Origin of the sequence: Kribbella italica (genome assembly GCF_014205135.1) — a bacterium.
In the GTDB taxonomy this organism is placed as follows: Bacteria; Actinomycetota; Actinomycetes; order Propionibacteriales; family Kribbellaceae; genus Kribbella; species Kribbella italica.
The window spans coordinates 7437409-7492716 of the sequence record NZ_JACHMY010000001.1 but is presented as its reverse complement, the minus strand read 5'-3'; the positions used below and the strand labels follow the sequence as shown (position 1 = coordinate 7492716).

General features: G+C 69.5%; 58 protein-coding genes (2 of these 58 cut by a window edge). 28 read left to right on the top strand and 30 right to left on the bottom strand.

Going from position 1 to position 55308, the window contains the following annotated elements; translation table 11 throughout:
* On the bottom strand, positions 1 to 152 hold the 5' portion of the coding sequence (locus tag HDA39_RS34940) for an SGNH/GDSL hydrolase family protein (RefSeq protein ID WP_184802552.1). The gene continues 679 nt to the left of window position 1, outside the view; only the first 152 of its 831 coding nucleotides appear in the window; its start codon is at positions 150 to 152; the stop codon falls past the left edge of the window.
* A gap of 107 nt (positions 153 to 259) precedes the next feature.
* Here HDA39_RS34940 and HDA39_RS43940 point away from each other — a divergent pair, with 107 nt between their 5' ends.
* Both HDA39_RS43940 and HDA39_RS34930 read left to right on the top strand, forming a co-directional pair.
* Positions 260 to 1453, top strand: a complete 1194-nt coding sequence (locus HDA39_RS43940) for an RsbRD N-terminal domain-containing protein (RefSeq protein ID WP_202893213.1) — start codon at positions 260 to 262, stop codon at positions 1451 to 1453.
* A gap of 54 nt (positions 1454 to 1507) precedes the next feature.
* The gene (locus HDA39_RS34930) at positions 1508 to 2839 is read left to right on the top strand and encodes a cytochrome P450 (RefSeq protein WP_184802548.1); all 1332 of its coding nucleotides are present in this window, start codon (positions 1508 to 1510) and stop codon (positions 2837 to 2839) included.
* A 77-nt stretch (positions 2840 to 2916) separates the two neighbouring features.
* On the opposite strand, the gene HDA39_RS34925 is transcribed toward HDA39_RS34930, so the two are convergent.
* Entirely contained in the window at positions 2917 to 3420 is a 504-nt protein-coding gene (locus HDA39_RS34925) for a DUF5709 domain-containing protein (protein WP_184802546.1), read from the bottom strand.
* A 69-nt stretch (positions 3421 to 3489) separates the two neighbouring features.
* Here HDA39_RS34925 and HDA39_RS34920 point away from each other — a divergent pair, with 69 nt between their 5' ends.
* A complete protein-coding gene (locus tag HDA39_RS34920; RefSeq protein ID WP_184802544.1) occupies positions 3490 to 4644 on the top strand; it encodes an FUSC family protein in 1155 nt (384 codons plus the stop codon).
* A 437-nt stretch (positions 4645 to 5081) separates the two neighbouring features.
* Here the strand turns inward: HDA39_RS34920 and HDA39_RS42760 are convergent, their stop codons facing one another.
* Entirely contained in the window at positions 5082 to 5522 is a 441-nt protein-coding gene (locus HDA39_RS42760; protein ID WP_184802541.1) for an OsmC family protein, read from the bottom strand.
* A 5-nt stretch (positions 5523 to 5527) separates the two neighbouring features.
* Entirely contained in the window at positions 5528 to 6721 is a 1194-nt protein-coding gene (locus HDA39_RS34910) for a phosphatidylinositol-specific phospholipase C1-like protein (protein ID WP_184802539.1), read from the bottom strand.
* Positions 6722 to 6868: 147 nt separating this feature from the next.
* Here HDA39_RS34910 and HDA39_RS34905 point away from each other — a divergent pair, with 147 nt between their 5' ends.
* Positions 6869 to 7501: a TetR/AcrR family transcriptional regulator gene (locus HDA39_RS34905; protein ID WP_184802537.1), complete on the top strand. Its 633-nt coding sequence runs from the start codon at positions 6869 to 6871 to the stop codon at positions 7499 to 7501.
* A gap of 164 nt (positions 7502 to 7665) precedes the next feature.
* On the opposite strand, the gene HDA39_RS34900 is transcribed toward HDA39_RS34905, so the two are convergent.
* Both HDA39_RS34900 and HDA39_RS34895 read right to left on the bottom strand, forming a co-directional pair.
* The gene (locus HDA39_RS34900) at positions 7666 to 8070 is read right to left on the bottom strand and encodes a hypothetical protein (RefSeq protein ID WP_238356222.1); all 405 of its coding nucleotides are present in this window, start codon (positions 8068 to 8070) and stop codon (positions 7666 to 7668) included.
* Positions 8071 to 8236: 166 nt separating this feature from the next.
* A complete protein-coding gene (locus tag HDA39_RS34895; protein ID WP_184802535.1) occupies positions 8237 to 10165 on the bottom strand; it encodes a DUF5107 domain-containing protein in 1929 nt (642 codons plus the stop codon).
* A gap of 88 nt (positions 10166 to 10253) precedes the next feature.
* On the opposite strand from HDA39_RS34895, the gene HDA39_RS34890 reads away from it, so the two are divergent.
* Together HDA39_RS34890 and HDA39_RS34885 are read left to right on the top strand one after the other, a co-directional pair.
* Complete coding sequence (locus tag HDA39_RS34890) at positions 10254 to 11909, top strand: FAD-binding dehydrogenase (protein ID WP_184802532.1); 1656 nt, start codon at positions 10254 to 10256, stop codon at positions 11907 to 11909.
* Positions 11910 to 12163: 254 nt separating this feature from the next.
* On the top strand, positions 12164 to 13120 hold the full coding sequence (locus HDA39_RS34885) for an aminoglycoside phosphotransferase family protein (RefSeq protein WP_184802530.1): 957 nt from the start codon (positions 12164 to 12166) through the stop codon (positions 13118 to 13120).
* On the opposite strand, the gene HDA39_RS34880 is transcribed toward HDA39_RS34885, so the two are convergent.
* Together HDA39_RS34880 and HDA39_RS34875 are read right to left on the bottom strand one after the other, a co-directional pair.
* Positions 13095 to 13694 (bottom strand): acyltransferase, encoded by a 600-nt coding sequence (locus HDA39_RS34880; protein ID WP_184802528.1) that lies wholly within the window; start codon positions 13692 to 13694, stop codon positions 13095 to 13097. The two genes, HDA39_RS34885 and HDA39_RS34880, sit on opposite strands and share 26 nt — an antisense overlap.
* 319 nt (positions 13695 to 14013) lie before the next feature.
* Complete coding sequence (locus tag HDA39_RS34875; RefSeq protein WP_184802527.1) at positions 14014 to 14700, bottom strand: MarR family transcriptional regulator; 687 nt, start codon at positions 14698 to 14700, stop codon at positions 14014 to 14016.
* Positions 14701 to 14730: 30 nt separating this feature from the next.
* Between HDA39_RS34875 and HDA39_RS34870 the strand changes: the two genes are divergently transcribed.
* On the top strand, positions 14731 to 15945 hold the full coding sequence (locus tag HDA39_RS34870; RefSeq protein ID WP_184802525.1) for an MFS transporter: 1215 nt from the start codon (positions 14731 to 14733) through the stop codon (positions 15943 to 15945).
* Between the two features lie 48 nt (positions 15946 to 15993).
* On the opposite strand, the gene HDA39_RS34865 is transcribed toward HDA39_RS34870, so the two are convergent.
* Entirely contained in the window at positions 15994 to 16659 is a 666-nt protein-coding gene (locus HDA39_RS34865; RefSeq protein ID WP_337926027.1) for a winged helix-turn-helix transcriptional regulator, read from the bottom strand.
* Between the two features lie 52 nt (positions 16660 to 16711).
* On the opposite strand from HDA39_RS34865, the gene HDA39_RS34860 reads away from it, so the two are divergent.
* Positions 16712 to 17134: a DUF1761 family protein gene (locus tag HDA39_RS34860; RefSeq protein WP_184802521.1), complete on the top strand. Its 423-nt coding sequence runs from the start codon at positions 16712 to 16714 to the stop codon at positions 17132 to 17134.
* A gap of 125 nt (positions 17135 to 17259) precedes the next feature.
* Here HDA39_RS34860 and HDA39_RS34855 read toward each other — a convergent pair whose 3' ends face one another.
* Complete coding sequence (locus tag HDA39_RS34855) at positions 17260 to 17595, bottom strand: hypothetical protein (RefSeq protein WP_184802519.1); 336 nt, start codon at positions 17593 to 17595, stop codon at positions 17260 to 17262.
* Between the two features lie 30 nt (positions 17596 to 17625).
* Positions 17626 to 18090 (bottom strand): hypothetical protein, encoded by a 465-nt coding sequence (locus HDA39_RS34850; RefSeq protein WP_184802517.1) that lies wholly within the window; start codon positions 18088 to 18090, stop codon positions 17626 to 17628.
* Positions 18091 to 18264: 174 nt separating this feature from the next.
* Here HDA39_RS34850 and HDA39_RS34845 point away from each other — a divergent pair, with 174 nt between their 5' ends.
* Positions 18265 to 19431, top strand: a complete 1167-nt coding sequence (locus HDA39_RS34845; protein WP_184802516.1) for a 3-hydroxybutyrate oligomer hydrolase family protein — start codon at positions 18265 to 18267, stop codon at positions 19429 to 19431.
* On the opposite strand, the gene HDA39_RS34840 is transcribed toward HDA39_RS34845, so the two are convergent.
* Together HDA39_RS34840 and HDA39_RS34835 are read right to left on the bottom strand one after the other, a co-directional pair.
* Positions 19428 to 20351: a serine protein kinase RIO gene (locus tag HDA39_RS34840; RefSeq protein WP_184802514.1), complete on the bottom strand. Its 924-nt coding sequence runs from the start codon at positions 20349 to 20351 to the stop codon at positions 19428 to 19430. The genes HDA39_RS34845 and HDA39_RS34840 overlap by 4 nt on opposite strands.
* Positions 20352 to 20501: 150 nt before the next feature.
* A complete protein-coding gene (locus tag HDA39_RS34835) occupies positions 20502 to 21197 on the bottom strand; it encodes an NIPSNAP family protein (protein WP_184802512.1) in 696 nt (231 codons plus the stop codon).
* Positions 21198 to 21318: 121 nt separating this feature from the next.
* Here HDA39_RS34835 and HDA39_RS34830 point away from each other — a divergent pair, with 121 nt between their 5' ends.
* Positions 21319 to 21810, top strand: a complete 492-nt coding sequence (locus HDA39_RS34830) for a hypothetical protein (protein ID WP_184802510.1) — start codon at positions 21319 to 21321, stop codon at positions 21808 to 21810.
* A gap of 72 nt (positions 21811 to 21882) precedes the next feature.
* Here HDA39_RS34830 and HDA39_RS34825 read toward each other — a convergent pair whose 3' ends face one another.
* Positions 21883 to 22026, bottom strand: coding sequence for a GPGG-motif small membrane protein (locus HDA39_RS34825; RefSeq protein WP_184802508.1), 144 nt, complete (start codon positions 22024 to 22026; stop codon positions 21883 to 21885).
* Between the two features lie 290 nt (positions 22027 to 22316).
* On the opposite strand from HDA39_RS34825, the gene HDA39_RS34820 reads away from it, so the two are divergent.
* On the top strand, positions 22317 to 23123 hold the full coding sequence (locus HDA39_RS34820; protein WP_184802505.1) for a sigma-70 family RNA polymerase sigma factor: 807 nt from the start codon (positions 22317 to 22319) through the stop codon (positions 23121 to 23123).
* On the opposite strand, the gene HDA39_RS34815 is transcribed toward HDA39_RS34820, so the two are convergent.
* The 4 genes from HDA39_RS34815 to HDA39_RS34800 all read right to left on the bottom strand — a co-directional run bounded on the left by HDA39_RS34815 (position 23098) and on the right by HDA39_RS34800 (position 27757).
* Positions 23098 to 23787 carry a hypothetical protein gene (locus tag HDA39_RS34815; RefSeq protein ID WP_184802503.1) on the bottom strand — a complete coding sequence of 230 codons (690 nt, stop codon included), beginning with the start codon at positions 23785 to 23787 and terminating at the stop codon, positions 23098 to 23100. The genes HDA39_RS34820 and HDA39_RS34815 overlap by 26 nt on opposite strands.
* A 60-nt stretch (positions 23788 to 23847) precedes the next feature.
* The gene (locus tag HDA39_RS34810; RefSeq protein ID WP_184802501.1) at positions 23848 to 26220 is read right to left on the bottom strand and encodes a phosphoketolase family protein; all 2373 of its coding nucleotides are present in this window, start codon (positions 26218 to 26220) and stop codon (positions 23848 to 23850) included.
* A gap of 10 nt (positions 26221 to 26230) precedes the next feature.
* Positions 26231 to 26554 (bottom strand): plasmid stabilization protein, encoded by a 324-nt coding sequence (locus tag HDA39_RS34805; RefSeq protein WP_184802499.1) that lies wholly within the window; start codon positions 26552 to 26554, stop codon positions 26231 to 26233.
* A gap of 93 nt (positions 26555 to 26647) precedes the next feature.
* Positions 26648 to 27757, bottom strand: a complete 1110-nt coding sequence (locus tag HDA39_RS34800) for a DNA topoisomerase IB (RefSeq protein WP_238356221.1) — start codon at positions 27755 to 27757, stop codon at positions 26648 to 26650.
* On the opposite strand from HDA39_RS34800, the gene HDA39_RS34795 reads away from it, so the two are divergent.
* From HDA39_RS34795 to HDA39_RS34775, 5 genes are all read left to right on the top strand, one after another.
* Complete coding sequence (locus HDA39_RS34795) at positions 27756 to 27929, top strand: CsbD family protein (protein ID WP_184802497.1); 174 nt, start codon at positions 27756 to 27758, stop codon at positions 27927 to 27929. The genes HDA39_RS34800 and HDA39_RS34795 overlap by 2 nt on opposite strands.
* Positions 27930 to 28102: 173 nt before the next feature.
* Complete coding sequence (locus HDA39_RS34790; protein ID WP_184802495.1) at positions 28103 to 28969, top strand: hypothetical protein; 867 nt, start codon at positions 28103 to 28105, stop codon at positions 28967 to 28969.
* Between the two features lie 10 nt (positions 28970 to 28979).
* Positions 28980 to 29882 (top strand): non-homologous end joining protein Ku, encoded by a 903-nt coding sequence (gene ku, locus HDA39_RS34785; protein WP_184802493.1) that lies wholly within the window; start codon positions 28980 to 28982, stop codon positions 29880 to 29882.
* Positions 29883 to 29938: 56 nt separating this feature from the next.
* On the top strand, positions 29939 to 30640 hold the full coding sequence (locus HDA39_RS34780) for a hypothetical protein (protein WP_184802491.1): 702 nt from the start codon (positions 29939 to 29941) through the stop codon (positions 30638 to 30640).
* A gap of 12 nt (positions 30641 to 30652) precedes the next feature.
* On the top strand, positions 30653 to 31111 hold the full coding sequence (locus tag HDA39_RS34775; RefSeq protein WP_337926026.1) for a GNAT family N-acetyltransferase: 459 nt from the start codon (positions 30653 to 30655) through the stop codon (positions 31109 to 31111).
* Here HDA39_RS34775 and HDA39_RS34770 read toward each other — a convergent pair.
* The gene (locus HDA39_RS34770) at positions 31066 to 32397 is read right to left on the bottom strand and encodes an MFS transporter (protein WP_184802489.1); all 1332 of its coding nucleotides are present in this window, start codon (positions 32395 to 32397) and stop codon (positions 31066 to 31068) included. The genes HDA39_RS34775 and HDA39_RS34770 overlap by 46 nt on opposite strands.
* A gap of 95 nt (positions 32398 to 32492) precedes the next feature.
* Here HDA39_RS34770 and HDA39_RS34765 point away from each other — a divergent pair, with 95 nt between their 5' ends.
* Both HDA39_RS34765 and HDA39_RS34755 read left to right on the top strand, forming a co-directional pair.
* Entirely contained in the window at positions 32493 to 32969 is a 477-nt protein-coding gene (locus tag HDA39_RS34765) for a MarR family winged helix-turn-helix transcriptional regulator (protein WP_184802487.1), read from the top strand.
* An 18-nt stretch (positions 32970 to 32987) separates the two neighbouring features.
* Entirely contained in the window at positions 32988 to 35369 is a 2382-nt protein-coding gene (locus tag HDA39_RS34755; RefSeq protein WP_337926025.1) for a thiamine pyrophosphate-dependent enzyme, read from the top strand.
* Here HDA39_RS34755 and HDA39_RS34750 read toward each other — a convergent pair.
* Together HDA39_RS34750 and HDA39_RS34745 are read right to left on the bottom strand one after the other, a co-directional pair.
* Positions 35362 to 35844, bottom strand: a complete 483-nt coding sequence (locus HDA39_RS34750; RefSeq protein WP_184802485.1) for a DnaJ family domain-containing protein — start codon at positions 35842 to 35844, stop codon at positions 35362 to 35364. The two genes, HDA39_RS34755 and HDA39_RS34750, sit on opposite strands and share 8 nt — an antisense overlap.
* 85 nt (positions 35845 to 35929) lie before the next feature.
* Positions 35930 to 36517 (bottom strand): hypothetical protein, encoded by a 588-nt coding sequence (locus HDA39_RS34745; protein ID WP_202893210.1) that lies wholly within the window; start codon positions 36515 to 36517, stop codon positions 35930 to 35932.
* Positions 36518 to 36586: 69 nt separating this feature from the next.
* Between HDA39_RS34745 and HDA39_RS34740 the strand changes: the two genes are divergently transcribed.
* The 3 genes from HDA39_RS34740 to HDA39_RS34730 are packed head-to-tail and all read left to right on the top strand — an operon-like array spanning position 36587 to position 40226.
* Positions 36587 to 38131 carry an aldehyde dehydrogenase family protein gene (locus tag HDA39_RS34740; protein WP_184802483.1) on the top strand — a complete coding sequence of 515 codons (1545 nt, stop codon included), beginning with the start codon at positions 36587 to 36589 and terminating at the stop codon, positions 38129 to 38131.
* Entirely contained in the window at positions 38128 to 39288 is a 1161-nt protein-coding gene (locus tag HDA39_RS34735; protein ID WP_238356220.1) for an NAD(P)/FAD-dependent oxidoreductase, read from the top strand. The genes HDA39_RS34740 and HDA39_RS34735 overlap by 4 nt, the downstream gene beginning before the upstream one ends.
* Complete coding sequence (locus tag HDA39_RS34730; protein WP_184802482.1) at positions 39288 to 40226, top strand: ornithine cyclodeaminase family protein; 939 nt, start codon at positions 39288 to 39290, stop codon at positions 40224 to 40226. The genes HDA39_RS34735 and HDA39_RS34730 overlap by 1 nt, the downstream gene beginning before the upstream one ends.
* Here the strand turns inward: HDA39_RS34730 and HDA39_RS34725 are convergent.
* From HDA39_RS34725 to HDA39_RS34705, 5 genes are all read right to left on the bottom strand, one after another.
* Complete coding sequence (locus HDA39_RS34725; protein ID WP_184802480.1) at positions 40219 to 40767, bottom strand: dihydrofolate reductase family protein; 549 nt, start codon at positions 40765 to 40767, stop codon at positions 40219 to 40221. The two genes, HDA39_RS34730 and HDA39_RS34725, sit on opposite strands and share 8 nt — an antisense overlap.
* A 2-nt stretch (positions 40768 to 40769) precedes the next feature.
* The gene (locus tag HDA39_RS34720; RefSeq protein ID WP_184802478.1) at positions 40770 to 41252 is read right to left on the bottom strand and encodes an SRPBCC domain-containing protein; all 483 of its coding nucleotides are present in this window, start codon (positions 41250 to 41252) and stop codon (positions 40770 to 40772) included.
* A 150-nt stretch (positions 41253 to 41402) separates the two neighbouring features.
* Positions 41403 to 42056, bottom strand: a complete 654-nt coding sequence (locus HDA39_RS34715) for a hypothetical protein (protein WP_184802476.1) — start codon at positions 42054 to 42056, stop codon at positions 41403 to 41405.
* Between the two features lie 482 nt (positions 42057 to 42538).
* On the bottom strand, positions 42539 to 43513 hold the full coding sequence (locus tag HDA39_RS34710; protein WP_184802475.1) for a hypothetical protein: 975 nt from the start codon (positions 43511 to 43513) through the stop codon (positions 42539 to 42541).
* Between the two features lie 21 nt (positions 43514 to 43534).
* Entirely contained in the window at positions 43535 to 44542 is a 1008-nt protein-coding gene (locus tag HDA39_RS34705; RefSeq protein ID WP_184802473.1) for a substrate-binding domain-containing protein, read from the bottom strand.
* A gap of 180 nt (positions 44543 to 44722) precedes the next feature.
* Between HDA39_RS34705 and HDA39_RS34700 the strand changes: the two genes are divergently transcribed.
* From HDA39_RS34700 to HDA39_RS34675, 6 genes are read left to right on the top strand one after another with little or no spacing between them, the layout of a single operon-like run.
* Entirely contained in the window at positions 44723 to 45598 is an 876-nt protein-coding gene (locus HDA39_RS34700; RefSeq protein WP_184802471.1) for a 5-dehydro-4-deoxyglucarate dehydratase, read from the top strand.
* Positions 45595 to 46860 carry a glucarate dehydratase family protein gene (locus tag HDA39_RS34695; protein ID WP_184802469.1) on the top strand — a complete coding sequence of 422 codons (1266 nt, stop codon included), beginning with the start codon at positions 45595 to 45597 and terminating at the stop codon, positions 46858 to 46860. The genes HDA39_RS34700 and HDA39_RS34695 overlap by 4 nt, the downstream gene beginning before the upstream one ends.
* The gene (locus HDA39_RS34690; RefSeq protein ID WP_337926024.1) at positions 46854 to 47975 is read left to right on the top strand and encodes a hypothetical protein; all 1122 of its coding nucleotides are present in this window, start codon (positions 46854 to 46856) and stop codon (positions 47973 to 47975) included. Before HDA39_RS34695 ends, HDA39_RS34690 begins: the two co-directional genes overlap by 7 nt.
* Entirely contained in the window at positions 47975 to 48964 is a 990-nt protein-coding gene (locus HDA39_RS34685) for a hydroxyacid dehydrogenase (RefSeq protein WP_184802467.1), read from the top strand. The genes HDA39_RS34690 and HDA39_RS34685 overlap by 1 nt, the downstream gene beginning before the upstream one ends.
* Positions 48961 to 49893 carry a D-2-hydroxyacid dehydrogenase gene (locus HDA39_RS34680; protein ID WP_184802465.1) on the top strand — a complete coding sequence of 311 codons (933 nt, stop codon included), beginning with the start codon at positions 48961 to 48963 and terminating at the stop codon, positions 49891 to 49893. The genes HDA39_RS34685 and HDA39_RS34680 overlap by 4 nt, the downstream gene beginning before the upstream one ends.
* Positions 49894 to 49944: 51 nt before the next feature.
* Positions 49945 to 50712, top strand: a complete 768-nt coding sequence (locus HDA39_RS34675; protein ID WP_184802463.1) for a polysaccharide lyase family 7 protein — start codon at positions 49945 to 49947, stop codon at positions 50710 to 50712.
* A gap of 204 nt (positions 50713 to 50916) precedes the next feature.
* Here the strand turns inward: HDA39_RS34675 and HDA39_RS34670 are convergent, their stop codons facing one another.
* The 3 genes from HDA39_RS34670 to HDA39_RS34660 all read right to left on the bottom strand — a co-directional run bounded on the left by HDA39_RS34670 (position 50917) and on the right by HDA39_RS34660 (position 54238).
* A complete protein-coding gene (locus HDA39_RS34670) occupies positions 50917 to 51681 on the bottom strand; it encodes a DUF2382 domain-containing protein (RefSeq protein WP_238356219.1) in 765 nt (254 codons plus the stop codon).
* Positions 51682 to 51767: 86 nt separating this feature from the next.
* Positions 51768 to 53225 carry an aromatic amino acid lyase gene (locus HDA39_RS34665; RefSeq protein ID WP_184802461.1) on the bottom strand — a complete coding sequence of 486 codons (1458 nt, stop codon included), beginning with the start codon at positions 53223 to 53225 and terminating at the stop codon, positions 51768 to 51770.
* Positions 53225 to 54238: an ornithine cyclodeaminase family protein gene (locus tag HDA39_RS34660; RefSeq protein WP_184802459.1), complete on the bottom strand. Its 1014-nt coding sequence runs from the start codon at positions 54236 to 54238 to the stop codon at positions 53225 to 53227. Before HDA39_RS34660 ends, HDA39_RS34665 begins: the two co-directional genes overlap by 1 nt.
* A 151-nt stretch (positions 54239 to 54389) precedes the next feature.
* Between HDA39_RS34660 and HDA39_RS34655 the strand changes: the two genes are divergently transcribed.
* Entirely contained in the window at positions 54390 to 55076 is a 687-nt protein-coding gene (locus HDA39_RS34655) for a YqeB family protein (RefSeq protein WP_184802457.1), read from the top strand.
* A 6-nt stretch (positions 55077 to 55082) separates the two neighbouring features.
* On the opposite strand, the gene HDA39_RS34650 is transcribed toward HDA39_RS34655, so the two are convergent.
* Positions 55083 to 55308, bottom strand: partial view of a pilus assembly protein CpaE gene (locus HDA39_RS34650; protein ID WP_184802455.1) — the 3' portion only. 158 nt of this gene lie beyond the right edge of the window; the window shows 226 of its 384 coding nt (coding positions 159-384); the start codon falls outside the window, past its right edge; its stop codon occupies positions 55083 to 55085.

Here is a 55308-nt window from a genome sequence, read left to right as displayed (position 1 = left end):
CAGGCCAGGTCGATCTGCGGCAGGATCAGCGGCCCCGCGGCCGACGAGTCTCCCAGTGCGACGTACTCCACCGGCTCTGCCGCCCCGGCCGGCTGCGCCACAGCGCCTCCCAGCAGCAGGCCGACCGCGGCCACCCAAGCAGCTCGTCTCATCCTCATCACCCTTCGCAGTCGCTTTGTCACTCAGCTGCCAGTAATGTTCCAGCACAAACCCGCTCCAGGTCGCTGGGGCGACACCCAGACTTCCGAGGCTGATGGTTGTGACGGATCACAAGACGCTCACCGCGAACGGCGTACCGGTGGACCGCGTCCTGCTCGGAAACCTGGGCCAGCTCGTCGACCAGGTGCTCGACCACCTCGTCGAGCAGATCCCCCTGTACGGGCAGTTGCCGCGCGAGGAGCTGCAGGGCGACATCCGCCAGATCACCGAGCGCACGCTGCGCGCCTTCGCCGAGACGTTCCGCACCGGCGTGATCCCGACCGGCCCGACGCTCGAACCGCTCCGCGAGTCGGCCGCCCGCCGTGCCGAGGAGGGCGTCCCGCTGGAGGCGCTGCTCGCGGCGTACCACCTCGGCGGCCGGGTCTGCGCGGACTTCGTGGCCGGCGGTTTCCGGCCCGACGAGCTGCCTGACGCGCTCGCGCTGAACCGGCTGATCCTCGACTTCCTGCAGCAGGTCACCGCGACGGTCTCGGCCAGCTACTTCGAGGAACGCCAGGTCATCACCGGCGAGGAGCAGGCCGGTCGGCAGTCGCTGCTCACGACGTTGCTGGACGGCGGACCCGCCGCCGAGACCGCTCGTCGCGCCGGGCTGCAGCTGCCCGCCGAGTACGTCGTCCTGGGGCTCGCGTACGGCGCGCACGCCGACGAGCTGCAGCCCGGTGTCGATCCGAAGATCGTTGCCCGCCGCAAGCTTCGGCGCCTCCGCCTGGAACTGGACCGGGTCACCGCGATGGCGAGTCTCTCGCCCACGGATGGCGTCGTCCTTCTCACGGCGCCGGCGCCCGCCCTGGAGGTGTTGCACACCCAGCTCAGCAAGGCGGCCGGGGTCGAGCTCGTCCTGTCCGTCACCACCGCCGTACCCGATCAGGTGCCGGCCGCGGTCGGGCTGGTCCGGGATCTGCTCGAGGTGGTGCGCATCCATCACCGACCGCCCGGCGTGTACCAGCTCGACGACCTCGTCCTCGAGTACCAGCTCAGCCGCCCGAGTCCCGCCCGCGATCGGCTCGCCGTACTGCTGCAGCCGCTCACCGACCGCGCCGACCTGCTCGCGACGCTGCGCTGCTACCTCACCAACAGCCGCAACCGCCGCCAGACCGCGGCCGACCTGCACGTCCACCCGAACACCGTCGACTACCGCCTCCGCCAGGTCGGTCGCCTCACCGGGCTCGACCCGGCGCAGGCGGATCATCTCCCGCGCCTGGTCGCGGCTCTGGCGGCGTACGACGCAAGCTGACGTTCACCTGGGCGTCGTAGCGTTGAAGACCTCAGCCCTCACCCGGGAGGTGGCATGACGCCGACACCGTTGCTCGGTGCCCGCACACTCGATCGGCAGACCGCCCGGACGCTGCCGCCCGGCCCGAAGCTGCCGACGCTGGTCCAGACGGTGCTGTTCGCCGCTCATCGCAAGACCTTCTTCCCGCGGATGCGGGCCAAGTACGGCGATGTGTTCACGATCCGGCTGGTGCCGTCGAGCCGCGTCTGCGTCGTCCTGAGCCGGCCGGAGGACATCCGGGACGTGTTCACCACGCCGCCGACCGTGATGCACGCGGGCGAGGGCAACGAGGTGCTCGCGCCGATCATGGGCGACCACTCGCTGCTGCTGATCGACGACGAGGACCACGCGCGAATGCGGCGGCAACTGATGCCGGCGTTCCTCGGCAACGCGCTGCGCGGATACGCGGGGATGATCGGCGAGCTGGCCCGGGCGGACGTCGAGTCCTGGCCGGTGGGGAAGCCCTTCCGGCTGCACGACCGGATGCGTGAGCTGACACTGGAGGTGATCCTGCAGGTCGTCTTCGGGGTCACCGACTCGACGCGGCTGGCCGAGCTGCGGCCGCTGGTCGAGAAGATCGTCACGGTCCGGCCGGTGACGATGCTCGGTGGGTTCTACCCGCGGCTGCTGAAGTACCCACCGTGGCGGACCTATCTGGAGACGCAGAAGCGGGTCGACGAGATCCTGTACGACGAGATCGCGCGCCGACGTACGGACAGTGCCGGGCGCACCGACGTGCTCAGCCGGTTGCTGGAGGCGGGCGAGTGGTCGGATGTCGAACTCCGGGACCAGTTGGTGACGCTGCTGCTGGCCGGGCACGAGACGACCGCGACCGCGCTGGCCTGGGCGTTCCACGAGCTGGCTCGGATGCCTGCCGAACTGACGGCCGCCCAGCAGGCCGCCGACTCAGGCGACGACAAGCGCCTGGAGGCGATCACCAAGGAGGCGATGCGGCTGCACCCGGTCGTCTACCAGGTCGGACGGCGGGTCACCGAAACGGTCGACCTGGCCGGCTACCGCCTGCCCCGCGGTACGACGATCATGGCCGCGATCGGGCTGGTCCACGCCGATGCCGAGAACTACCCGGCGGCCACCGAGTTCCGCCCCGACCGCTTCCTGTCCGACGACCCACCGGCGGCCGGCACCTGGATCCCCTTCGGCGGCGGCGCCCGCCGCTGCATCGGCGCCGGCTTCACGGTCCTGGAGGCCACGGAGATCCTCCGGGCTGTCCTCACTCGCTTCACCGTGCACCCGGTCAACCCAGCCCCGGAAACAGCAACCCCCCGCAACGTCACCCTGGTCCCGTCGAGGGGCTGCGAGGTCGTCGTCGCCCGTCGAAAGGCTTAGGCACGTATTTCAAGTCTTCCCCGTAATCCGGGGAAGACTTGAAAACACCTGCGGCAGGCTGAGACCAGGTCTGTTGCTCAGTCCTCCAGGTCGCCGACGTCGCCCAGGTCTACGTCGCGGACCGACTCCAGGTCGGACTCGTCCTGGTCGTCGAGCTCAAAGGGCTCTTCGTCGGCGACCACGTGGACGGCGGCTTCCTCCGCGCTCGCGGCGGCGCCGTCGAAGCCGACGTCGGAGGCGATCAGCTCGGAGTCCTCGTCCTCGTGGGCGCCCTCGTCGGGCGCGACCAGGCGGCCCGAGCGCTCGGTGCCGACCTCCGGGCCGCCGACGTTCTCACCGTCCTCGGCGTACGGGTCGATGTCGGGCTCCTCCTGCGCGATCCGCTGGTCCAGCGTCTCCCCCTCCAGGGCCTCGTCGGCCGTCGTACCGAACCCTTCGCCGGCCGACCACTTCTCGGGCGGCGAGTACCCCTCGTCGAGCAGGTCGTCGACGCCGCGGTCGTTCAGCGTGTCCTGCGGCTGCAACTGGTCCTCGTCGTCGACGCTGTAGCTGCCGTAGTCCTCACGGTTGTTCTCGGTCATGGCCCCACCCTGACCTTCCGGCCCGTGTGAATCAAGGCAGAGCGCGGCCGTGTCCTGGATGATGGCCCCATGGACCCGGTCCGACTGACGCTGGATCAGCTGCGCGAGCTCCGCGACGACATCGCCCCGCACGCCGCCCAGCGCTCCCGCGCCTCGGTCCGCCGCCGGATCGACCGCTGGCAGAGCCGGATCTTCTTCATCGTCCAGTGCGCCCTGGCCGCCGGCGTCGCCTGGACCCTGGCCCGGTACGTCGTGGGCCACCAGCAACCGTTCTTCGCCCCGGTCGCCGCGATGGTCTGCCTCGGGTTCAGCTTCGGCCAGCGCCTGCGCCGGGTCGCCGAGGTGATGGTCGGCGTGGCCGTCGGGGTCGGCGTCGGCGACCTGTTCGTCCGCTTCTTCGGGACCGGCGTCGTCCAGATCGTCTTCGTCATCGCGCTCGCGATGAGCGTCGCGGTGCTGCTCGGCGCCGGCACCCTGATGACCACCCAGGCCGGCGTCCAGGCCGCGATCGTCACCACCTTGATGCCCAACGCGGGCGCCGGCTTCAACCGCTGGATCGACGCCGTGCTCGGCGGCCTGGTCGCGCTCGCGGCGGCGACGATCGCGCCGGCCGCGGCGATTCGTCGCCCGAGGCAACAAGCGTCCGGCGTACTGAACGAACTGGCCGCGATCCTGATCGAGACCGCCGAGGGCCTGCGGAACAGCGACGAGAACGCCGTCACCGACGCGCTCCGTCGCGCCCGGGCGAGCGAGGGCCTGCTCGACGACCTGCGCAGCGCCGCCGACGAAGGCGTCGCCGTGGTCCGGCTGTCGCCGTTCCGGCGCCGGCACCGCGGCCGGGTGAAGGAGATCGCCGACCTGGTGATCCCGCTCGACCGCGCGATCCGCAACATCCGCGTCCTGGTCCGCCGCTGCGCCGTCTCGGTCTGGCGCGACGAGAAGATGCCGTCGGAGTACCCGATGCTGCTCGACCGCCTCGCCGACGGCACCCGCCTGATCGCCGAGTCCCTGTTCGAGCCGCAGGCCGACGTCGCCGCGCACCGCGTCCTCGGCGAGCTCGGCCGCCGTACGGCGGTGATGCCGATCCCCGGCTCGCTGTCCGGCGTCGTCGTCCTCGGCCAGATCCGCTCCACGGTCGTCGACCTGCTCGAGCTGACCGGTACGACGTACGACGAAGCCCGCGAACTGGTCCCGCTGCGCCCCGACGGTCTGGACGAGAAGTAACACGTGCTCTAGGTCACATCCGGTAATTCTGCGAAATCTCCGTCATACCCGGGCAGTCGGTGCGTCTCACAGGCATGACGATCCACCGACTGATGGCAGCCATCGCGACCGAGCAGGTCGTGCTGCGCGACGGCGAGCCGAACGAGACCCCCGACGACCGGAGCGACGCCGCCGCTGAGCACCACTAGGCGCGAACCGGACGGACGGAGCCCAGGCGGCGCGCCCGGACGGTCTTCCCCACCGAGGTAGACCGCACGGATGTCGCACACCAACGCAGAGGCGCCCATGCGAGGCGCCGCCGGCTCCGTCGGGTGCACCGCCACAGCGGTGCACGCAGAACCACCCGGCCACTGTCCTGACGCCGCTTGCGCGAGGCTCAGGCCAAGGGCCGGGTGGTTCTCTGCATCTCAGGGCTCCGTACGACGTACGAGCCGCTGTCAGGCGACGATGATCTCCGTCGTCACCGAGTTCGCGATGAAGCACTCCTCGTGCGCGCGGTGGTGGATCCGCTCCAGCGCCGCCGCGTCCGGCTGCTCGCCGGCGAACACGATCTTCGGGTGCAGCGTCACCTGGGTGATCGCGATCCGGCCGCGCTCGTTCTTCGCCATCACGCCGACCGCGTGGTCGTCGTACGCGTCGACGACCAGCCGCTTCTTCGCCGCGATCGCCAGGAACGTGAGCATGTGGCACGACGACAGCGAGGCGATGAACGCCTCCTCCGGGTCGACCGGCCCGGGATTGCCCAGGTACGCCGGATTGGCGGACCCGGGCACGGTCACCCCGCCGTCGAAGCGCCACTCGTGGTCGCGGTTGTAGGTCTGGTAGGTGAACTCGTGCTCACCACGGCTCCAGCTGACATCGACCACGTGCTCCGACACAGGACTCACCTTTCCGAGACGTTCCCCCTGCACCACGCCGGGGAGGACACCGGGTTGCAGCGTACTGCGACCCCACCGGGCAGCTGCGCGACGAAGTCGCTGTCGTACCGCGACGCCATCCCGGCCACCGGGAAGTCGGTGGTCACCCACTGCGCGCCGCTCTCCAGCGCGATCCCGACCCGGCTCGTCTCGCCGTTCAGGACCGTCGACATCGGCTCGTCCGACCGGGTGCGGACCATGTACCCCTTGCGGACGAGCCGCTGGATCTCGGCCTGGTTCGCGCCGCGCGGGTCGTTCACCATCGTCACCGCGGCGTCCGGCTGACCCTCGGGACCGCGGGTGAAGACCGCCCGGCCCTCGAGGTTCGGCTTGCCGGTCCGGTAGAGGTCGCGGATCTCGCCCTCGCCACCGTTGTCGAAGTAGAACATCACCTTGCCGCGGGCCTGGTCGAGCGTCGGCCAGCCCTTCTTCAGGACCGACTGCTCCAGCGTCAGGCCGGGCTTGCGCAGGTCGTCCGGCGACAGCAGCTGCCGCTCGCCGAAGACCGAGCGGATCTCGGTGTCGATGCCGTTCAGGTTGGTGGCGTCCCACGGCGGAGCCTTCACGCCACCGGCCGCGACGATCCGCGGGTCGGACTGCTTCAGCTCCAGCTGGATCACCACCGGCGCGTGGTCGGGGTACTGGTCGGACCAGGTCTTCACCTGCTGCAGGCAGAGCACGAACGACCGGCAGGTCGTGTTGTAGTCGAAGTCGACGACGTGCATCACCTTGATGCCGGGCTGCGCCAGGACCGGATCGGTCAGCGGACCCTGACCGGTCAGCTTCCGGATCAGCGGGTACGTGTAGAGGCCGCCGGCCGGGTCCGGGAACAGGTCGAGCTCCAGGGCGCGGATGTTCTGGCTCTGCAGCTGCTGCGGGATCGAGGCGTGCGAGTACCAGAGGTTGATCGCGCCCGGGTCCTGCGCCTGCTGTGCCTGCTTCTCCGCGGCGCCGAGCTCGCGGTGGTAGGAGTTGTGCGCGCCGAGGGTCTGGACCTGATTCATCCTGATCCCGGACCTGGTCTGCTGCTTGGCGGCCGCGTTGTCAGCCGAAGCCTGTCCTTCGTTCGCGCCGCTGCTGCCGAGTGACGCGCCCGCGAGCCCGGCGGCCGCGACCGCCGCGGACGCGAGGCCGGCGGTGAGTTTGCTGCTGATCCGCATGCTGGGAGTTCCCCTCCGTCGTTCTGGGCGGTTCTGCTGGTGACGATTCTGTCGCGGCGCGGGTCACGGACGGCGGCGGGAAGCTGTCATCGAACTGAACGACGGCGGATGGCAACGTTGTCCCCCTCGGCGGGGCACAATGACTTCATGGTCTCCACTACCGCTGGCGAGGAGCCTGGCGCGTACCCGTTGCGGCGGATGCCGACCCAGGACCGGGCCAGCCGTCAGGTCGAACGCATCCTCGACGCGGCCTGTGCCGAGGTGGTCGAGCGCGGGTACGACGCCGCCTCGACCAGCAGCATCGCCAAGCGCGCCGAGATCGCGGTCGGCAGCGTCTACCGGTACTTCCCCGACAAGCGCACGCTGATCCAGGCGATCGAGCGGCGCAACCAGCACCGCTACACCGAGGCCGTCCGTGAACGGCTCGCCGTGGTCGCGGACTGGCGCGAGGCCGTCGACGTCACGCTGGACACGTTCCGCGAGATGCACCGGACCGACCCGGGCTTCCGGGCCGTCGTACTGAGTGGGCTGGGCGATCCGGAGCTGGAGGCGACGCCCGGCGAGTTCGACGACCAGCACTCCGGCGAGTTCGCCGAGCTGCTGACGCAACGCTTCGGCGCGACCGACAGCCACGAGTTCCGGCTCACGGTCACGCTGACCATCACCATGGGCGAGGCGCTGTCGCACCTGTCCGAGCGGCTGGACCCCGTGGACGCGGAGATCGTGCTGGCGCAGGGCCGTCCGACCCTGCACCGTTTGCTGGAGCCCTTCCTGCCGTAGCTCGAGCCCCGGCCCGGCCTGCTTCTGTTACGGGGCCGACATCTTTCAAGTACCGACCACCGCTCGGGGGCCGGCCCTTGAAAGATGTGTCAGGCGATGAGCGGGCTCGAGCGGGAACGGCAAGATCCCCGCCGGCAGGGGCGAGGGATCGGTGGCGCGGGAATCTAGGGTTGTGGGACCGGGTCCGACGATCTCGGTCCGAGTTGCGGCCAGTGGCTGACCCGGCCCAAGATCCGGCCCCGGCGCGGAGTACGGACGTCGTAGCTCACGATCACCCGGTCCTCCGCGGCGTACAGGTTCCTGCTCCCCATCGGCAGCCGGCGGTGGACCTCGTACGGGCCCTCGCCGCGCCGCGTGTAGTACTCGACGACGACCTCGACGTACTCCGCCGGGACACCGCCCTCGACCTGCCCGCGGAGCGGTCCGCGGACCCGGACCACCCGACCGGCGGTCCTTTCCTCACCGAGCCCCGGGCGCTGCTTGCGACCGCCCGCGAACACGTCCGACATGATGCATGCACTGACCAGCAGCACCAGGCCGAATCCGCCCAACACAATGATCGTCAACATGGCACTCACCCCCGACGGGCCGGTCCCTGCGACCTTGTGCAGTTCCGCGACCGTCGTTCTCGTCACTTCCTGCGGCGGCCCTCGCCGCACACTCGTGAGACGTCGCTGCGGGGTGCTTGGTTCCCACGTCCTGACAAACTCGCCGAAGGTGATCGCGCGACTGCCGTCAGTCGCCGGCCATCCCGAACTCGTACCGCGCCGGCACCGGGCGATCGGTCCCCAGCAACTCCTGCGTCCGCCGCCAGTACTCCGCCAACGGGTTGTCGCCTTCCCGTACGCCGGAAGGCTCGACGCCCTCGTCCAGCAAGGCCTCGGCGGCCTCGGCGTCCCCGATCTCCAGCAGGTACCGCACCCGCACCAACCGGATCCGCTGGTCGTCGCTCGGCGCCCGATCCAGGATCCGTCCCGCCCTGGCCGGATCTTCTCGGAGCGCAGCCGTCGCCGCCTCGACCACCAACGGCACGAGGTCAGGCAACAACTCGGTCGCCCGCTCGTACTGCGCTAGGTCGCCGGTCGCCAAGGCCAGATTGCGCAGCGCCCAGGGGTTGTCCCCGGACTCCTGCCAGGCCGCGACCGCACCGGCCTCATCATCGGCAAACCACCGGGCAACGCCACGGTGGTACCAGGTCAGCCAGCTGTCCTCGGCCTGCTCCAGCAGGTCCTTCCACGCGACGAGCGTCCCGTCAGGGGCCACCCGCCCGGCATCCGCCGCGCTCGCGAGCCCCGCCGGCACCCCGCCGGCCTGTCCCACGACCCCCGGCGCTTGTCCTTCAAGTACCGGCGCCCAAGCCCGTTCCCGCTCCCCGAGCGTCTCCTCACCAAACGGTGTCCCCTCCGACACCGCCCACCCCGTCCGCTTCAACTCCAACGCACCCCACCCGGAGCCAACCGCCACCTGCTCCCCCGGCGCGGCATCTGCAACGGCAAGCCAACTCGCCTCCCGCTCCGCCAAGTCCTCCAACCTGCGGTCCAGCACCCCATCCACCGCCGGCCAAGCCACGCCCCACTCCCCATGCGCGACCACCGGATCCACCGACACCCGCCCGTACGCCTCCAACCAGCTCCAACTGGTTGCACCAGGCAACTTCAAGTGCTCGAGCTGCGTCCGCGCCAGCCCCGCCTGGATCTCGCAGTACCCCGGCCCCTCCAACCCCGGCGACAACCACTCCTGCCAGCGCCGCCCACCCCGCCCCTCACCCCACACGAACAGCTTCCGCCCCCGCAGCCTCTCCGTCGACGCCTGCACCAACCCGTTGCCCTCAGCATCCAACGCCGCGATCCACGGCCGCTGCCCCGGCAGCGGCTCGAAGAAGAAGTCCACCGCCCGCCGGTGCCGCATCGGGTACGTCAGATCGATCCCGTCGTACTCCGGCACCCCGATCAGATCGAGCTTCTTCCCGTACCCGAACCGCCACGCCTCCTCCGCCGGCACCAGCACCCGCGTCTCCGGCGACTGCTCGACGGCGATGTTCGACCACCAGTACGCCGGGACGACGTCCGGCGACGGGTTCTGGATCCGCGCGCCGACGTACAGCAGGTCCGAGTCCGCCGGCAGCCAGAAGTCGAGCTGGACCACGAGGTTGCGGCTGCGCTCCCACTCCCGCAGGCGCAGGACCGGCGTACCGTCCGGCCCTTCGACGCGCGCCGCGTGCATCGGCGAGCAGGTGCCGGTCCAGTGGCCGGTGCTGCCGAGGTTCCACTCGACGCCGCCGGCGAACCAGGCGTTGCGCAGGGCAAGGTTCGCGGGCTGGATCACCGGGTTGCGGTAGAGCAGTTCCTGGCCGGACGGCTTGTGGACGAGCGAGTAGAGCCGGCCGCCGAGGCTCGGCAGGACGGTCGCTTTCAGGTGGTCGTTCTCCAGGACGAGCGTCGGCAGGGGCTGCTCGGTGAGCGTCCGGCCGTAGCCGTCCTGGTCGAGGCAGGGCAGGACGCCGCGCAGTCCGCCGTACCGGATGTTCTCGGCGAGGTCCTCCGGGAGGGAGTCGAGGTTCTCGACGCGATGCAGGTCGCGGTGACCGCGGAGCGGCGGGAGTGGGTTCTCCGCGCCGAGCGCGGCGACGGGCAAGGTCAGGGTCTGCGCGGAAAGGATCGTCACGCGGACAATTCTTGCAACATTGCGCACCTGCGGTCTACAGCCGTCGTTGTCTGGTATCCATGGACGACCGACGCGAGGGGATGGGCCGATGGATGCAGATGTGATCGTCGTGGGAGCGGGGCTGGCCGGGCTGGCGGCGACCGCCGAACTGGCCGACGCGGGCCGCAAGGTGCTGCTGCTCGACCAGGAACCGGAGGCCTCGCTCGGTGGTCAGGCGTACTGGTCCTTCGGCGGTCTGATGTTCGTCGACTCGCCCGAGCAGCGGCGGATGGGCATCAAGGACTCGCGCGACCTCGCGCTGCAGGACTGGCTCGGCTCGGCCGGGTTCGACCGGCTCGACGACGAGGACCACTGGGCCGGCCAGTGGGCCGAGGCGTACGTCGACTTCGCCGCCGGCGAGAAGCGGCCGTGGCTGCATGCCCAGGGCGTGCGCTGGTTCCCGGTCGTCGGATGGGCCGAGCGCGGCGGGTACCTGGCCGACGGGCACGGGAACTCGGTGCCGCGGTTCCACATCACCTGGGGAACCGGCCCGGGTCTGGTCGCGCCGTTCGAGCGGCGGGTGCGGGAGGCGGTCGCTCGCGGTCTGGTCGAGTTCAGGTTCCGGCACCGCGTTGACGAGCTGACCGTCACCGGCGGCGTCGTCGACGGGGTCTCCGGAAAGGTGCTTGAGGCAAGCACTGTCGGTCGCGCGGTCGAGAGCTCGCGGGTCGAGGTCGAGGACTTCGCGCTCACCGCGCAGGCCGTGATCGTCACCTCCGGCGGGATCGGCGGCAACCACGACCTGGTCCGCTCGCAGTGGCCGGCCCGGATGGGCAAGCCGCCGGAGAACCTGATCAGCGGCGTACCGGCGCACGTCGACGGCCGGATGCTCGCGATCACCGAGACCGCCGGCGGCCGCTACGTGAACCGCGACCGGATGTGGCACTACGTCGAAGGCATCCGCAACTGGGACCCGATCTGGCCGATGCACGGCATCCGGATCCTGCCCGGGCCGTCGTCGCTGTGGTTCGACGCGACCGGCAAGCGGCTGCCCGTCCCGCTGTTTCCGGGCTTCGACACGCTGGGGACGCTCGAGCACATCATGACCACCGGGCACGACTACAGCTGGTTCGTGCTGACCCAGAAGATCATCGAGAAGGAGTTCGCGCTGTCCGGGCAGGAGCAGAACCCCGACCTGACCGGCAAGGACATCCGCGGCGTCCTCGGCCGCGCACGCGGCGGCGCGACCGCTCCCGTCCAGGCCTTCATGGACAACGGCGCCGACTTCGTCGTACGGGACAACCTCGCCGACCTCGTCCGCGGCATGAACGCGATCACCGGCACCGACCTGATCTCCCTGCCGGACCTGGAACGCCAGATCGTCGCCCGCGACCGCGAACTGGACAACACCTTCACCAAGGACCTCCAGATCACCGCGCTGCGCGGAGCCCGCAACTACCGCGGCGACAAACTCATCCGCGTCGCACCCCCGCACCGCATCCTCGACCCCAAAGCCGGCCCACTCATCGCCGTCAAACTCAACATCCTCACCCGCAAGTCCCTCGGCGGCCTCCAAACAGACCTGGACTCCCGAGTCCTCCGCCCCGACGGCACTCCCCTCCCCGGCGTCTACGCCGCCGGCGAGGTAGCAGGCTTCGGCGGCGGAGGAGTCCACGGCTACCGCTCCTTGGAGGGCACGTTCCTCGGCGGTTGCTTGTTCTCCGGCCGTACGGCCGGGCGGGCTGCTGCGCGGGCGGTCAGCTGATTTTCTCTTCCCACGCAGGTCCGTCCCACCCTTTGCAGTAGGTGCGCGTGCTAGCGCCCGCTTCAGTGCGCGTGCTTCGCCCGCTTCAAGTGCGGGCTGGCGCGCTCAAGGAACCACAGGTGGACCCCCGCCGGCCGCGCCCTGGACGGCTGCCCGGACCAGCTCGCTTCCCAGCCGGCCACCCGCGGGGCGCCCTCGCTCGCTGTGCGCGTGCTCGCCTGCGGGCGCCACCGCTCGCGCGTAGCCTGCTGCGGGTGATCAACGTACCGGAGGTGTTCGCCCGATCCACGGTTGAGCGCGAAGGTGAGGCCGGGGCAGCGTGGCTGGCGGGGTTGCCCGGCTTGGTGGGTCGGTTGCTGGATCGGTGGGAGTGCGAGGCAGCAGGCGACCTGTTGTATGGCGGCGTCGGGGTGATCGTCCCCGCGTCGCGGCAGGACCTGGGCGGGGTCGTACTGAAGGTGTCGTTTCCTCATCCAGGTAACGAGTTCGAGCCCGAGGCGTTCGTGGCGTGGGGCGGCCGTGGGGCCGTCGTACTGCAGGAGCGGGACGACGAGCATTTTGCGATGCTGCTCGAACGGGCTCAGCCGACGACTCTCGCGATGCTCGACGACGAGGACGAGATCGCGGCGGTCGCCGGCCGGATCAGTCGTCGGTTGGCCGTGCCGGCACCACCGCACCTCCCTCGGCTGCAGGATCAGGCGACCGCATGGGCGGACCAGCTGGAACTAGACGCCCGCGAGCTCACCCATGGTCTGTCGCACGCCGCGGTGGACGCCGCCCGGGCGACCATCCGCGACCTGGCGCAGGCGCAGCCGGACGTGCTCATCCACGGTGATCTCAACGCGAGGAACATCCTGCGCGCCGACCGCGAACCGTGGCTGGCCGTCGACCCCAAGGGCTACGCGGGCGACCCGGCGTACGACGCGGGCGTCCTGCTCAAGACCCGCGCGCTGAGCATCCTCAGCACTCCAGACCCGGTCGCCGGGTTGCGGCGGTGTCTCGACATTTTCGCCGAGTCCGCGGAGCTCGACCGTGAGCGCGTCGCGCGCTGGGCTCAGCTGCACGCCGTCCAGTCCGCGTTCTGGGGCCGGCGTCATGGCTTCCGCAGAGGGCGCTCCGGCGCGGAGCGAGACCGGCTCGTTGTCTTGGTCGACGGCCTGGTGGATGTGCTGACGGCACAGCTGGTCAGGGCTGGTCCTCCGGGTAGGTGACGGCGCGGATGACCTTCGCCGGCGCGCCCGCAGCAACGGAGTACGGCGGAACGTCCTGCGTGACCACGCTGTTGGCGCCGATCACGCATCTCTCGCCGATCGTGACCCCGCTCGTGACGACCACGTTGGCCCCCAGCCAGACGTTGTCGCCGATCCGCGTCGGGCCCTTGGAGTCGAACCCTTGCCACGGCACCGGCCGATCCGGGTCGTCGTACCGGTGGTTGGCATCCGTCACGAAGCACCCGTTCGCCAGCATGCAGTGCGACCCGATCTCCACCAGATCCAGCGCCGCGACCATCACCGCGACGTTCAGGAACGTCCCCTCCCCGATCCGCACCCGCGCATCGTCGCCCACGGTGATCCACACGTTCGGCTCGAACATGGTGTGTGCTCCGACCTCGAGCCGACCGTCTTGCAAGGCCTCCAGCACGTTCCCGTGCAACGGCCAGCGCGCGAACGCCCCGCGCCGCATCAGTTCCCAGTGGATCCGCGCGCGGTTCCACGGCAAGGAGTTCCGCTGGTACCAACGCCACTTCTGGCCCCAGACCTTCAGCTGCCCAAGAAGCTCCGCCACACCCCGCAGGCTACGCGGTGAGCACTCCGCAGGCGGTCGCCTAACTCGCTAGCGCTCACACGGTGTCAGCTCCCGCCCCTTCGACATGAGCAGCGGCTACCGCCGCCAGCTCGAGGAACGCACCGACGAACTCGCCGCAGCTCGCGCAGCCAGTCACGAACTGATGACCCAGCTCAACAGCCCGACCGGCCAGTCTCTGCGGTGAGTTTCTCCAGTACGGGCGAGGATTCGCCCCTGCTGCGGACCAGTGCAGAGTGGGAGATGCCGATCCGGGAGCAACGCCTGCAAGCGGCGCGCGATGTTGCGTGCCGGGCCGCGGTTACGGGCTCGCCGTGGGGGCGAGGGCCAGGTGACAGATGTAGCGCGCGGTGGGCAGCTCGGAGGGTCCCGGGTCTTCGACGTACTCGGCGATCAGTTCAGACAGGCGGCGCTGGAACTGTTTGGCCCGCGGTCGGGTGAGGTGCATGGCCGCGAACTGGTCCCACACGGCCGGGGCGCTGTCAGCAAGCACTGCCGGCCAGAACTGCTCGTTGGCCAGCAGGCTGCGCGGGACGAAATCTCGGTTCACGCCGCCGCTCGGTTGCCGATACAGGTGGATGCCCCAACCTTGGTCACGACCGAGCCGCAGCCACGCGGCCTCTTGGCCGGCTTCCAACTCGCTCCAACTATCCCGGCGGCCGGTCCGGAGCAGTTCACCGATGGACACCATCGGCGTGAGTTCCAGCGGGACGAAGACAGAGTCTGCCGACGAGCGGTAGTGGCGGATGGGGCGGCCGGCACGGGCCTCCATTCGAGTGCAGCTGAGCAGACCTAGCTCGAGCATTTTCTTGATGCGATAGGTCACCGAGCCGATGTCGACGCCGAGCTCTCCCGCGACCACGGAGGCTGACGCCTCACGACCTAGAAAGGGCAGGAAGTACCTCACGGACCACGGTTCGCTCAGGAACCTGGCGGCGGTCTGATCAGTCAGGATCAGGGGATTCCTACTGAAGGCGCGATCTGCCATCTTCAGTAGATTACGCGTGACAGTCACCGGATGCTATTGGTCTTCCGCCATCGCGCGTTTGCGCTCTTGTTCGCAGGCAACCTGGCCGCTGCCTTCGCCGGCTGGACGTTAGGCATCGCCTTGTCGGTGCATGTCTTCATCCTTACGGGGTCTGCGACCGCGGCCGGCGGGTTGATGATCGCCAATTCGCTCCCGGCCGCACTGTTCGGCACGCTGGCAGGGGTCGCTGGTGATCGGATTGACCGGCGTCGGCTGCTGCGCTGGATCAGCGTCATCCGGGTTGCCGTCGTCGCGCTCCTGTGGACGGCAGAGGGGCCGAACAGTCTGTGGGTTCTGTACGCCGTCACCTTCTTGCAGGCCACCGCACAGCAGTTCTTCACTCCAGCCGAGCAGGCGACGATTGCCGACGCAGTGCCGCCTGCGGACCTCATCGCGGCGAACGCGGCCAACTCAGCTGGCACGAACGCAACCCGCATAGCGGCGCCGGCCTTGGGCGGCCTCCTCATCGGGCTTCTCGGTTTCACCCTGACGGTGACCGTTGTCGTAGGTTGCCTCGGCCTGGCCGCAGTCCTGCTGGGCTTTCTACCGCCTGTCGCTGAAGTACGCAGGAACAGTCCCCTGTCGATGGACGATCCGACTCCCTCGGCCTTCCAGGATTGGGTGGATGGCCTCCGCGAATTGCGGAAGAGCAGGCCGGCAAGGGCAGTGCTTGCGCTGCAGGCGTTCGACGCGATCAAGGAAGGTGCGCTGTCGACTGTCTATCCAGTGTTGATGCTCGGAGTGATCCTTGCTTCGCCCTCGCAGATGGGGTTGGTGAACAGCAGTTTCGCAGTGACTGCCGTGCTTGTCGCTCCCTTGATCCCGGCTGTGGTCCGCAAGCGCGGTTACACGGCCCCGATCGCGATCGGGGCCGTCGCTAGCGGCATCGGGCTAGCTCTCTTGGCCATCTGGCCAAGCGTGGAGGTCGCCTGTGCAACCTTCCTGCTCGCCGGCGCGCCCTTCACCATCTCGTGGGTGGCCTCGAACACCCTGCTGGTGACGTCGGTGCCAGCCGAACATCGCGCACGGGCGGTTGGTACGACGGGCAACGTCTACGCGGCGGCGATGCTGTCGAGCGCGGGCGTCAGCGGCGTCCTCGCTGACGCAATTGGCGTGTTGCCTGTCCTTGCGACGGCCGCGACCGTCCAGACGGTCGCCGGCGGCTTGTTCCTGGTCATGAGCCGACGAACCAGTGAAAACGCCTGATCCGCGGCTAGGAGTTGGCCGACGTTGGTCGCGTGAACTACCTGCGTGTCAGTCGCCGTCCGTCGCCGGAGCGGCATTCGCCGTACGGCCGAACGCAGCATGCAGGACTCGTAGATCGCCCTCGAACTCGCCCGTCGCGACGGCCTGCTTGATGGTGATCGTTCCCGTGGCGAGGCTGACGACGACGTCGGGCGAAGCGACGAGGAGTGTGTCGGGGATGTCGTCCGGGCGGACGAAAGCGGTCGGTCCGGCTTCGTCGATTCGTAGGACCATGGTGAAGCCGTCCGTCTCGATGCCGAGCTCTACGGGAGTCGAGGAGGTCGTGCCTCGCAGCAGGGCGGGTAGGGCGAGGGTGAGCCAGCGCGGCTGGAACGTGTCGTCTCCGCGGCCGGGCGCCAGCAGCGGTGCTCCCCAGCGGCCGAGCGCTTCCAGGGGCTCGCGGAGTTCCTCGCCCCACGGCGTGAGTGCGTACACGACTCCGCCGCTTTCCAGGCGGCGTTCGACGACGCCGTGTGCCTCCATGGTGCGCAGTCGCTCGGCGAGGAGGTTCGTCGCGATGCCTTGGAGTGACGTCTTCAACTCGGTGTAGCGCATCGGGCCGGGGAGAAGCTCTCGCACGATCAGGAGGGTCCAGCGTTCGCCTACGACGTCCAGAGAGCGCGCCAGGGCGCAGAACTGGCCGTAGCTCTTCCTCGGACGGTTGACTTGATCCACCATGGTTGATTATATCAACCGCGAGAGTTGTCGTCGAGGAGCGGGGGTTCCTGTGGAGCTGAGTATCAGTTGGTACGCCGTCGTGGGCGCGATCGTGGTCGGGATGGCGATCGCCTGGATCTGGTACAGCGACTGGGGACTGGCCGGCCCGACCTGGCGGAAGCTGACCGGTGTGACCAAGGAGGATTCCGCGAGGGCCGGCAAGGGTCCGTTCGTCGTCCTGGTGATCTCGATCGTCGCGACCGGTCTCGCTCTCGCGGTCGCCTGTTCGATCGCGTCCGCCTTCTTCGGCAGTGATTCCGTCGGGCTTGCCCTGGGCGTAGGCGTCGTCGCCTGGCTCGGGTTCTCGCTCTCGACCTTGGCGCAGCACAACGGCTTCGAGCAGAAGCCCGCGCGGCTCACCGCGATCAACAGCGCCTACCAGCTGGTCCTGTACGTAGGCATGACCATCCCGATCGGATTGCTCCAGCAGTAACAGAGCAAGGTCAGTAGCCGATGGTGCAGCCTCCCGGAAACGGACGCCAAAGATCCTTTCAAGCTTTCACAACCGCTAGATGTTTCGCTCGATCCTCGACACCATGCGTGAGTTGATCGACGGCACTACCGGCTGCTGAAGCCGGAGGACGTGAGCACGCGAAGCACCGGCACCGCTGTGCCCAGCACGAACAGCCCGAAGAGCGTGATCGGCAGCAACCCGTACGGGCGGAGCAGACTGGTCGCGTCCTCCCGGAGCTGCGGCCAGTTGGTGATCCAATTCGCTGTGACGTCCAACGCCATGACCGCGCAGGCCAACCTGACCCCCGAGGGGCGGACGAGAGCAACCAGTACGACGACCAACGGATCGAGCACCACCAAGCAGACGAAGAACACCTGCAGCGGCACCGGAGCGAACGAGGCGTAACTGGGAGCCGTCGACCGTCCAGATTCTTCGATCATCGACGACCGGCGGGCTCCCCAACTGCTGGGCTAGGCGCAGAGGTTGATGTAGTAGACGGAGTCCCAGTTGGTGATGAACTTGTGGCCCTTCGACAGGTAGCGCAGGTGGTCGTGCCGGGAGCCCAGCAGCTGGACGCGCACGGTCTGGTTGTTGAAGTAGTTGGACGTGCCGAGCCAGTTGCTCAGCTTGTACTCCTTGCACTGGAAGAACTGGAAGATCGCGTACGTCGTACCGGTCGAGTCGGTGTACCTGATCCAGGCGCAGAACCGCCCGGCCGGGCACTTGTTCACCCAGTCTGTGGCCTGTGCCTGACTCCAACGCTTCCGCTCCCAGATCTCGGGGCTCGGAGTGACCCCCGGCGTTCCCAGCACCGCAGCCTGCGCGGGGGCCGATGCCGGCTTCGACGGGTCCTCGGCCGCCGCCGCACCGGGGACCGAGAGAGCAAGTAGCAGCGCCGAGGCGACGGTCAGGCCTGCGATGAGTTTCTTGATCATGGCGTCAGTCAACGGCGCGGCGCTTTCACTTTGCTGTCACGCGGCGGACGTGTCCGGCAACTCTGACATGTGGCACCACCCCACTCGGCCCGAGCGGCTTGTGGTCCCCTGCCACCTGCCCTGCTCCGACCACGGCTCGTACCTTGGCGCACACCGACTCCCCGGGAGGACACAATGCGCCGTCTGGCCGCCTCGATCGTCGTTCTCGTACTGGGGGCAACCCTCCAGACACCAGCCGAAGCCCACAGCTGCAAACCCGTTCGGGTCCCCGGCGCCGAGTACAGCGAAACAACCTGCGGAAGGGACCTCACGACACTCGGCGGGCGGACCAACCCGGCGGACTACGCCGGCCTCACCCACGCGGCGCTCCCACAACCCACGCCCGTCCTAGGGACACAGGTCGACGGATACTTTCCCGACAGCTCGCGCACCAACGCCAACAACGGGTGGAACCACGACGCGCAGTTCGTGCTCAGGCTGCCTGACCGATGGAACGGTGGGCTGGTGGTCGCGGGGTCGCCGGGGGTCAGGGCGCAGTACGCCAACGACCGGGCGATCTCGGATGATGTGCTGGCGAAGGGGTTTGCCTACGCGGCGACCGACAAGGGGAACACCGGGGCGGAGTTCTACCGGGACGGCACCAGGCCGGGCGATGCGATGGTTGAGTGGAACGAGCGGATGACCGAGCTGACCAGAGCGGCCGGCAAGGCGGTCAAGCAGTACTACGGGCAGAAGCCGCGGCAAGTGATCGCCGCAGGGATCTCCAACGGCGGTTACCTCGTCCGCTGGCAGCTCGAGAACCATCCCGAGCTCTACACCCGCGGCGTCGATCTCGAAGGCACGCTCTGGACGGAGAAGGGCCCGAACCTCTTCACGTTCCTGCCGTCGGCGATCAGGGGCTACGAGCAACAAAACCCGCGACTGATCACCAAGGCGGGCTTCGACGGCAAGTCGGACTTCCTCTGGGACTACCACTACACCGTCTACTGGAAGCTGACCCAGCGCATCTACGCCGCCGAGCTCGACCCGACCTACACGGGCACCGAAGGCGACTACAACTACAGGACCAGGCCGCAAGCCCATCAAGCCGTACGACGGATCGCGCTGACCGGCAACCTCAAGCGACCGCTCGTCACCATCCACGGCACGTACGACAGCCTGCTCCCGATCACCCAGGACTCCGACGTCTACGCCGCGATGGTCCGCCGGGCCGGCAAGGCGCAGCTCTTCAGGTACCAGCGGGTCGAGGCAGGCAACCATGTCGACGGTCTCGTCGACGCCTACCCCGACCGGCTGGTCCCGCTCGTCCCCCTGCTCCGCAAGGCGATCCCCAAGATCTAGAACACCATCGACAGCAGATCCGCGAACAGCTCCTGCTCGTCGATCTCCAGCCCGCGGTTGGTGAACCAGGTCGCCATGTTGTGGCAGTCCCGGAGCAGGAACTCCATCCCCTTCGGGTTGCCGACGATGTCGAGCACCTGCGGCAGGTCGATCATCACGATGCGCTCGGGCTGGGCCAGCACGTTGTACGGCGACAGGTCGCCGTGCGCGAGCCCGGCCCGGGCCAGCTCCCGCATGCCGCCGCGGAGCTGCTCGAAGTACAGCTCGAGCACGTCCTTCGACGGCCGGACCTGCGCGAGCCGGGGCGCGGCCCCGCCGTCGCCGTCGTCGATGAACTCCATCAGCAGCTCGGTGCCGTCGACCTGCACCGGGTACGGGACCGGTACGCCGGCCGTCCACAGCCGGTTGAGCGCGTCCCACTCGGCGTAGGCCCACTGCCCGGCCGCGACGCTGCGGCCGTGCGACGACTTCTTCGCCATCGCGCGGCTGTCCCGGCTGTTCCGCGTCCGGCGGCCTTCGACGTACGCCGTACTGCGGTGGAAGGACCGGTGCTCCTCGGTCCGGTACCGCTTCGCCGCGAGCAGCGACGAGCGGGCCGGGCTGTCGCCGATGGCGTCGACGGCGCGTTCGAGCAGGAAGACGTCGGCTTCCTTGCCGGTCTTGAGAATGCCCAGCTCGGTGTCGATCGCGGCCTGCTCGGTCACGACCCAGTCGGGGCGCGGTTCCGGGCCACGGCAGCCGCGTTCGACGTCGAGCCAGGTGGTCCAGCGCTGGTCCGGGCCCAGGCGTTCGTCGACCTCGGCGAACTGGAAGACGAAGGTCTCGTCCAGCGGCTCGGCGACGGCGGACCGCTGCTCGGGCAGGTCGGTCCAGGGAAGGTCAGAGAGTTCGTGCTCGGTGCGAAAAACGTCGGAAGACAACGGAGATGCTCCTGGAGTGAGAAGTGAGGCTGACGCGGGCATGCCGCAGCACAGTGATGGCCATCCGTCAGCCCTCCTCAGGTCCAGGCAGCGATTGTCGCCGCACACGCCCGACCAGGATGCCGAGCCCGGTAGAGCGGCGCAACTGATTTATCCGAGCTGCGATCGCGAGGTCGGCCGCAGCCGCAGTTCCTGCGCGGGAGCCACGCAGCGACGGTCCAGTTCCGCGCTCAACTCCTTCCAGCGAGCCGACTCCGCGAGTCGCTGCTGCTGTCCCTGCCAGGCCGCATCGTCGTCGAACCGCGCCAGCCAGACCAGCACCGTCTCTTCGCGCAGGGGCAGCGCCGGGAAGTTGTTCTCGGCCGGCAGCGTCTCGAGCACCGCGGCCAGTGGAGGTAGGAGAGGGGCGACCTCCGAGGTGAAGAACTCGACGAACCCGTCGTCGACCGACGGCCGGTGGTAGACCGCGCCGGCAACCACCGCAGTGGATTCGGCAGAACCGCGAGGTGTGCCGAGAGCCGGCCAGTCCTCCCCGAGGACGACCGGTCGCAGCAGCAGCGCGTTGTCCGAGTCCTGCATCGTCGCGTTCGCCGCCGCCGCGTGCGCCTTCCAGATCGGCCCGTAGTAGAACCCGTTCAGCGCCTCCGCCCGCGCCTCGAGGCTCGCGAACCCGCGCAGCCACACGAACCGGTCGTCGTCGTCCAGGTCGCGGAACTGCCCGGCGACGTGCGACCCGTACTCCTCCTGGCCCTCGACGAACTCGCGGTCGAACAGCTCGATCAGCTCGTCCCGGCGCCCCGGGAACAACGTGTACTGGCGCAGGTCCAGCACGGCACAACACTCCATCGGTTCTCCTTCGGTCGAGCCCCCAGTCAACCGGTAAAACCTGCCACCGCCTGTCAGCGATTCGAGCCGGGCAGAATGGGTACCCGTCCAGCGACCAGGCAGAGACGAGCCAGGAGAGCCGATGATCGACCAGGCACGCCTCGGGACCTACCTGCAGGACCACTACGCCGGGTCGTCGGCCGGGATCGAGCTGTTCCGCCGCGCGGCCGACCAGCAGACCGACGCCGTCGTACGGACCGCGCTCACCGCGATGGCGGAGAAGGTCGAGCACGAGCGGACCGTCCTGGCCAAGTACCTGGCGTTCGTCGACGCGAAGCCGGACCCGGTGAAGAACGCCGGCGCCTGGGTCGCGGAGAAACTCGGCCGCTTCAAGCCGAACGGCGAGCTGGTCCGACGCTCGCCGCTGAGCGACGTACTGGAGCTGGAGATGCTCCGGATCGCGGTCGAGGGCAAAGGCGCCGGCTGGCGGGTGCTGCGCGCGCTGGCCGACGAGGAGCCGCTGTTCGACGTCGCCGAGCTGGACGCGCTGATCGCGGACTCCGAGCAGCAGATCAAGGACCTCGAGGACCTGCGGATGGACACCGCACGCCGGGTCTTCCGCCGCCCGGCCTGACCAGGCGAGAGGGCCGCACCCCAGTCGGCTGCGGCCCTCCCGACGCCTCGGACGATCAGGCGTTCCCCAAGATCAGGTGAAGATGCTGACGCCACCCGGGCCGACCAGCAGCCCGATGACGATCAGGGCGATGCCCATCAGCAGTTGACCGCGGACGAGCGAGACGATTCCGGAGATGACGAGAATCGCCGCGATGATCAAGAGCACCAAGGTCATGGTCGTTCCTTTCTCGACGCCGGACTAGCGCCCGGCAGCTGTACCCCGTGCTTCTCTGCAGCGGTTGCCCGCCACACCTCCAGTGCCCGCCGGCACCGCGGACAAACTCCCGGCGTACGCCGTCAGTGAGGTCGTTCACAGTCCGCCGGGTGGTAAGCCCGTTCCCGCGAGGTTTCAAACAGCTGTAACAAGGGCGGGGTTGCGTGCGGCACGCTGGTTTGGTCTGGTGGAAGGGAAGTGGCTCAGCCATGACGCCGCCTCCCGCAGGACGACACGACGAGGTTTCTCCCGTGACGATCGCACCTGTCAAGCCCCACGCCCAGCAGCCGGTCAGCAAGCAGCAGATCGCCGATCAATCCCAGGAACTGCTCGAGCAGGCCAACGGTCTGCCCGAGGCGGAGCGTCAGGCTCTGCTCGACCAGGTGGTCATCCTGAACGCCCCGATCGCCCGCTCGATCGCCTCGCGGTACCGCCGCAAGGGCGTCGACGCGGACGATCTCGAGCAGGTCGCGTGCCTCGGCCTGGTCAAGGCCGCCAACGGGTACCGCGTCGACGAGTCCAGCAGCTTCCTCGCGTACGCCGTACCGACGATTCGCGGCGAGCTGAAGCGCTACTTCCGCGACTGCGCGTGGGCGGTCCGGCCGCCGCGCCGCGTGCAGGAGATGCAAGGCACGATCGCGGCCGCCGAGCCGGAGCTGACCCAGAAGCTCGGTCATCTGCCCTCGGACCGGGAGACCGCCGAGGCGCTCGGGACCGCTCCCGACCAGGTCGCCGAGGCGACGTCGGTCCGCGGCTGCTTCAGCACGCTGTCCCTCGACGCGCCCGGTTCGCTCGAGGGCGGCGCCACGCTGATGGAGACCGTCGCCGACGCCGAGGACGGCTACGAGCTGGTCGAGAACGTGCACACCCTGACGCCGGCCGTCTCCGACCTCGACGACCGCGACCGCCGCATCCTCGAGCTGCGCTTCTGCAACGGCCTCACCCAGGAGGAGATCGGCAACGAGCTGGGTGTCAGCCAGATGCAGGTCTCCCGCCTGCTCCGCGGCATCCTCGAACGCCTGCGCGCAGACCTCAGCGCTCCGCAGCCACAAGGCTGACGACGTACGCGAGTACGGCGGTCATCGCCAGCAGCTCGCCGCCGTCCTCCAGCAGATGCAGCAACTGCAACCCGCTGTCCCCCGCGCCGGTCGCCAGCCCGTCCACCAGCATCCCGAAGACCGCCAGCACCAGGCTCAACCCCAGCAACCGCCGGTACGTCGAGCGCGTGCGCGCGGTCCCCCGCAGATAGCCCCACACCAGCAAGGCCAGCAACATCAACCCGACCGCCAGCGCAAACCCCAGTTCGCCGACATCCTGCAGCCGCACCCCCGCGAACACCAGTTGCTCAGGCGCGAAACCAGCAGCCTTCACCAGCGCTGTACCGGCTGCTTCGTGGAGCCCGAAGAAGTCGTCGACCAGCAGGTAGCCGAACAGCAACGCCCACGGCAGGTAAGACCGCCGCCGCCCGAACAATCCGAGCCAGGTCAGCAGCAGCACCGCCCAGAACAGCTGCACGTACCCGAAGCTCTCCGCGATGCCGTGATCGCTGGAGATGTTGAACGCCGCCGACTTCACCACCGGCACCCGCAGCCCGACCTGCACGCTGCGGTGCGCCAGGTGCAGCACGAGCATCACCAGGTCCGTGCAGACGAGCAGCCCGACCACGAGTTGCGTCGGACTGAGTGCCGCCGGAGCCAGCCGACCAGGGATCGTTACGGACATAGCCGCTCATCTTGCATCGATCACCGGCCGCTCGGCCAGCATTCCAGGATTAGAAAACCCTCATCCGCGCCAGCGCCAGTCGCGCACCTCCGGCAGATCCTCGCCGTACGTCGTGGTGTGCGCGCGGTGCCGCACGCGCTGGTCGACGAAGTACTGCCGCGCCTTCACCGCCCGCGTCCGCAACGACGGCACGCGGTCGATCACGTCCATCGCCAGGTGGTACCGGTCGAGGTTGTTGAGGACAACCATGTCGAACGGCGTCGTCGTGGTCCCCTCCTCGACGTACCCGCGGACGTGCAGGTTCTCGTGCCCAGTACGCCGGTACGTCAGCCGATGGATCAGCCACGGATAGCCGTGGTACGCGAAGATCACCGGTTTGTCGGTCGTGAACAGCGCGTCGAACTCCGGCCCGGGCAGCCCGTGCGGGTGCTCGCTCGCGTCCTGCAGCCGCATCAGGTCGACCACGTTCACGACCCGGATCTTCAACTCCGGCAGGTGCTCACGCAGCAGGTCCACGGCGGCGAGCGTCTCCAGCGTCGGTACGTCGCCGGCGCAGGCCATCACCACGTCCGGATCGCCGTCGTCGTTGGACGCGAAGTCCCAGACCCCGATCCCGCGCGCGCAGTGCAGCGCGGCCGCCTCCCAGTCCAGCCAGCTCGGCTGCGGTTGCTTGCCCGCGACAACGACGTTGACGTAGTTCTTCGTCCGCAGGCAGTGGTCCATCGTGGACAGCAGCGTGTTCGTGTCCGGCGGCAGGTAGACCCGGACGACCTCGGCCTTCTTGTTCATCACGTGGTCGATGAACCCGGGGTCCTGGTGCGAGAAGCCGTTGTGGTCCTGGCGCCAGACGTGCGAGGTGAGCAGGTAGTTCAGCGACGGGATCTTGCGCCGCCACTCCAGCCGGTTGATCGTCTTCAGCCACTTCGCGTGCTGGTTCACCATCGAGTCGACGATGTGCACGAACGCCTCGTACGACGAGAACAGCCCGTGCCGGCCGGTCAGCAGGTACCCCTCCAGCCAGCCCTGACAGGTGTGCTCGCTCAGCATCTCCAGCACGCGTCCGTCCGCCGCGAGGTGCTGGTCGGTGTCCCGCTGCTCACCCATCCACGCTTTGCCGGTCACGTCGTACACGGCACTCAGGCGGTTCGACTCGGTCTCGTCCGGGCCGAACAACCGGAGGTTGTGGTGCTCCTCGTTCAGCGTGAACGCGTCCCGCAAGTACTGCCCGAAGACCTTCGTCGGCTCGCCGTCCTCCTCCCCGGGAGCCTTCACCGGTACGGCGTACTCCGCGGGATCCGGCAGCTCGAGATCACGCGTGAGCAGCCCGCCGTTCGCGTGCGGGCTCGATCCCATCCGCAACGCCGGTGCCGGCGCCAGCTCCAGCACCGACGCGACAGGCTTGCCCTCGGCATCGAACAGCTCGTCCGGCCGGTAGCTCTTCAGCCAGTCCTCCAACTGGCGCAGGTGATCCTCGTTCGTCCGTACGCCGGACAGCGGGACCTGGTGAGCGCGCCAGGTGTCCTCGACCGGCTCGCCGTCGACCGTGTGCGGGCCGGTCCAGCCCTTCGGAGTCCTCAGCACGATCATCGGCCAGGCCGGCCGGGTCGGCGCCTCGCCTGCGGAACGCGCCTCGAGCTGGATCTCGTCGATGCGGTCCAGGCAACGGTCGAGCGTCGCAGCGAGCGCCTGGTGCACGGTCGCCGGGTCCGAACCCTCCACCAGGTACGGCTCATGACCGTACCCGCGCAGCAATGCGCTCAGCTCCTCGTCCCCGATCCGGGCGAGCACTGCCGGGTTGGCGATCTTGTAGCCGTTGAGATGCAGGATCGGCAGCACCGCGCCGTCGCGCCGCGGGTCGACGAACTTGTTCGAGTGCCACGAAGTTGCCAACGGCCCGGTTTCCGCCTCGCCGTCACCGATGACACAGGCAACGACCAGCTCCGGGTTGTCCGCGGCCGCGCCGTACGCGTGACTGAGCGAGTAGCCCAGCTCGCCGCCCTCGTTGATCGACCCGGGCACCTCGGGCGCGACATGGCTCGGGATGCCGCCGGGGAACGAGAACTGCTTGAACAGCCGGGCCATCCCGGCCGCGTCCCGCCCGGTGTTCGGGTACGTCGCCGTCCAGCTGCCCTCGAGCCAGGTGTTCGCGACGATCGCCGGGCCGCCGTGCCCCGGTCCGATCACGTACATCAGCTCGCGCTCACGCTGCCGGATCACCCGGTTGAGGTGCGTGTAGACCAGGTTGAGTCCGGGCGTCGTGCCCCAGTGCCCGAGCAGCCGCGGCTTGATGTGCTCGGGCCGCAACGGCTCGGTCAGCAACGGGTTGTCGAGCAGGTAGATCTGCCCGACCGACAGGTAGTTCGCAGCTCGCCAGTACGCATCGAGCCCCCGCAACTCCTCGTCGCTCAACACAGTGACGTCGACGTGCTCCATCCGCGCTCCTCTACCGTCCGACCGCCTTCTCGAGCTCCGCCTTGCTCATCTTCGAGCGGCCCTTGATGTTCTTCTGCTTGGCCTCGTTGTAGAGCTGGTCCTTGGTCCGGCCCTGGGACCCGCTGTGCGACCGCAGCCCACCCCGCCGGCCCGACGAGATGTCGTGCGTGGAGCTGCGGCTCTTCTGCTTGGCCTCGCCCGAGCGGGCACGCTCCTTGTTGACCGTCCGCGCCGCGATCTCCTCGGCGGTGCCCTCGCTCCGGCCGCTCTTCTTCAGCCCGGCCTTGATGTGCTCGTACTGCCGCTCACGCTTCTTGCTCGATCCAGCGGGCACGGTCCGCTCCTTTCACCCGGTCGCCCAGTACCCGACCGGTACGACGTCAATCAGGCCGGCGGAGGGGCACCGAGGGCGGAGAGTCGGGAAGCGCTACTCGCGGGCGTCCTGGTCCAGGAGTTTGCTGACCGAGCGTTCGACCTCGGCCCGGGTCTCGGGGTCGTCGAGGTCGTCGACATCCTCGATCGTGTCCGGGATGGTGCGGCCGCGCTCGTACTGGTCCACCACGCGTGGATCGACGTACGACGCGCGAGCCACCGTCGGTGTGTTGCCGAGGTGGCCGGAGACCTCCGCGAGCATCTCCTTCACGGCAGCGTTCAACGCCTTCTTCGTGCTCGGCGGGTCAGCCTGCGCGAGATCCACCGCTGCGTGCACGGTCGCGGTCCAGGTCCGGAGATCCTTGACCGTGTAGTCCTCGCCGACCAACGCGTGGAAGCGCTCGTTGATCATGCCGGCGTCGATCTCCTGGTACGACGACCCGTCGCGGTAGACCAGCAGCCGTACGTTGTCGTGACGGCCGCGTTTGAGCGACCGCACCGCCCTCACCAGCCGGTCGTCCTCGAGCTCCAGCTTCCGGTCGATCCCGCCCTTGGCGACGAAGTCGAACACCACCCTGCCGCGCTGGACCTTGACGTCGTCCCGCAGCAGCGTCGCGGCGCCCCGGCTGCCGTACTCCTCGGCGTACTTGGTGTTGCCGGTCCGGAAGACGCCGTAGTCGAGCATCCGCAGGGCGACCGCGAGCACCTTGTCCCGGCCGATCCCGCGGGCGCCGAGGTCCTGGTCGACCGCCTCCCGGAACGCCGGGAGCTTGCGCGCCAGCCGCCGTACGCGGTCGTGCTTGTCGGCGTCCTGGGAGGTCCGCCAGTCGTCGTGGTACAGGTACTGCCGCCGCCCGGCCTCGTCGGTCCCGGTCGCCTGGATGTGGCCGTTCGGGTACGGGCAGATCCATACGTCCTGCCAGGCCGGCGGGATCGCCAGCGTGCGGATCCGCTCGACCACGTCCGGGTCGGCGATCTTCGTCCCCCGCTCGTCGTGGTAGCTGAAGCCGCGGCCGTGCCCCTTCCGGGACAGGCCTGGTTTCTCGGGGTTCGCGCGCCGCAACCGCATACCGGTCGGTACCCGGACCGCATGCATGAACCCGGACGGCCAGGGCACCGGGGCGCCGTTCGACCACGCAACGCCATCGGCAGAGGAGAACGGCATGGGTATCGGAGACAAGATGAAGAACGCCGCCGAGAGCGCGAAGGGCAAGATGAAGGAGCGCACCGGCGACGCGACGGACAACGAGGACCTGCAGGCCGAGGGCCAGACCGAGAAGACCAAGGCCGATCTCAAGCAGGCCGGCGAGAAGGCCAAGGACGCCTTCCGCGAGTGATTCTTCCCCTCGGATCCCCGCCGCCTCGGGGCGGTGGGGATCCGTGCTGTCTGCTGAGGGGCACCTGACCCACCTCGTCGCCGCGCGACCTCACAAGTACCAGCCCCCGATCGGTGGCCGGTATTTGTTCCGGTGCGCGACCGAGGGCCGTCAGCGGTGCTAGCGTCGGCCGGGTGGACTTCGAGGAGGCGGCGGACGCGCTGTACGCCGCACCGGCGGCCGACTTCATTGCTACTCGCAACGAGCTGGCCAAGCAGCTGAAGGCCGGCGGCGACCAGTTGGGGTCGACCCGGCTGAAGGCGCTGCGCAAACCGACGGTCGCCGCTTGGCTGACGAACCTGGTCAGCCGCGAGCAGCCGGACGAGATCGACGACCTGCTGGCGCTCGGCGACGAGTTCCGGGAGGCCACGGCCGACCTCGACGGCGAGCGGCTCCGCGAGCTGACGCCGAAGCGGCACAAGGCGATCGACGTCCTGGTCAAGGCCGCGGGCAAGCTGGCTGATCAGCACAGCCAGAAGGTCAGCGCGGACGTCGGGCAGAAGCTCCGCGAGACTCTCGACGCCGCCCTGGTCGACCCGGCAGCGGGCGACGCCGTACGGGAGGCTCGGCTGAGCAGTGCGCTGCGGCATGTCGGATTCGGCGTGGTCGACGAGAACGGCGAGCCGTCGAACGTGACGGCGCTGACCGACGAACGCCGGCAGGCGGCGAAGGACCGGCGGGCCAAGGCCCGCGGGGTCGAGGCCGAGGAGGCCGAGCAGGAGTCGGCGGCCGAGCGGAAGGCACGGGAGAAGGCCGAGCGCGAGGAAGAGGAGCGCAAGGCGGAGGCCCAGGCCGAGTTCGAGGCGGCGGTGAAGGCGGCCGAGAGCGCCGAGGCGACGGTCGAGGAGCTCGACGGGCAGTTGACCGACGCGCAGGAGGCGCTGGAGAGCGCCCGCGACGAGGTCCGCCGGCTGACGACAGAACTCGACGAGGCCAAGAAGCTCGCGTGGGACGCCCAGAAGGAGTCCCGCGAGGCGCGGAAGCGTTACAACCGGTTGTAAGGAGCTGGTGATGGCGAGAGCGATCTGGAGCGGGTACATCAACTTCGGGCTGGTGTCGGTACCGGTCGGGCTGTACAGCGCGACGCAGGAGCATCAGCTCGACTTCCACCAGTTCCAGCGCGGGACGTCGGACCGGATCCGCAACAAGCGGGTGAACGAGCGGACCGGGCGTGAGGTCGACTACGCCAAGATCGTCAAGGGCCACGACGTCGGTGGCGGCGAGTACGTCGTGGTCGAGCAGGAGGAGCTGGCCGACATCGCGCCGGGCAAGTCGCGCTCGCTGGAGATCTCCACGTTCGTCGACCTGGACGAGATCGACCCGATCCACTTCCAGAAGAGCTACTACCTGGCGCCCTCGGACGCCGGGAACGCGTCGTCGTACGGGCTGCTGCGGGACGCCCTGGCCAGGACCAACCGGGCCGGGATCGCGCGGTTCGTGATGCGCGGCAAGGAGTACCTGGCGACGATTCGCGCCGACGGCAAGGTGCTCGTGCTGGAGACGATGTTCTTCGCCGACGAGATCCGCGACCCGGCCCAGGAGCTCGGCGACCTGCCGGCCAAGACGTCGGGCAAGCAGCTGAAGATGGCGACCGATCTGGTCGAGGCGATGAGCGGCGACTGGCGGCCCAAGGACTACAAGGACAGCTACACCGAACGGGTGAAGAAGCTGATCGCCACCAAGCGCAAGGGCAAGGAGGTCGTGTTCACCGAGGAGGAGCCCGAGGCGACCTCCAGCACCGACCTGGTCTCCGCGCTGCGCGCCAGCGTCGAGGCGGCCCGCGCCCGGCGGAGCGGCGGGAGCAGCAAGAAGACCACCGCGAAGAAGTCCTCGCCGAAGCAGAAGACGACCGCCAAGGGCACCACGAAGAAGGCGGCGGCCAAGAAGACGGCTGCGAAGAAGAAAGCTGCCTGAGCTGTCAGGAACCTCGGGGAAAGTTCGTTCGTTCTGGTCTTGTCGGAGGATCGGCGATGAGACTTTCTGCCAGGGGACGGCGTACGGCGGTGGCGGCGGGTGCCGGGATCGGCACCGCCGGGGCGCTGGTCGCTGTCCTGATGCTGGGCGCGGCGTCCGCGCTGGCCCTGATCGGGATCGTGTTCGCCCTGGTCTGGCCGTTGGCGGCCGTGATCAAGCATCTCGCGGACGAACCGATCCCCTACTCGTCGGCGAGCATCGCGGCGTACGCCGCGGGGGCCGTGCTGTGTCTGCCGGGGGTGGCCCGGCTGCTCACCTGGGGTGCGGCCGGCCTGGCCGTCACCGTCGTCGCGGGGGCCGCGTTCGCGGGGCTGGATCTGCTGCTCTCGACCCGGCCGCCTCGCGAGGAGCGGCGGCGGCTTCCGTGGTCGCGGCGGCGTACGGACGGGTCGCGGCGTACGGACGAATCCGAGGCCGCCCTCAGCGCCGACCAGGCGCTGGAGGACGAGAAGCTGATCGCCAAGCTGCAGTGCCCGCTCAGCATCGAGGAGCTGTGCGGCGTCTGGCGCGAGACCACGGAGACCCTCGCGTCCGGCGCCGGGACCCGGGACCGGCAGGCGGTGGCCGAGGTCCGGCGGATCTGCCTGGACGAGTTCGAGCGGCGTAACCCGGAGGGCTTCCTGCAGTGGATCGAGGCCGGTGCGCCGAGCAACCCCGGCGTCTACCTGCTGCCCGACCGCGGTCCCGGGACGACATGATCTGATGGGCCGGTGGCGATCATCAGACCCAGGACCGAGGCCGACTTCGTCAGCTGCGTGGTGCTGCTGCGAGACGTGCACGAGTCGGCCGGGTACCCGGTCAACTGGCCCGACGACCCGAAGGCCTGGCTGACCCCGCCGGACGCGCTCGGCTGCTGGGTCGTCACGGTGAACGGCGAGGTCGCAGGGCATGTCGCCGTGACCGGGACCGCGGGCGGAGCGCTGGTCGAGCGGCTCTTCGTGGACCCGAAGCAGACCGGCCAGGGCCTCGGACGGCAGTTGCTCGACCACGCCGGTCAGATCGCCGGCGACCACGAGCTCGACCTGACGCTCGAGGTCGCCGACAACTGCACCGCCGCGATCGCGCTCTACGCCCGGGCCGGCTGGCGCGAAACCGCCCGTACGCCGGTCGCCTGGGGCGGTGATCAGGCCTCGGCCGTGATCAGCTTCTCCGCGCCCTCGTCCTCCTGATCGAGCGGGTGCGCGATCTCGTCCGACCGCATCCGCCCGAACCAGACCGCCGCGAACGACACCAGCGCCGGGCCGACCCCGGCCGCGATGAACACCGCGCTCACCCCGAACAGCGCGCCCGCCGGCCCGGCCAGTGCCATCGACACCGGCATCAGCAGCAGCGAGACGAAGAAGTCCAGGCTGGAGATCCGTCCACGCAGGTGGTCCGGGACCCGGCGCTGCAGCAGCGTCCCCCAGATCACCATCCCCGCCGAACCGGCCGCCCCGGCGATCGCGGCGCCGGCCATCATCAGCCACAGGTCCTGCGCGAACCCGAGCACGACGACCGGCACCGACCCGACGCCCCACATCAGGGTCATGACGGTCAGGTACCGCCGGGGCAGCGCACGCGACGAGATCAGCAGCGCGCCGACCGCCCCACCGATCCCGAAGGCCGCCATCACCAGGCCGAACTCCCGCGCGTCGCCGCCCAGCTGGTCGCGGATCGCGAACGGCAGCAGCACCTCCAGCGGCCCCAGGATGAACAGCACGAAGAACGTCCCGAACAGCAACGACGCCAGCAGCCAGCGCGTACGCCGTACGTAGCTCCAGCCCTCGCGCAGATCCGCGGCCATCGCCCGGACACCGGTCGGCGCGGCCTCGTCAGCCGGCGTCCCCGCGCCGTCCTGCACCTCCGGCGACGCCGGCTCGTGGCGCAGGTTCATCGCCAGGACGCAGGCCGCCGAGAACAGGTACGTCAGCCCGGCGACCAGGATCGCGACGCCCGGCGAGATCGCGGCGATCACCAGGCCGCCGATCACCGGCCCGGTCGCCTGCTGCGCGAGCGGCCGCAGCGTGCCCTCGAGCCCGTTGGCCGCGAGCAGTTCCTCCGGCGGCAGCAGCCGCGGCACGAGCGCCGTGTACGCCGGGATCAGGAACGCCTCGCCCGCACCGACGAGGACCGCCGCGGTCGCCAGGTGCCAGATCTCCAGCAGCCCGACCAGCGCCAGCGCGGCGAGGCCGAGCAGCACCACCCCTCGTACGGAGTCCGCCACGACGATCACCGAGCGCTGCGACAGCCGGTCGGCCGCGATTCCGCCGAACAGCACGCAGACCAGCAGGCCGATGCTGTACGCCGTGGTGACGACCGACAGCTGGACCGGACCGCCGCCCAGCTCGATCACCTGCCACGCCAGGGCGACCAGCCACAAGCCACTGCCGAGCAGCGCGACCGCGAGGCCGGTCCAGAGCAGGCGGTAGTCGCGGTGCCGCAGCGGCCGTACTGCCTTCCAACTGACCTTACTCACGATGCACACCTCAAGAGTTGACAGCGAAACTATGTGCTCACACCTTACCGGGATCAACAGTTCACTTGTCAACCGTTTACCCGTACACTCAAGTCATGGCAACGCAGCAGATGAGCACGGAACAGCTGGACGCGTGGCGGGCGCTCTACCGCGCCGACACCCTGCTGTTCACGCATCTCGACAACACTCTTCGCAGTATCGCCAAGATGACCTACTTCGAGCACGAGGTTTTGCGGGCGCTCGACGAGGCCGGCGGGAAGCTGCGGATGGCGCCGCTGGCGGAGAAGCTGATGATCTCCCGCAGCGGCGGGACCCGGCTGGTCACCAAGCTCGAGGACAAGGACGGCTGGGTCGTCCGGACCACGTCGCCGGCCGACCGCCGCGCGACCTGGGCCGAGCTCACTCCGGCCGGGCGGGAGGCGCTGAAGACTGCCCAACCCGTGGTCGATGCGGTGGTCGCGACGTTCTTCGCGGATCATGTCCCGGGTGAGGAGCTTCGACGGGCATCCCGGATCCTGGACCGACTGGCCGACGCGAACCCCAACGACGACGGCTTCGACTGCGGCCTCTGAGCCGCCGGAGGTGGCGCGGTGAGTCAGGTCGACGAGCTGTTCCCCGAGCGCGTCCGCGCCCTGAACCCCGTGCCGACCACGCACCCCGCCGAGCTCGTCAGCCGCCTGTACGACGCCCAGCTCGGCAGCCGCCACGCCGACCTGGCCGCCCGCTGGCTGCAGTCCCACGGCCACGGCTTCTACACGATCGGCTCCTCAGGCCACGAGGGCAACGCGGCCGTCGCAGCAGCCCTCCGCCCCACCGACCCCGCCCTGCTGCACTACCGCTCAGGCGCTTTCTATTTGGCAAGAGCCGCCCAAGCAGCCGAGAGTGAAGCAACCAGCGGAAGCGCCGCGCGGAGCGCGGGCGTGGGCGACGAGAAGCGGGAGCACGGCGGCGGAAGCGCCGAAGAGCGGGCGGACGGCGGCGGAAGCGCCGAAGAGCGGGAGCACGGCGGCGGGAGAGCTGGCGAGCGGGCGGACGCCGGGATCGTCGCCGCGCGAAGCGCAGGCGGGGCGACGGGCACCCTCCCCCTCCCGTCCCCCGCCGCGCGCAGCGCGGCGGGGGACGCGCTGCGGGACATCCTCCTGGGTGTGGCTGCAGCGACCTCCGAGCCTATTTCCGGTGGGCGGCACAAGGTGTTCGGGCGGCACGATCTCGCGGTGATTCCGCAGACCTCGACGATCGCCTCGCATCTGCCGCGAGCCATGGGCGTGGCGTTCTCGATCGCCCGGGCCGGCAAGCTCGGTGTCGAGTCGCCGTGGCCGGCGGACGCCATCGTGGTGACCAGTTTCGGGGACGCCTCGGCGAACCACTCGACCGCGGCCGGCGCGATCAACGCCGCGCTGCACGCGTCGTACCAGGGCATCCCGATGCCGCTGCTGCTGGTCTGCGAGGACAACGGGATCGGCATCAGCGTGCGCACCCCGGACGGCTGGATCAAGCAGGCCTACGGGCAGCGCCCCGGCCTGCGGTACTTCGATGCCGACGGCACCGACCTCGACGCCACCCTGACGATGGCGACCGAAGCGGCGACCTTCGTACGACGCAACCGCCGCCCCGCGTTCCTCCGGCTCCGCACGGTCCGCCTGCTCGGTCACGCGGGCTCCGACGTCGAAGCGGCGTACCGGACCCCCGCCGAGATCATCGCCGACGAGGAGCTCGACCCGTTGCTCGGCACGGCCAGGATCCTCCTCGGCACCGGCTGCTCACCGGCCGAGATCATCGACCGGTACGAGGCCAAGCGCGCCGAGGTAATGGAGCTCGCCCGCGAGGTCGCCGGCCTCCCCCAGCTCGCCTCCGCCGAAGCCGTCGCCGCTCCGCTCCGCCTCGCGAAGGTCCCCGAGGACTCGCTCCCCAGCAAGATCCTCGGCGCCTCGAGCAGCCCTCGCTCGAGCGCAGCGACGAGCCCCGGGCCGGCGACGGAAGAACCCCTCACCCTCAGCCAGTCGATCAACCGTGCCCTCGCCGACGTCCTCACGGCGTACCCGGAATCGATCGTGTTCGGCGAGGACGTCGGCCGCAAGGGCGGCGTGTACGGCGTCACCCGCGGCCTCCAGAAGTCCTTCGGCGCGGCCCGCGTCTTCGACACCCTGCTCGACGAGCAGTCGATCCTCGGTCTCGCGCTCGGCGCCGGCGTCTCCGGGCTGCTCCCGCTGCCGGAGATCCAGTACCTGGCCTACCTGCACAACGCCGAGGACCAGCTCCGCGGCGAAGCGGCGTCACTCAAGTTCTTCTCGCAAGGCCAGTACCGCAACCCGATGGTCCTGCGCATCGCCGGCTACGGCTACCAGAAAGGCTTCGGCGGCCACTTCCACAACGACGACGCGATCGGCGTCCTGCGCGACATCCCCGGCCTCGTCATCGCCTCACCGTCCCGCCCGGACGACGCGGCCGCGATGCTGCACACCTGTACGGCGGCCGCCCGCCACGACGGCGCCGTCTGCGTCTACCTCGAACCGATCGCGCTCTACCACCGCCGCGACCTGCACCAGGACGGCGACGCCGGCTGGCTCGCGCCCTACCCGACCGAGCACGTGCCGATCGGCAAGGCCCGCACGTACGGCGACGGCAACGAGCTGACGCTGGTCACCTTCGGCAACGGCGTCCCGATGAGCCTCCGTGTCGCCGAGCGCCTCCCCGGCGTACGGGTGCTGGATCTGCGCTGGCTGGCGCCGCTCCCGACGGAGGACCTGCTCCGCGAAGCCAACGCGACCGGCCGCGTGCTCGTCGTCGACGAGACCCGCCGTTCCGGCGGCGTCTCCGAAGGCGTCCTGGCCGCCCTCGTCGACGCAGGCTTCACCGGCCGGATGGCCCGCGTCACCAGCGAGGACTGCTTCGTCCCGCTGGGAGCCGCGGCCCAGCACGTCCTGCTGAGCGAGGAGACGATCGAGAAGGCGGCCCGCGAACTGCTCAGCTGAACAGACGCTGCCAGAAGGACTTCTTCCGCGGAGCCTCTTCCACCGGTACGTCGGCAGGCCTGCGGGCCTCGCGGGCGGGCTGCGCCTCGGCCCAGTCCCGGAGAACCTGTTCCTCGTCGACCAGTCCGACCGGCACGACGACGCCGGTGGTGTCGCGGATCTGGATCCGGATCCGGTTGTTGAGGTCCTGCAGGTAGTCCCGCACCTCGGACTCGCGCCGCATCGCGCCGACCTTGTCCGGAATCTGGGCTTTCTCCTTGCGCAGCTGGACCGACGGCGGCAGCAACGCGTCGGTCTCGATGTTCTCCCGGCGGATGAGGTCCTTCACCCACCAGTCCGGGTCGTGCGCGTCGGCCAGCTTCAGCGGTTTGCCCGCACCAGGCAGCCCCTCGAAGTCGCCTCGCAGCTCGGCCTGTTTGATCTGGATCTCCACCCAGTCCTGCGTGGAGATCCCTGGCGGCTTGCGCTCGGTCATGTACCGCACCTCCCGTGGCTCGGGGTCGCTGTACGCCCGGATCCTTGTCCGGGTCACCTCCAGGATAACCGTATTGTGAATGCCTTCACAAGCCCGGTTTCCTCCCGGCGGCCGAGGGCCACAGCTCCGGCAGCGGGATCGGCATCCGCCACATCCGCAGCCCCGGATCCACCAGCCCGTTCCGGATCGCGACGTACCGCAGCAGCCGCAACGGCCCCGCGATCAGCACGAATGCCAGCGGCAGTTCGATCACCACCGCACTCAGCACTGCCTGCAACTGATCGGCTCCCGGATGGCTCGTCAGTACGTCGAACCACGCGTCACACAGCAGCAGTACGCCGGACGCGAACGCCGTCGGGAACAGCAGCTGCCGCCGCCGGTACCCGAAGATCGCCGTCAGCAGCAGCATGATCGTCAAGACGACGTCGAAGCCGACCCAGGTCGCCACCCAGTTGCGCGCCTCGTACCGCTCCGGCAGCGTGACCGCCAGGTAGACCGTCCAGGGGATCAGCGCGGCCACGCACAGCAGAAGCAGCACCAGCCGCCAGCGCCGGATCCGTTCCATCATCCGCCGGGCCGGCATCAGCCCGGACGGCACCGGCGCCAGCCGCAGGATCAGCTCCCGCCGTTCCCGCGTGGACATCGCCGCGATCTGCTCATCGGTCACCCGCACGCCACTCACAGTGCATGCTCACATGGGACGATGGCAGACACCGAGAGCCGCGAGTGAGGAGACCCACCTGTGTCGTCCGTCATCCTGTCCGTCGTCGCCGGAGAGCGCGTCCAGAACCCGCTCCGTACCACCCCTTCGACCAACCCGGCGAACACCGCCGACCTGGTCGGTGAGATCGGCCTGGCCGGTCCGGAGGTGTTCGTCGCCGCAGCCGAGGCGGCCCGCGAGGCGCAGACCGGATGGGCGGCGCTCCCCGCGCCGCAGCGCGGCCAGGTGATCGCGAACGTCGGCCGTCTGATGACGGCGAACAAGTCCCGCCTGGCCGCCCTGGTCACCCGCGAGATCGGCAAGCCGCTCGCGGAGGCGCTCGGCGAGGTCCAGGAGATCATCGACACCTGCGACTTCTTCCTCGGCGAGGGCCGCCGCCTGTACGGCCAGACCGTGCCGTCGGAGATGCCCGACAAGCAGCTGTTCACCTTCCGCCGCCCGGTCGGCGCGGTCGCGGTGATCTCGGCCGGCAACTTCCCGGTCGCGGTCCCGTCCTGGTACATCGTTCCGGCCCTGCTCTGCGGCAACACCGTGGTCTGGAAGCCGGCCGAGTACTCCGCGGTCGTGTCCGACGCGTTCTACGAGATCTTCGCGCACTCCGGCGTACCGGCCGGGGTCTTCAACGTCGTGCACGCCGACGGCCCGGACACCTTCGCCGGGCTCGAGCAGGCGCTGCTCGGCGGACTGATCGACAAGGTCGGGTTCACCGGGTCGAGCGAGGTCGGCAGCCGGATCGGCGAGCTGTGCGGCCGGCACCTGCAGACCCCGTGCCTGGAGCTCGGCGGCAAGAACCCGATGGTCATCACCGAGAACGCCGATCTCGACCTGGCCGTCGAGGGCGCCCTGTTCTCCGGCTTCGGTACGGCGGGTCAGCGGTGCACCTCGCTCGGCACGGTGATCGTGCAGGAGGCCGTGCACTCGGACTTCGTCGAGCTGTTCGCCGCGGCGGTGTCGGCGGCGAAGATGGGTGACCCGACTCAGGACGTGCTGTTCGGTCCCTTGCTGGACGAGAAGTTCGCGGCCGGCTTCGAGAAGTCGCTCGGCTGGATCGGCGACCACCACCGGGTGCTCGGCACGACCGGCCGGGTCACCCCGGACAACCCGCGCGACGGCTTCGTCGGCGATCCGGCGGCCGGGCTGTTCTACCACCCGACGATCGTCGACGGCGTACTGCCGGACGACGAGCTGTTCCTGAACGAGACGTTCGGCCCGGTCGTCGGCGTCACGACGTACGGCGACCTGCCCGAAGCGATTGCCCTGGGCAACAAATCCGGCTACGGCCTGTCGAGCTCGATCTACACGACCGATCCGCAGCAGGCGTTCCAGTTCGCGCAGGGCATCTCGGCCGGGATGGTGAGCGTGAACAACTCGACCTCCGGGGCCGAGGCGCACCTGCCGTTCGGCGGCAACGGCAAGTCCGGCAACGGATCGCGGCAGAGCGGCATCTGGGTGCTGGACCAGTTCACCCGCTGGCAGTCGCTGAACTGGGACTACTCGGGCAAGCTCCAGAAAGCGCAGATGGACACGGTCACGGTCGAGGCCGACTTCGGATTCCTGCTGCCTTGAGCCCGACGACGCTGCCCGAGTCCGCCGACGTCGTGATCGTCGGCGGCGGCGTGATGGGGACCAGCATCGCGTTCCACCTGGCCGAGGCCGGCGTACGGCGGGTGCTGCTGCTCGAGCAGGACAGCCTCGGCGCCGGCTCGACGTCCAAGGCGGCCGGTGGGGTCCGGGCGAACTTCTCCGACGAGGTGAACGTGGCGCTCGGGGCCCGCAGCCTGCAGGCGTTCCAGGACTTCGCCGTACGGCCTGGGCAGGAGATCGATCTGCATCAGGTGGGTTATCTGTTCCTGCTGTCGACCGACGAGCAGGTGGCGTCGTTCGAGCAGAGCACCCGCCTGCAGAACGCGGCCGGCGGACCGACCCGGATGATCTCCGTCGACGAGGCGGTCGCGCTGGCGCCGTTGATCGCGCCGGACGGGCTGGTCGGCGCGTGCTTCTCACCCGACGCCGGGCACTGCTCGCCGGAGTCGGTCGTGCTCGGGTACGCGACCGCGGCCCGGCGACTCGGGGCGCAACTCGTCACGGGCTGCGCGCTGACCGGGATCGAGGTCGTGGGCAACGACATCCGCGGCGTACGGACGACGCTCGGAAGCGTCGAGACCTCGACGGTCATCTGCGCCGCCGGCGCCTGGTCCGCCGAGGTCGGCCAGTACGCCGGCGTCGAGCTCCCGGTGACCCCGCTGCGCCGGCAGATCGTCGTCACCGAGGCGGTCGACGGACTGCCCGGCAACCTGCCGATGACGATCGACTTCGGCAGCACGTTCTACTTCCACCGCGAGGGCCCCGGCCTGCTCGTCGGCATGTCGGACCCGTCGGAGCAGCCCGGTTTCCACCTCGATCGCTCCGACGCGTGGCTGCCCGCGCTGACCGAGGCGATGGGTCGCCGCGCCCCGAGCCTGCTCGACGTCGGCCTGACCGGCGGCTGGGCCGGCTTGTACGAGAACACGCCCGACCACAACGCGCTGATCGGTGAGGCGGACGAGGTGAGCCGATTCCTTTACGCCACAGGGTTTTCCGGGCACGGCTTCCTGCAAGGCCCCGCGGTCGGTGAGGTGATCCGGGACCTCTGGCTGGAGCGCCCGCCGTTCGTCGACGTGTCCCCCCTGCACGCCCGTCGCTTCCGCGACGCGGCGGCTCGCGCGGAATTCAACGTGGTCTGATGACGCTGCTGCTGAAACGCTCCGAGATCCTCGGGCTGCTCGACGTCCCCGCCGTCCTGCGCACGCTGCGCGCCGGATTCACCGCGGCGGTGGAGATCGAGCCGCAACGGATCCGGACCGAGCTGCCCGGACCCGGTACGGCGACCACGCTGCTGCCCGGCACGATTCCGGGCATTCCGGCGTACACGGTGAAGGTCAACGCAAAGTTCCCGCAGGCCACTCCGGCGTTGCGTGGGGTGGTGTGCCTGCATGACGCGAGGGACGGGTCGTTGCTGGCCCTTCTCGACTCGGCGACGATCACCGCCTGGCGGACCGGGCTCGCGGCGGCGCTCGCGACCGACGTACTGGCGGCGAAGACGGCCCGGACGGTCGGCGTGGTCGGGACCGGTGCGCAGGCCGGGATGGTCGTCCGGGGGTTGCTGGCGTTGCGCGAGGTCGAGCACCTGGTCGGGTACGACGTGGATCGCGCGCGGGCCAGGAAGTTCGTGGCGCAGGCGGGGATCCCGGGCGCGGTGGTCGACAGCGCGACCGGGGTCGCGGCGCGCGCGGAGATCGTCGTACTGGCGACCTGGTCGCGGGAGCCGTTGCTGACCGCGGCGGACGTCCGGCCCGGGCGGCACTTCACGACCCTCGGCGCGGACGAACCGGGCAAGATCGAGGTCGGGGCGGACCTGCTCGCCGGTGCCCGGGTGGTGGTCGACGATGTCCGGCTCGCGGCCGCGATGGGGGCCGTGGGCAACGTTGGTCTGGACGAGCGCTCGATCGGCGCGACGCTCGGCGAGGTGCTGTCGAACACCAAGCCAGGCAGGCAGTCCGCCGCGCAGGTGACGGTCTACGCGCCGGTCGGGCTGCCCTGGCAGGACCTGGCGATCGCCTGGCCGGTCTACCAGGCAGCTCAGGCTACGGGGATCGGGCGGAGCATCGACTTCCTCAGTTGACCTTGTACTCCAGCGAGATCAGACGGTCGTCGATCACCTCGTTGCTGAGCAAGGTCAACTGTTTGTACGGCAGTTTGGTGAACAGCGGACCTTCGCCTTCGCGCCCGTGCATGGTCGGGAACACCATCACCCGCAGCCGGTCCACCAGCCCCGCGTCGAACAGGCTCCGCACCAGCGACGGGCTGCCGAGCGTGATCATCGGCCGGTCGTCGAGCTGCTTCAACGCCGGCACCGCGGTCTCCAGCGGCTCGTCGACGAGCGTCGTGTTCGCCCAGCTCAACGGCTGCGTCAGCGTCGTCGAGAACACCAGCTTCGGCAACTCGGCCATCCGCACGAACGACGGGTCGTCGCCCTCCTGCACGATCTCGGCCATCATCCGGTACGACGTGGCGCCCATGACGATGACGTGATCCTCGGCGAGCTTCCGCTCCACCCACGCCGACAGACCCGGCCCGTCGTACCCCCAGTACGCCGCCGACTGCGGCCCGCCGTCCCCGAACCCGTCCAACGTGCTGAACATGTCCACGACCAACTCACGCACGGCTACTCCTTCACCAGTTGGGCAACGAGGGCGTCGAGCTGGTCCATGGAGGCACGAATGCCGGTCTCCGTGCCGGTCTCCGTGCCGCCCTCGACGTACACGTCGCGGTCCTCGACGGTCGGGAACACCGTGCTCTGCCGCAGGGTGGTGACACCGTCGTTCTCGTCGAAGGTGATCGTATTCAGGTACACGACCCCCGGGTACAGGTCGAACTCGTAAGTCTGCACGATCCGCTCGGGACTCGGCGTCCCGTGGTACGGCCCGTGGAAGACGAATCCCTTGCCGTCGCTGTCGTAGTGCGTCCAGCGCCAGCGGCCGCCGTGCCGCGGGTCGAGCTGGTTGACGGTCAGCGTGAGGCCGGCCGGGCCGAGCCAGCGAGCCACCAGGTCGGGCTCGGTGTACGCGCGGAAGACCAGCGCGCGTGGCGCGTCGAACCGCCGGGTGATCAGCACGAGCGGGACACCAGGGTCGGCGGTGATCTCCATCAGGGCTGCTCCTTGAGCTCGTCGAGCAGGTCGTCGAGGCGGTCGAAACTCTCGCCCCAGTAGGCGCGGTAGTCAACCAGCCACTCGGCCGCCGTACGCAGTGGCGCTGCTTCGAGGTGACTCAGCCGGGCGGCTCACCTGCGGTCGGGTTCAGCGACGGGTGGGCGCGCCCTGCGGGTCGTTCGGGTCTTCCCAGTTGTCCGGGTCGCACCACTCCGCGGGCCAGTCGCGCTGGCGGCAGTACTCGGCGAGCAGTTCCTCGCGGGTCATCGTGCGGGTCGGCGTCGTCCGCGGCGGACGAGGCGGCTTCGTGGTGGTCGTCGTCTTCGTCGGTGTCGGATCGCGCTTTTCCTCGGTGCGCTCCGGGGCCTTCGTCGTCCGGGTCTTGGTCGGTACGACGGTCGGCTTGGCCGTCGTCCTCGGAGGCGGCGGCGGAGTGCTCGAGCGCACGGTCGGCGGCGGCGCGGACGGAGTCGGCGTCGGGGTCAGTGACGGGGTCGGGCTGCGGTCGTCGAGAAGAGGCGCGGCCTGCGACTGCGGCGGCTCGCCGTCGAACGTCGACAGTCCCCACAGGGCCAGCACCAGCACGGCCGCGACACCACCGGCTCCGGCGACCACCAGCCGCCGCGGCGGCCCGGCGTACCGCCCGACCGGACCGCGGACCGCGTTGCCCTTGCCGTCGACCCAGAAGTCCCAGTCCTCCGGCGCCGGCGGCCACGCCGGATCCGGCCGCCACGTCTTGGGCGGCACCCAACTACGGCGAGGCGGCGCGGGCCAGTTCGGCGGTACCACGAACCGCTTCACACAACCTCCACCTCGCCGACGAAAACCCGACCCAGGCTAATGGATCCACCGACCCCCAAACACCCCACCCAGGTCAGCTTTCCGTTAGGACCGCACTAACCCAACGACCCAGCCCCCCGAAAAGCTACTTTCTCCCACGCACTGCTCCGCCCGCTCCTTCGTCGCGTGCTACGCAGCGCTCCCGCCCACCCACTTTGTTTGCACGCGTGCTGTCGCCCGCTTCAGTACGCGCTGACGCGCTTCGTGCGCGCTGACGCGCGAAGTGCCGCGCTGACGCGCGAAGTGCGCTTCCGCGCGAGGTGCGCTTCCGCGCCGAAGGTCAACTGCCGGCGCGCTGGAGCACACGTTGGCTCACCGCGCGGCGCACGCGCAGGCGCTGGCACCCAGCGTACCGAGCGGCGTCCCACCGAGGCCGAACCTCGCCCGATCGCCGGCTCGGATTCACCTGCCGGTGGATGGATCCGAGGTGCCGACCTGTCCGACTACTTGCCGATGAGTTTGGCGGCGGAGTCGAGCATGTCGGTGGCGTAGCGTTCGCTGAAGCCTGCGGCGAAGCCGGTGACGGCGAAGACTGCTACCGAGGCCGGGGTGCCGACGGCGGAGCCGCCGGCGAGGATGCCGGCCAGGAGGGTGAAGTAGGCGAGCGAGCCGAAGATCGCGCCGACGCCTGGCCGGAAGGCGCCGAGGAGGGTGCGGTGCCAGCGGGAGGCGCTGTGGTCGATGACCAGCGAGCCCTTGGACATCCGCTGGATGACGGAGATCGTCGCGCCCAGGGCGGACATGGCCACGGCCGCGACCAGAGCCGAGGGGACCAAAGCGCCGCGCCACCATGCGTTCGCGGCCAGGCCCAGGAAGATCACGAGCAGGAACGTCGGCACGATGCCGGCCAGGACACCCTGGAAGTACTCGAGCCGCGCCTGCCGCTGGAGCAGGACCTCGACGCGCGCCTTCACGACCAGGATCTCGTTCTTCGCCGCCGCGACGGCAGTGGCGATCTCCTCCTCAGGCGCGTTGCTCGCGACCAGATCCGCAGCGACCATCACCCGCGTCAGCCCGGAGTACGCATGGTCGGTCGCCTCCTCCAACTGCTGTACGACGTGCTTGCCACGCAGCCCGTACCCGGCTTCCTTCGCGATCACCTTGCAGGCGATCTCCTCGTCGACCAGCTCGGGCGGCGGCGAGTTCAGGATCGAGTAGACCATCCGATCCTTGGCCAGCAGGCACCCGCCGACGACGGCCGTGCAGTAGTACTCCTTCTCGATCCCGCCGTGCAGCTCGGCGAACTTCTCCGACAGCGCCGGGATCAGCCAGAAGCCCGCCGTACTGGCCGCGGCCTCGGTCGACGAAGCCAGCTGGTGCGCCTGCACGAGGTGCCGGAACGTCGCCGGTCCGTACGTCGCGGCCTGGTAGAGATCCGGGTACTGCGCGGCAGCCTCTTCACCGGGCGTCGACGTCATGCGCAGAGCGTACGGCGTGAATCATCGCGGCGGTGGCCCGCTGGTGTCGCGCACCTGAAGCCTCATCGGCAGGTACGTCGGCTCGGCGTCGTCGCCGTTCACCAGCAGCTGTTCCAGCAACTCACCGGCCCGTCGACCGAGCTCGTCCCGCGGCACGGACACCGTGGTCAGGTTGGAGTGCGCGACCCGCTCCAGCGAGATGTCGTCGAACCCCACCACCGAGTACGCCGCCGGCACCGCGATCCCCAGCTCCCGCATCCGCGCCAGCGCGCCCAACGCGACCAGGTCGTTGTAGCCCAGGATCGCCGTCACGTCCCCAGCAAGCACACCAGCCACCGCGTCGTACCCGGCCTCGCTCGTCGCCCCGCACTCGACCACCTCGACCTCCACCCCGAACGCCCGCGCCGACTCGAACGCCCGCAGCCGTTCCGCGTTGGCCCACGACGCCGACGGCCCACTCAGGTACGCCGCCCGCCGATGCCCGAGCTGCGCGAGATGCCCGCACACAGCAGTCATCCCGCCGTGGAAGTCGACCGAGATCGACGGGACCGCGAGCCCCGGCACGATCCGGTTGAACAGCACCATCGGATGCTTCCGCCCGGCTAGCTCCGCCAGCTCAGCGCGCGACATCCGCGGCGAGCACAGCAGGACGCCGTCGCAGCACCGCATCAGGTCCTCGACCAGGTCGTGCTCGGCCGCGGGATCCTCGTCGGACTCCATCACCATCATCCGGCGCCCGTGCGACCGCGCCACCGCGGAGACCGCCTTCAGGACGTCCGGAAAATAAGGGTTCGCCAGATCCGGGACCAGGACACCGATGGTCCCCCACTCGCCGCGGGCCAGTCCCTGCGCGGCCGCGTTCGGCCGGTAGCCGAGCGACGCGACCGCTTCCTGCACCCGGTCGACCAGTGACGCGTCCACGCGCGCGGTCCCGTTCAACACCCGGGACACGGTCGCGGCGGAGACGCCCGCCGCCGTGCTCACGTCGCTGATCGTGACGCGCGGTGGCCGGCCCGGACGGTTCGGCACGGCGGTCCTCCCCTCGACGAGAAAGCGCTTGCAGGCAAGGCCACAGGCTAACCGCGGCGCTCACTCAACGGAATGCATCAGTCGATCTGAAATCGCTTTCAGACAACCTCTTGCCACCACCGCAAGCACAGACTACCGTCGATCGGCAAGCGCTTACCGAGGTCCTCGAAAGGTGATTCCATGCAGCTGGACCGTCTCTCGTCCTTCCCGGTGACGGCGTTCGACGCCGCCGGCGAGCTGGCCCTCGGGCCGTACCGCGAGCACCTGCGGCACCAGATCGACGCCGGCCCGGCCGCGATCTTCGCCTGCTGCGGCACCGGCGAGTTCTTCTCGCTCACCCTCGACGAGTACGCCGAAGCGGTCCGCGCCGCGGTGGCCGAGACCGCCGGCGCGCTCCCGGTCTTCGCCGGCACCGGCTACGGCACCGCGATGGCCAAGCAGTACGCCGCCGCGGCGCGCGACGCCGGCGCCGACGGCCTGCTCGTCCTCCCGCCGTACCTGATCAAGCCCTCGCAGCAGGGCCTGCTCGACCACTTCCGCGGGCTCGCCGCGTCGACCGACCTGCCACTGATCGCCTACCAGCGCGACAACGCCGTCTTCACCCCGGACTCGGTCGCCGAGCTCGCGCGGATCCCCAGCGTCCAGGGCTTCAAGGACGGCATCGGCGATCTCGACCTGCTGCAGCGGATGATGGCCGTCGCGCCGGATCTGACCTACTTCAACGGGCTCCCGACCGCCGAGGTGACCGCCCGCTCGTACGCCGCGGTCGGCGTGAAGGCGTACTCCTCGGCCGTGCACTGCTTCGCTCCCGAGATCGCGCACGCCTACGAGGCCGGCCTCGACGAGCTGCTCACCGAGTTCTACCTCCCGCTGGTCAAGCTCCGCGACAAGGGCGCCGGGTACGCCGTCTCGCTGGTCAAGGCCGCCGTACGACGACGCGGCGTCGACGTCGGACCGGTCCGATCGCCGTTGACCGACCCGCTGCCCGAGCACCTGGAAGAGCTCGACCAGATCCTCGAGCAGGGACTGACCGTCGTCCGGAAGGGCGCCGCATGAAGATCACCGACGTCAACCTCACGCCGATCGCGATGAAGGACCCGCCGCTGCGCAACATCCACGGCGTGCACCAGCCCTACGCGCTGCGCACCGTCCTCCAGGTGCACACCGACGAGGGCCTGACCGGTCTCGGCGAGACGTACGGCGACCTGGCGATTCTCAATGCCCTCCGCAAGGTCGCCCCGCGGCTCACCGGCCTCGACGTCCTCGATCTCAACGGGCTGGAGCGGATCATCCGCGAGACGCTCGGTGCGAGCGCCGGACCGGCCACGCACGGGCTGGTCGGAGAGGCGAGCGACGAGAAGACCATCTCCACCGTGCTGTCGGCGTTCGAGATCCCGTGCTGGGACCTGCAGGGCAAGGCGCTCGGCCGGCCGGTCGTCGACCTGCTCGGCGGCAAGGTCCGCGACGCCGTACCGTACAGCGGCTACCTGTTCTTCAAGCCGGCCGCGCACACACCGTTGCCGGACTACCCGACCGATGCCTGGGGCGAGGCGATGGATGCCGAGGGCATCGTCGCGCAGGCCCGCGCGATGGTCGACGGCTGGGGATTCAAGTCGCTCAAGCTGAAGGGCGGCGTGCTGCCGCCGCAGGACGAGGCCGACGCGATCCTTGCCCTGCGCGACGAGTTCCCGAACCACCCGCTCCGGCTGGACCCGAACGCCGGCTGGACGGTCGAGAGCAGCATTGCCGTCGGCAAGAAGCTGGACGGTGTCCTGGAGTACCTCGAGGATCCGACCGGTGGGATCGACGGGATGGCCGCGGTCGCCCGCTCAGTTTCCATGCCCTTGGCAACCAACATGTGCGTGACGGAGTTCGCGCACGTGAAGCCCGCGGTGCTGGTCGACGCGGTCCAGGTGATCTTGTCCGACCACCACTTCTGGGGCGGGCTGCGGCGGTCCCGTGAGCTGGCGGGGATCTGCCGGACGTTCGGGATCGGCCTGTCGATGCACTCGAACTCGCACCTCGGGATCAGCCTGGCCGCGATGACCCACCTGGCCGGCGCGACGCCCGAACTGACCTACGACTGCGACACCCACTACCCGTACCTGGTCGAGGACGTCGTTCAGAAAGGCGTGCTCAGCTTCAAGGACGGCGCGGTCAAGGTGCCGGACGGCCCGGGTCTCGGTGTCGAGCTTGACCTGGACGCGCTCGCCCGGCTGGCCGAGCAGTACGAGAAGTGCGGGTTCGACACCCGCGACGACATCACGCCGATGCGCGCCGTCCAGCCGGACTGGGACCCGGTGATCCCGCGGTGGTGAGGCACGGCGCCTTCGCCTACACGTGGGACCTGATCGGCGATCCGGCCGGCGCCGCGCGGATCGCCTCGCTCGGCGTCGACACGGTGACGCTGCAGGCGGCGTACCACTCGGTCCGGGCGACGACCGCCTGGCATCCGCGGCACCGGGTTGTGCACGCCGGGCACGCGGCGGCCTACTTCCGGCTGCGGCCGGAGCGTTGGAGCGGAAGGCTTCGGCCGCCGGCGCCGACGTGGGCGGTCGAGGACGAGGACCGCTTCGGTACGGCGTCCGCCGCGCTGACCGCCGCCGGCCTGCGGACCGAGGCGTGGATGGTGCTCACGCACTCGTCGGTCCTCGGCCGGTCCGCGCCGGATCTCACCGTGCGCAACGCGTACGGCGAACGGTTCGCGCACGCGCTCTGCCCGGCGCAGCCCGACGTCCGCGAGTACGCGCTGATGCTGGTCCGCGAGGTCTGCGACCAGTACGACGTACCGGCGCTGATGCTGGAGGCGTGCGGCTGGCTCGGGTTCGACCACTTGAGCGCGCACGAGAAGACCGGCGGCGCGGACCTGTCGGCGTGTGCGCGGGATCTGCTGTCGATCTGCGTCTGCTCCGCCTGTTCGGAGATCCTGGACGCCGACGACCTGTCCGCACGGATCCGGCGGCTGGTCGACCATGAACTGCAGGACGGTGTCCTTGCCGGTGACAACCTGATCGATGCCCTGGGCCCTTCGTTGGCCAAGGCCCTCTTCGAGCACCGCTCCACGGTGATCAGCGGGCTCGTCCGCGACAACACCGAACTGGCCGGCGGCCGTGAGATCTTGCTGATGGCAACGGACGATCCGCAGGTCACCGGGCCTGACGTCGGGCTCAACCTGACCTCCGCATCCCCCACGGCGTACACCCTGAAGTGCTGGGACGAACCGGAGGCTGCCATCGCGCGGCTCAAGGCGGCTCGCACCGACGTACCGCTGGTTGCCAATGTCAACGCTCTCGGCGATCGTCCGGACGAGCTGCCGGGGCTGGTCGATCGGCTGGTCGCGGCCGGTGCGAGCGAGGTGCGCTACTACCATGCCGGACTGGCCTCACCGGCCCGTCAGGCGGCGATCCGCGCGGCCGTCCAGGAGGTCAACTGATGCTCAACGGTCTCTACGTGATGGACCTGGCCCGCTTCCCCGACGTCTACGGCGACGACGAACGCGCCGCCCTCGAGAAGCACCTTCGCATCACGGCACCTCCCTTGGCGCCCGCCGACCTGACGCCCGACCTGCTGGTGGACGTCGACGTCCTCGTCACCTCCTGGGGCGGCCCACAGCTCACCGCCGAACTCCTGGCCTCGGCACCCCGGCTGCAGCTCGTCCTGTACGGCGCCGGCTCGGTCCGCTCGATCGTGACGCCCGAGTCGTGGGCTCGTGGCATCCGGGTCACGACGGCCAACGAGGTCATCGCGGCGTCGGTCGCCGAGTTCACGCTCGCGCAGGTCCTCTACGCACTGAAGCACGGCTGGCGCTACGTTCTCGGCAGCCGCTCCCTGGGCGAATCGTTGCCCCGAGCCACCAACGAACTCGGCGCGAACGGCTCGGTCGTCGGCCTGATGTCCCTCGGCGCCACCGGCCGCGCGACCGCCCGCTTGCTGGGCCGGCACGACCTGGTCCTCCAGACCTATGACCCGTACGTCGACCCGGCGGTCGCCAAGTCGCTGGGCGTTCGTCAGGTCTCCCTCGAAGAACTCTTCGCCACCTCGGACGTGGTGAGCCTCCACGCCCCCGTCCTGCCCGCGACCCGCAAGGTCGTCGGCACCGACGTCCTCCGCTCGATGAAGCCCGACGCGACCCTGATCAACACCGCCCGCGGGGCTCTGATCGACGAGGACGCGCTGGTCGCTGTGCTGCAGGAACGCCCGGACTTGTTCGCCGTACTGGATGTCACCGACCCTGAGCCGCCGCTCCCCGGCTCGCCGCTCTTCACGCTGCCCAACGTGGTGGTCACGCCGCACCTGGCCGGCACTTTGAACACCGAACGCCGCCGCCACGGGCGGTTGATGGCCGAAGAGCTGGCCCGGTACGTCGCGGGAGAACCCTTGCAGCACGAGGTCTTCGAGGCCGCCCAGGGGAGATCGGCATGAAGCTGGTCCTGCTCCCCGGCACTGCCGACTGGGCCGATCGTCTGATGGCGGACGTCCCCGGACTTACCGTCCTCACACCAACCCCTGAGGCTCTCCGCACCGCCGATGCCGCCTACGGTGTCCTCCCGGCCGAGCTTCTCGCCGCGACCACCCGACTCCGATGGCTCCAAGCGCAGCAAGCCGGTCCGCCACCCGGTTTCTACTACCCCGAGCTCGTCGCCCACCCGCTGATCGTCACCAACATGCGCGCGACGTACACCGATCATGTCGCCGAACACACCCTCGCGCTCATCCTGTCGCTGACCCGCGGCCTCCCGCGCTACCTCCAGGACCAGGCCCGCGCGGAGTGGAACCCCGACTGGGACCCGGCCTCGGTCGTCCCGTTGTCCGAGGCAACCGCTCTGGTGATCGGCGTCGGCGCGGTCGGTGCGGAGATCGGTCGGTTGCTGTCAGCCTTCGGTACGACGGTGATCGGCGTCGACGCCCGTCGGGCAGAGGCCCCTGGTTTCAGCGCTGTGCACCCGGCCGAGACCCTGAACACGCAGCTGGCCGCAGCCGACCTGGTGATCCTGACGGTGCCGCACACCCCCGACACCGAAGGCATGGTCGATGCTCGATTCCTGAAGCAGTGCAGGCGATCCGCGTTCTTCGTCAACGTCGGTCGCGGCCCGACCGTCCGGCTCGACGACCTCGACGCCGCACTGGCGGCCGGAGAGCTTCGCGGCGCCGCGCTCGACGTCTACGAGATCGAGCCACTGCCCGCCGACCACCCGCTGTGGCACCGGCCGAACGTCGTCCTCACCCCGCACGTCGCAGGCGCCGGGCCGCACGCCGACGAGCGCCGGTACGCCGTACTGGTGGAGAACTGCCGGCGGTTCGTCGCCGGCCAAGACCTGATCAACGTCGTGGACAAGACCCAGTGGTTCTGACCCGGAGGTTCTGCAAGGCCTCATAAACCGCCCCCACGAAGGAGTTCGACCATGCGTGGTACCCGCCCCCTTGCCCTTCTGGCCGCCCTCGCCGCCGGCGCCGCCGTACTGACCAGTGCTGGTACGGCGACCGCCGCACCCGCCTGCACCTACCCGGCCGAGGTGCTCAACCTCAGCCGCTGGAAGCTGCAGCTCCCGCTCGACGACCCCAACCAGTCCGGCACCCAGGTCCTGCAGATCACCCGGCCGCGGCTGAACACGTACGTGGTCAACCCGTGGTTCAAACCGAACTCGTCCTGCAGCGGCGTCCAGTTCCGCAACGCCGTCAACGGCGTGACGACGCCGAACACCAGCTACGCCCGCTCCGAGCTGCGCGAGATGGAGAGCAACGGCACCACGGAGATCAAGTGGTCGTCGAACTCCGGCACCCACACGCTGGTGATCGACCAGTCGATCGACCACCTCCCGAACACCAAGCGCCAGGTCGTCGCCGGCCAGATCCACGACGGCAACGACCGCTCGACCTTCCGGCTCGACGGCTCGAGCCTGTACGTCACCCGCGACAACGACACGAAGTACAAACTGATCACCAGCAACTACGTCCTCGGCACCCGCTTCCAAGCCAAGTTCGTCGTCAGCAACGGCTCGATCAAGGCCTACTACAACGGCACCTTGCAGACCACGATCCCGGTCAGCTTCACCACCGGCTACTTCAAAGCCGGCGTCTACACCCAAGCCAACTGCACGAACTCAACCCCCTGCGACTCAAGCAACTACGGCCAAACCACCCTGTACGACGTAACAGCAACCCACAGCTGACAAAAGCGGGGCCGGAGATGCCCGTCCAAGCACCCCGGCCCCGCACTCCCCGCCCAGTTCATTCCCGGGCCCCCGCACCCCCGGCCCCGCGCACCTCCCGGACCCCGCACCCCCGGCGCCCCGCGCACTCCCAGCTTTTCCCGGCCGGTGCGGCCTCAGCCGTCGGCGACCTCTTCGGCCGCATGGTCGCCGACGGACGCTGAATCAGCGCTTCCGGTGTTTCGGGTCCGCGTCGTCGACTACCTCGACCTGTTCCTTGCGGACCTTCTCGCTGACCTGCTGCTCCTCGCGCACGGTCTCCGTGTCCAAGCCGACCCGCTCGACCGCGACGGTCTCTTTGGCGACGACCGGGCGCTCCTCGTGCAGCGTCACCTCGACGTCCTCCTCACCGATCTTTCCACCGGTGCGGCCGTCCTCGATCGGTTCGCGGACCACGTGCACCTCTTCGTGGCTGACCGGGATCGTGACCTGCTGCTCCTCGGTCACCACCCGCTTGTGCAGCCGGACCTTGCCGGTCTCGACCGTCTCCGTGCCGGCGCGCAACCGCTCCTCGGAGCGGATCATCTCCTCACGACCGGCGCCCTTCATGTCCTTGGTCTTACCGGTCCCCATGTCCTGCCCCGGCTGCATCATTCCGCCGGTCATCCCGGCCTGCATGCTGTAGTGCCGGTACAGCTCACTCGCCTCGGCCTCCGACAGATGCCCCTGGTCGTCGATCCGCGGCGCGTCCTTGATCAGGTCCTTGCGCTGCCCGACGTGCAGCCCGTCCTGCTCGGCGTGGGCGCCGGCCAGCGGGACGAACGACTCCTTGCTGCCGAACAGGCCGGTCTTCACCGTGACCCACTCCGGCTCACCGGACTGGTCCGAGGCGTACAGGTTCGCGGCGGTGCCGACCTTCTGGCCCTCCACGTCGTAGACGTCCTGCCCGATGGTGCGTTCCAGTTCCTGCGCGGTGCTCATCTGGCTCATCCCCGTTCTGCTTGTCGAAGGCAACTTGTGTACGACGGACGGGTACCCGTGGTCACCGAGAGCAAACAACCAGTTGCCGTGAGCACTCACATCACGTGGTCGAGAATCGCCTGCAGATCAAGACCGAACGGCCGGTCCGCGTCGATCGGCGGCACCACCGCCTGTACGGCGGCGTGCAGCTCCCGCAGCCCCGCGGGCACTTCACGCCCGGACAACGCGAACGCCTGATGCACCACCAGCAACTCAGCCGCAACGACTTCGCGCGCCAACCGAACCGCCGTTGTGAGGTTGCCGGCCGCTTCCCAGGTGAAGGCCTGAACATCTTCCTGCCCGTTGGACGTCTCCATCGCACCGATTGCCGCAGGCAACGAGAGCCGACGGAGCGCGTGCGTCGTCGCGACGGCGCGCTTGTGCACCGACACCAGACCGGCCTGCGGTCCGGGCACTCGCGCCAGTTGCGCGGGCAGTCCTGTCACCGCAGGATCGAGCAGCCGATGAATCCGAGCCGTCGACACCTCCGCCGCATGCGTCAGCGCGGCCACCACGTGATCGCAGTGCGCCGCGAGGTCGATCCCGTGAAACCCCGCCGTCCCCAGGAACTCGCCGTCCAGAAACGCCGGAGAATCAGTCACCCCGTCCAGTCCACGGTCAACCGCTTCCGTCAGCCGCACAACCGTCCGCCTGACATGCGAGACCACCTGTCCCGCCACCCGAAACGAAACCGGCGCCTGCAGCGCACCCGGCGAGTTTTCACTTCCCGCAAGCTGAAGAATCCTCGCCTGCTCCCCAGCCAGCAACTCGTCACCACGCCCCACCCGAGCCTCATAAGGATCCCGACTGGCCCCCACCACAGCCAAGCCCCCCGCAGCCACCTCCCCCATCCGCCCCACCAACCGAGCCAAGGGCTCACCCTGCAACCAAACCCGCCCAGTAGCCCCAGGAACCCCAGCCAACAAAGCAATCCCCTCCTTGGGCCCCAACTCAAAAGAAGAGGAGAGGAGGGAGCCCGCATCCCCCGAACCGCTGCCGCCTCCGGCGGCGCGGAGCAAGTGGTCCGCGGGGTAGCAGTTGCCCTCGGCGTCCACGACGGTGCCGATGCCTACCAGCGGGCCTGCGGCGTGGGCCAGCGGAATGATCTCCCCCGCCGAGCCTGCTCCCTCCAGCGGGATCGCCGGCACGTAACCGCTGTTGAGGAGAGCAACTAGTTGTTGGCACAGCTCGGCCGAGACTCCCGCGTCGCCCGTGAGGAAAGTGCGGAGCCGGGCGAGGACCACCGCGCGAGCCTCGGCGTACGGGAGCCACGGGGCACCACCAACCGCACGGCCGAGCAGCAGGTTGCGCTGGTGAACCCGTTGTTCGGGTTCGTCCAGCCGGCGTTTGCTCATGGCGCCCATGCCGGTGTTCACCCCGTAGACGGGAGCCCCGGAGGACAACGCCGACAGCAGGCGGTCGCGGTTGGTGCGGAGGGAGGCCAGCAGGGCAGGGGAAAGTTCCAGCGGGCCTGGCGACGTCAGTGTCAGGTCCTCCGGGCGTTCGATCAGCATCAGTGGAACCTGAGCATCGTGCCGACCTCGGACTCCTCGGCCCGGCGCAGGATCAGGTGGGCGATCGCGACGTCGAGCAGAGAGAGACCCCGGTGCCAGAGCAGTGTGCGCTCGGCGTCCGATTCCCGACCAGGCTTCTGACCGGCGACGATCTGGCCCAGCTCCGCGTGCAAGGTCGACGGCGACAACCGTCCCGTGTCGACATGCCGACGCAGCGCCCCGAACCGCCCGGACTGCGCCTCACGCCAGTCGTCGACCACCACCTTGTCGATCACGTCCAGCAGATCCAGCTCGACCGCACTCACCGTCCCGTACGGCACGACAAAGGCCCCCGGCTTCACCGCCGCCGTCCGCAACAACACCTCCGGCTCGTTCAACCGCGTCGCCTCGACCAGGACATCCGCGCCGTCGAACGCCTCCTCAGCCGTCGCCACCACCCGAACCGGCGTCGACAGCTCCGCCGACAGTTCCGCGGCGAACTTCTCCCGCGACTCCGGCCGCCGCGACGTCACCCGGATCTCGTCCAGGTCGAACAGGTCGTCCAGCATCGTCACGTTCCACCACGCCGTACCGCGTGCTCCCGCGTGCCCGAGGATCTTGCTGTCCCGCCGCGCCAGGTGCCGCGCCCCGACCGTCGTCATCGCGCCGGTCCGCGCCGCGGTGATCATCGTCGCGTCCAGGATCGCCAGCGGAACACCTGTCGTCGGGTCGAACAGCGTCGCCACGGCCAGCTCGCTCGGCAGTCCGACCTGGTAGTTCGGGACGAAGTCGCCGACCACCTTGACCCCGCTGACGCCGTGCTCGCCGAGCCGGTTGAGATGCCCGCGGAGCACGTTGAAGTGCCCGATCCCGCCGTTGTCGGGGACCAGGTGCACCCGCGGCTCGAAGGCGGTCTGCCCCTCGCCGTGGTCGCGGACCGCCTCCTCGACGGCGTCCACGATCTCCGTCCGGGTGAGACCGAGCGCATCGATCTCGGGCCCGGACAGGAAGCGCAACCAGATTCCCTCAGCCATGCGGAACTCCTCCTCGTACTGCGACTTTGGTCTCGACCAGGTTCGCAGGCACCGACTTCGGTATCGCGAACCGTCTCAACGGCTGACCCCCGGCGTGGCGCGCTGTTAGCGTCGATCACCGGTGACGATCCGCGACCAAGGGAGCAGGACCATGCCTACGAACACCAAGACGGTGGTCGGGCACTCGGCGACCGACAAGGTGCTGCTGTACGGCGGCCTGCCGCTGCTCGGTGGAGCGCTCGGCTTCTTCCTGCCGCGGATCGCCGACTGGGCGGCCGGGCTGCGCTGGGTCCCCTGGCAGGGCCTGTTCGAGACGCTCGCCGGCTGGGACGCCTGGTGGGTGCAGCTGATCACGATCGCGGTCGGCCTGGTCGCCGGCTTCGTGCTGGGCGCGATCGCGATGGACGACACGCTGCGGATCACGGTCACGAACAACGACGTCGAGCTGCTGAAGAACGAGAAGACCACGCTCGTCCCGCGCGACCGCGTCGCCGCGGTCTTCCTGGACGGCAAGGAGCTCGTCCTCCAGGACCGCGACTCGGGCGAGCTGGCCCGCGAGAAGCACGACCAGCTCAAGGGCGACACCCCGAAGATCGGCGCCGCGTTCCGCGCCCACGGCTACCCGTGGTCCGACGGCGGCGACCCGTACGGCGACCGCTTCCGCCGCTGGGTCGAGGACGACCCGGAGCTGCCGCCGGCCGTCAACGCCGTCCTGCGGGCCCGGGCGAAAGCCTCCGACTCCAAGGACGACCTGCGCGAGCTCCGCGGCGAGATCGCCAAGCTCGGTTACGTCGTACGGGACCAGGACAAGAAGCAGTACTGGCGGCCGACCCGCTGAGCTGAGTCACTCCAGCAGCTCGAGCACCGCGTCGGCGTACGCCTGCTCGGCGTCCGGGCCGGTCGTCGTCCCGCCGGTGGTGTGCACCGTGTAGCCGCCGTCGGTCGCCTCCAGGCTGACGAACTGCCCGCCGAGCAGCGTGCGCAGCTGCTCCTCGCGAGGCAGCCAGATCACCTCGCGCTGCTCGATGCTGTCCAGCGCCCACTCGGTGGTCCCGTTGAAGCCGATCACC

Bases quoted from the DNA above. Each gene is read 5' to 3' on its own strand.
- HDA39_RS34655 (WP_184802457.1), top strand. From the start codon at position 54,390: ATGCCTACGAACACCAAGACGGTGGTCGGGCACTCGGCGACCGACAAG.
- HDA39_RS34710 (WP_184802475.1), bottom strand. From the start codon at position 43,513: ATGACGTCGACGCCCGGTGAAGAGGCTGCCGCGCAGTACCCGGATCTC.
- HDA39_RS34920 (WP_184802544.1), top strand. From the start codon at position 3,490: ATGGACCCGGTCCGACTGACGCTGGATCAGCTGCGCGAGCTCCGCGAC.
- HDA39_RS34800 (WP_238356221.1), bottom strand. From the start codon at position 27,757: ATGCCGTTCTCCTCTGCCGATGGCGTTGCGTGGTCGAACGGCGCCCCG.
- HDA39_RS34670 (WP_238356219.1), bottom strand. From the start codon at position 51,681: ATGAGCCAGATGAGCACCGCGCAGGAACTGGAACGCACCATCGGGCAG.
- HDA39_RS34905 (WP_184802537.1), top strand. From the start codon at position 6,869: ATGGTCTCCACTACCGCTGGCGAGGAGCCTGGCGCGTACCCGTTGCGG.
- HDA39_RS34695 (WP_184802469.1), top strand. From the start codon at position 45,595: ATGAAGATCACCGACGTCAACCTCACGCCGATCGCGATGAAGGACCCG.
- HDA39_RS34900 (WP_238356222.1), bottom strand. From the start codon at position 8,070: ATGTTGACGATCATTGTGTTGGGCGGATTCGGCCTGGTGCTGCTGGTC.
- HDA39_RS34850 (WP_184802517.1), bottom strand. From the start codon at position 18,090: ATGATCAAGAAACTCATCGCAGGCCTGACCGTCGCCTCGGCGCTGCTA.
- HDA39_RS34720 (WP_184802478.1), bottom strand. From the start codon at position 41,252: ATGGAGATCACCGCCGACCCTGGTGTCCCGCTCGTGCTGATCACCCGG.
- HDA39_RS34825 (WP_184802508.1), bottom strand. From the start codon at position 22,026: ATGACCTTGGTGCTCTTGATCATCGCGGCGATTCTCGTCATCTCCGGA.
- HDA39_RS34780 (WP_184802491.1), top strand. From the start codon at position 29,939: ATGAGACTTTCTGCCAGGGGACGGCGTACGGCGGTGGCGGCGGGTGCC.
- HDA39_RS34870 (WP_184802525.1), top strand. From the start codon at position 14,731: ATGCTATTGGTCTTCCGCCATCGCGCGTTTGCGCTCTTGTTCGCAGGC.
- HDA39_RS34750 (WP_184802485.1), bottom strand. From the start codon at position 35,844: ATGACCGAGCGCAAGCCGCCAGGGATCTCCACGCAGGACTGGGTGGAG.
- HDA39_RS34815 (WP_184802503.1), bottom strand. From the start codon at position 23,787: ATGTCCGTAACGATCCCTGGTCGGCTGGCTCCGGCGGCACTCAGTCCG.
- HDA39_RS34730 (WP_184802482.1), top strand. From the start codon at position 39,288: ATGACGCTGCTGCTGAAACGCTCCGAGATCCTCGGGCTGCTCGACGTC.
- HDA39_RS34665 (WP_184802461.1), bottom strand. From the start codon at position 53,225: ATGCTGATCGAACGCCCGGAGGACCTGACACTGACGTCGCCAGGCCCG.
- HDA39_RS34810 (WP_184802501.1), bottom strand. From the start codon at position 26,220: ATGGAGCACGTCGACGTCACTGTGTTGAGCGACGAGGAGTTGCGGGGG.
- ku (WP_184802493.1), top strand. From the start codon at position 28,980: ATGGCGAGAGCGATCTGGAGCGGGTACATCAACTTCGGGCTGGTGTCG.
- HDA39_RS34830 (WP_184802510.1), top strand. From the start codon at position 21,319: ATGATCGACCAGGCACGCCTCGGGACCTACCTGCAGGACCACTACGCC.
- HDA39_RS34855 (WP_184802519.1), bottom strand. From the start codon at position 17,595: ATGATCGAAGAATCTGGACGGTCGACGGCTCCCAGTTACGCCTCGTTC.
- HDA39_RS34660 (WP_184802459.1), bottom strand. From the start codon at position 54,238: ATGGCTGAGGGAATCTGGTTGCGCTTCCTGTCCGGGCCCGAGATCGAT.
- HDA39_RS34765 (WP_184802487.1), top strand. From the start codon at position 32,493: ATGGCAACGCAGCAGATGAGCACGGAACAGCTGGACGCGTGGCGGGCG.
- HDA39_RS34890 (WP_184802532.1), top strand. From the start codon at position 10,254: ATGGATGCAGATGTGATCGTCGTGGGAGCGGGGCTGGCCGGGCTGGCG.
- HDA39_RS34675 (WP_184802463.1), top strand. From the start codon at position 49,945: ATGCGTGGTACCCGCCCCCTTGCCCTTCTGGCCGCCCTCGCCGCCGGC.
- HDA39_RS34930 (WP_184802548.1), top strand. From the start codon at position 1,508: ATGACGCCGACACCGTTGCTCGGTGCCCGCACACTCGATCGGCAGACC.
- HDA39_RS34685 (WP_184802467.1), top strand. From the start codon at position 47,975: ATGCTCAACGGTCTCTACGTGATGGACCTGGCCCGCTTCCCCGACGTC.
- HDA39_RS34700 (WP_184802471.1), top strand. From the start codon at position 44,723: ATGCAGCTGGACCGTCTCTCGTCCTTCCCGGTGACGGCGTTCGACGCC.
- HDA39_RS34795 (WP_184802497.1), top strand. From the start codon at position 27,756: ATGGGTATCGGAGACAAGATGAAGAACGCCGCCGAGAGCGCGAAGGGC.
- HDA39_RS34925 (WP_184802546.1), bottom strand. From the start codon at position 3,420: ATGACCGAGAACAACCGTGAGGACTACGGCAGCTACAGCGTCGACGAC.
- HDA39_RS34680 (WP_184802465.1), top strand. From the start codon at position 48,961: ATGAAGCTGGTCCTGCTCCCCGGCACTGCCGACTGGGCCGATCGTCTG.
- HDA39_RS34875 (WP_184802527.1), bottom strand. From the start codon at position 14,700: ATGGCAGATCGCGCCTTCAGTAGGAATCCCCTGATCCTGACTGATCAG.
- HDA39_RS34845 (WP_184802516.1), top strand. From the start codon at position 18,265: ATGCGCCGTCTGGCCGCCTCGATCGTCGTTCTCGTACTGGGGGCAACC.
- HDA39_RS34835 (WP_184802512.1), bottom strand. From the start codon at position 21,197: ATGGAGTGTTGTGCCGTGCTGGACCTGCGCCAGTACACGTTGTTCCCG.
- HDA39_RS34910 (WP_184802539.1), bottom strand. From the start codon at position 6,721: ATGCGGATCAGCAGCAAACTCACCGCCGGCCTCGCGTCCGCGGCGGTC.